Raw genomic sequence first — 57,036 nt, 5'->3', positions numbered from 1 at the left:
TTGGAGAGCTGACTGCGGCGCCATGAGTGGCCTCAGGCAGCGGGGGTGGGCGGCCGCAGTCGGAGATATGAGAGCTCCCGGGGAGTGGTGCAACCGGCTGACGACGGGCGACGAAAACAGCCGCTGATGGGAGGGGCCTGGCCACTCTGGAGGTGGCCAGGCCGGTTGCGACGGGCGGGCAAGGGACTCCGGGGCGCGCACTCGAGGCGGCATACCGGAGCGAAGGTCATCGGTCAGGCGTCAGGGATGTCGATCTTGGCGCGAATTAGCGTCTCTCGAGTGATGACCACGATCCGTTCGTCATGGGAACGCCCCGCGTCGGTCGGAAGCTTGCTGTCGAGTGCCGCCGTTCTGTCGGCGCCGATGATGGCGAAAGAGCCGTCACTCAGCTCGAAGATGTCGGGACACGTGTTGCCGTCGAGGCTGCCGCGCTGACGAGGGGAAGCGCCGATGCGGCGGGTGATGTCTGGTGTGGTCACGAACGGTACGTTGCCAGCTGCCGGAGGCGCGTTCACGCCAATTTCAACTCGTGGGGCAGACGAGAACCAGCCAACCTGTGCTCTGGTCTTCCCTCTTATCGAGGGTGATGAGCCGAGAGGCGTCACGGGGTGAAAGGCGGGGCGGGGGGAGCGGGCTGTTGGAAGTACGCGGCAGACGGTGTGGGGGGTCCCGACGCTGCGGCGGTGGCGTATGCCGCATCGGCGATACGCACGAAGCTGCAAAGGCGACGATCGGAACCCGACTCGGCAAGTCGTTGCCATGAAGGTCGGCTGTTTGCCCAGTAGGCGCGGCCGACCTCGCCGCGGAAGTAATCCTCCAGCGTGACCCGAATGGTGGGCTCATCGTAGAGGTTCAACTTGAAGTCGCGGCTCCACATGCTCACGATCAGGTTGCTCACGAGAAGTTGCCGCCACCGTTGCTGTGAGACAGGTGTGTTGGGTGGCTCCCAACACACCAAAAATGCGGGGTCGTCCAGGGTGAGCAGGGTGAGCTCACGATGTGCGGAGAGGTGCGACTCCTCGTTCTGCACGCGGGTCTGCCGCGCCTGGTGAGAGATTGAGAGGACCACGCCCACCAAGGCGGCGGCCGAGAAGAGTACGGACAGTGCGCCGTACGTCTGGCTGACGTTGCTGAGGCGGTCCCAGTCCATGCCGCGGGGGGCGAGACGGTCGAGCAGGAAAGGGGTCGTGAATATGACGGCAAGTGCGGCCAGGGTGGCAGTGCTCCACGTCGCCGCGCTGCGATGCCTGCCGCTGTGTGGTGTCACGGTGTAGTCCTCCTTTGGCCCCGACGGATAAGGCCGTCGGGGCATCGCGGGAAGCCGTCCAGCGGACAGGTGTTGCGGCCGCCCGCCGGACGGCTGCTACTGCCTAGAAGTCTGGAATATCTACTTTGGCTCGGATCAACGTTTCACGGCTGATAACGACGATGCGTTCGTAGTCGGCCCGTCCGGCGTCGGGTGGCAGTTCCCGATCCAGGGCCTCGGTCTCATCTGTGCCGATGACAGCGAAGTTGCCGTCGGTCAACTCGAACACGTCAGGGCAGTTCTGCCCGGCGACGCTCCCTCGTTGCCGAGGGGAAGCACCGATGCGGCGCGCGATCTTCAAGTCGGATCCCAGTCCTATGGCTGTGCAGATGGGTAACCGGAAGAATAACGAGCGCGCGGTGGGCTGTTCCGCCGATCCGACTTTCTGCTGGTGTGAGCGCCGATCGCGATGTGGTGGCCCTGAACGGCTTGGTTGGGAACTCACTCCACCAGCGATAGTTTTCCTCTCACTCCGGCGGCTTGCCCACGACCCACCATTCCCCCGTGTCGGCTTCGTCGAGGTCGTGGATCAAGTTATCCACCATCTTGCCGACTTGGGCCTCAATGGAGTCCTCTTCCAGACTTGCCCTGGCCGCACGGGTCACCTCCCAGTACTCCCGGAAGATGGAGTTCTGGAGTGTGCCGCGTAGGTGGCCGAAGAGCTCAACTCGGCTGACGTTGCCGATGCGGTAGGCGAGCAGAGCATTGGTGTAGAGGGCGTTGGCGAAGAGGAACTGGCGGTGTTTCGCGGGCGGGACCGAGCCCTCGTAAGTGTCGAGTACGGCGGCTAGCGTCGGATCCTCCATCGCCTTGCTCAGCAGTTCCCACTGGAGTTGCTGTTGGTTGGCGAGGTCGACGTGCCGCTGCTGTTCGCACTGGTCCGTTTGTTCGCATCGCTCAAGCCGCAGCCGCAGTTTCTTGAGCTGATGATGTTGCGCGATAAGGGCCCCGACGGTGCCGAGGGTCAAGGCCAGCCCCGCCGCGGCAGGACCCGCTCCCCATACACCAAAGCTCTGTGTGGCCATGTCAACCCCCGGATCGGCGACCGTCCGCCGGTCGTCGGATGCGGGTCGACAGGGAGAGGACCGGCGAGCGATGGGCGGCGCGCTTGCCGCCTCCCAGGATGCCGAGCGGCTCTGATCGGCAGGGAGGCGGAGAGGAGGCGCACAGGAGGATGCAGTGGTCGCGTATCCCGGCGCCGTGCAGGATGTGTGCCCCGCCTGCGCCGCTAACAATCGTTCACTTCGCGGCGCTTCTACGCGCTCGTATGCTGGGGCGGTATTCGTTCGTCGTACGAGAGCTGGCCACGCGCCGGTGCACGCGTCAGTGTGAAAGGGGTCGCACGTTGACTCAGCCGTGTGCCGGGCAGATCCCGGTAGTCGTCCTCACCGGCTTCCTGGGTTCAGGCAAGACGACCCTGCTCAACCACCTGCTGCACCGCAGCGGCGGCAGCCGGATCGGTGCGATCGTCAATGACTTCGGGGCCATCGAGATCGATGCCATGTCCGTCGCGGGGCAGCTCGGTGACTCCACCGTCTCGCTCGGCAATGGGTGTTTGTGCTGTGCCGTGGACGCCAGTGAGCTCGATGTGTATCTGGAGAAGCTTGCTCAGCCCGCCGCCCGGATCGATGTCATCGTCATCGAGGCCAGCGGGCTTGCTGAGCCGCAGGAGCTCGTGAAGATGGTGCTCGCCAGCGAGAATCCGCACATCGTCTACGGAGGGCTCGTTGAAGTCGTCGACGCCGCCGAGTTCGATTCCACCCGGCAGCGGCATCCCGAAGTCGACCGGCATCTGGGGATCGCCGATCTTGTGGTCGTCAACAAGATCGACCGGGTAGAGGACGGTGAGCGTGAGCGGATTCTCGGCGTCGTCCGGGGGTTCACCGACCGTGCGGCCGTGGTCCCCGCCTCATACGGGCGCGTCGATGTGGAGCTGCTCCTCGACCGCAAGCCCGTGGGGGAGCGAGTCGGGCAGCTTTCGTTCGATGACCTGCACAGTCATCAGGAGGGCGATGGACAGGATGGGCACGGTGGGCATCACGACCACCTGCACTCCGCCTACGAAAGCCTCTCCTTCCCCTCCGAAGTGCCCATGAGTCCTCGCCCCTTCATGGGCCTCCTCGACAGTCGGCCCGAAGGGCTCTACCGCATCAAGGGGTACGTCGATTTCGGCGCCGCCGATCCGCGCAACAAGTACGCCGTGCACGCCGTGGGGCGGTTTCTGCGCTTCTACCCCGAGCCGTGGGCGCCGGGTGAGCTCCGGTCCACCCAGCTCGTGCTCATCGGGTCGGGCATCGACGTACCGGCTCTGGAGAAGGAGCTTGCGGCGTGCCGTGAGTACGCCCCACAGGCCGGTGCCGATGAGCACAGCATGTGGGGCGTACTTCGGTACGTCCAGGATGTTCGGGATGTACCGGACGTCCAGGAGTCGCAGGGCGGCTGACTACGCCGGGCCCGCCACCACCGCCACCGGCTTCGCCAGGGAGACTCCCGAGCCGTCGCGGCGCGGGTCGATCTCCGGCAGCTCGGCCGGCAGGCCACTGCGCTGGGCCGCGAGCGGCGGGGTCGGGCCCGCCCAGCCGAAGCTCAGGCAGTCCTCGCCCTTCAGGAGACGCTGGACGCGTACGCCACCCGTGGCGCGGCCCTTGCGGGGGTACTGGTCGAAGGGTGTCACCTTGGCCGTCGTCTGGACCGAGTCGTCGAGCGTGCCGCGTGAGCCGGCCACGGTGAAGACGACGGCCTCGACGGCCGGGTCCACCGCCGTGAAGGAGATGACCTTGACGCCGTCCGCGAGCTTGATGCCCGCCATGCCGCCCGCGGGCCGGCCCTGTGGGCGGACCTGTGAAGCCTGATAGCGGAGCAGTTGGGCGTCGTCCGTGATGAAGACGAGGTCTTCCTCGCCCGTGCGCAGCTCGGCCGCGCCGACGATCTTGTCGCCGTCCTTGAGGGTGATGACCTCCAGCTCTTCCTTGTTGGACGGATAGTCCGGGACCACGCGCTTGACCACGCCCTGCTCGGTGCCGAGGGCCAGGCCGGGTGACGACTCGTCCAGGGTCATCAGGCAGATCAGCTTCTCGTCCGCCTCCAGGGAGAGCAGCTCCGAGACCGGCGCGCCTCCGGAGAGGTTGGGTGCCGCATGAGTCTCGGGGAGCTGGGGGAGGTCCACTACGGAGACGCGCAACAGCCGTCCCTCCGACGTCACCGCGCCCACCTCGCCCCGTGCGGTCGCGGGCACGGCCGAGACGATCACGTCGTGCTTGACGCGCTTGGTGTCGCTCTCGGCGAACGGCTCGCCGTTGGCCGTGCGGGCGAGGAGGCCGGTCGAGGAGAGGAGCACACGGCACGGGTCGTCCGCCACCTGCAGCGACACCGTGGGCGCCGGGGTGCCCGCCGACTCCAGGAGTACCGTGCGCCGGTCCGTGCCGAACTTCTTGGCCACGGCGGCCAGTTCGGACGAGACCAGCTTGCGCAGCTCGGCGTCCGACTCGAGGATGCGGGTCAGCTCGTCGATCTCGGCCTTGAGCCTGTCGCGCTCGGACTCCAGCTCGATGCGGTCGAACTTGGTGAGGCGGCGCAGCGGCGTGTCGAGGATGTACTGCGTCTGGATCTCGCTCAGCGAGAAGCGCTCCATCAGGCGCTCCTTGGCCTGTGCGGAGTTGTCGCTGGAGCGGATGAGGCGGATGACCTCGTCGATGTCCAGGAGGGCGACGAGCAGGCCCTCCACCAGGTGCAGCCGGGCCTGCTTCTTGCTGCGGCGGAACTCGCTGCGGCGGCGCACGACATTGAACCGGTGGTCGAGATAGACCTCGAGAAGCTCCTTGAGGCCGAGCGTGAGGGGCTGGCCGTCCACCAGGGCTACGTTGTTGATGCCGAAGGACTCCTCCATCGGCGTCAGTTTGTACAGCTGCTCGAGGACGGCCTCAGGAACGAAGCCGTTCTTGATCTCGATGACCAGGCGCAGGCCGTGTGAGCGGTCCGTGAGGTCCTTGACGTCGGCGATGCCCTGCAGCTTCTTCGAGCCGACCAGGTCCTTGATCTTGGAAATGACCTTCTCAGGGCCTACGGAGAAGGGCAGTTCGGTCACGACCAGGCCCTTGCGGCGGGCGGTCACGGACTCGACGGCCACCGTCGCGCGGATCTTGAAGGTGCCGCGTCCTGATTCGTACGCGTCCTTGACCCCGGTCAGGCCGACGATGCGGCCACCCGTGGGGAGGTCCGGGCCCGGCACGAAACGCATCAGCGTCTCCAGGTCGGCCCCGGGGTGCTTGATCAAGTGGCGGGCGGCGGCGATGACCTCGCCGAGGTTGTGCGGCGGCATGTTCGTCGCCATGCCGACGGCGATGCCCGACGAGCCGTTGACCAGGAGGTTCGGATAGGCCGCGGGGAGGGTGACCGGTTCCCGCTCCTGGCCGTCGTAGTTCGACTCGAAATCGACTGTGTTCTCTTCGATCGACTCCGTCATCAGGGACGTCGCGTCGGCCATCTTGCACTCGGTGTACCGCATGGCGGCCGGCGGGTCGTCGTTCCCGAGCGAGCCGAAGTTGCCGTGCCCGTCCACCAGCGGAAGCCGCATGGAGAAGGGCTGGGCCATGCGCACAAGCGCGTCGTAGATCGACGCGTCGCCGTGCGGGTGCAATTTACCCATGACCTCGCCGACGACGCGGGCGCACTTCACATAGCCGCGGTCGGGGCGCAGGCCCATCTCGTTCATCTGGTACACGATCCTGCGGTGCACCGGCTTCATGCCGTCGCGGGCGTCCGGCAGGGCGCGCGAGTAGATGACCGAATACGCGTACTCGAGGAAGGAGCCCTGCATCTCGTCGACGACGTCGATGTCGAGGATCTTCTCCTCGAACGCTTCGTCGGGCGTCGGGGTCTTCGTGCTGCGGCGGGCCATCGCTGCTGCGGCTCCTTCACGGTGTCTGCCAGGGCATCAACGGGATCTGACGCCGACCATTGTGGACTGTCCCACTGACAACGCCGACCACGACCCGGACTTCGACCTCGACTACGCCGAGCGCGGAGCGGGAACTTCACCGGTTGTCAGCACGCTTGCATACAGTGGCAGGACTGGCAGAATTTCCAGCTTTCGCGATTCGAAGGGACGTACATGCCCATGGGTCACACGGCCACAGCCGAGGCCGGCTCCGGCGGCCTGACAGCGACCGAGCATCGGCTGGCCAACGGCCTGCGCGTGGTGCTTTCCGAGGACCACCTGACCCCGGTCGCCGCGGTCTGCCTCTGGTACGACGTCGGCTCCCGCCACGAGGTCAAGGGCCGTACGGGCCTCGCGCACCTCTTCGAGCACCTCATGTTCCAGGGATCGGAGCAGGTGCACGGCAACGGCCATTTCGAGCTGGTGCAGGGCGCGGGCGGTTCGCTCAACGGCACGACGAGCTTCGAGCGCACCAACTACTTCGAGACGATGCCCACGCACCAGCTGGAGCTGGCCCTGTGGCTGGAAGCCGACCGGATGGGCTCGCTGCTCTCCGCACTCGACGACGAGTCCATGGAGAACCAGCGTGACGTCGTGAAGAACGAGCGCCGCCAGCGCTACGACAACGTCCCGTACGGCACGGCTTTCGAGAAGCTGACCGCCCTCTCGTACCCCGAGGGCCACCCCTACCACCACACCCCGATCGGCTCGATGGCCGACCTGGACGCGGCGACACTCGAAGACGCGCGGCATTTCTTCCGTACGTACTACGCGCCCAACAACGCGGTCCTCTCGGTCGTCGGCGACATCGACCCTGAGCAGACCCTCGCCTGGGTCGAGAGGTACTTCGGGTCCATCCCCTCGCACGACGGCAAGCAGCCGCCCCGCGACGGCTCGCTGCCCGACACGATCGGCAAGGAGCTGCGCGAGGTCGTCGAGGAAGAGGTCCCGGCCCGCGCCCTGATGGCCGCCTACCGCCTCCCCGAGGACGGCACGCGCGCGTGCGACGCCGCCGACCTGGCGCTCACGGTCCTCGGCAGCGGCGAGTCCTCCCGGCTCTACAACCGCCTGGTGCGCCGCGACCGCACCGCCGTGGCGGCCGGATTCGGCCTGCTGCGCCTCGCCGGAGCCCCCTCGCTCGGCTGGCTCGACGTGAAGACGTCCGGCGATGTCGAGGTCCCCGTCATCGAGGCCGCTGTCGACGAGGAGCTCGCCCGCTTCGCGGAAGAAGGTCCCACCGAGGAGGAGATGGAGCGAGCCCAGGCGCAGCTGGAGCGCGAGTGGCTCGACCGGCTCTCCACGGTCTCGGGCCGCGCGGACGAACTGTGCCGGTACGCCGTCCTGTTCGGCGACCCGCAGCTCGCACTCACCGCCGTCGGGCGTGTGCTCGACGTCACCGCGGAAGAGGTCAAGGCGGCCGCAGCGGCCCGTCTGCGCCCGGACAACCGCGCGGTGCTCGTGTACGAGCCCACCACCGCCGCCGAAGCCACCGAAGAAGACGCGGACGAAGAGGAGGCGGCGAAGTGACCGAGGCCGCGACGATGCAGTTCCACCCACAGCCCCAGGCGGGCACCGCACGGCCGTGGGCCTTCCCCGCGCCCGAGCGCGCCACTCTGGACAACGGCCTCACCGTGCTGCGCTGCCACCGCCCCGGCCAGCAGGTCGTCGCCGTGGAGATCCACCTCGAGGCGCCGCTCGAAGCCGAGCCCGCGGGCCTGGACGGCGTCGCCACGATCATGGCGAGGGCCTTCAACGAAGGCACCGACAAGCACTCGGCCGAAGAGTTCGCCGCCGAACTCGACCGCTGCGGCGCCACGTTGGACGCGCACGCCGACCACCCCGGCGTCCGCGTCTCCCTCGAAGTCCCCGTGTCCCGCCTCCCGAAGGCGCTCGGCCTGGTCGCCGACGCCCTGCGCGCGCCCGCCTTCGCGGACAGCGAGGTCGAACGCCTCGTACGCAACCGCCTGGACGAGATCCCGCACGAGGCCGCCAACCCGGCACGCCGCGCCGCCAAGGAGCTCTCCCGGCAGCTCTTCCCCGCGACGTCGCGCATGTCGCGCCCCCGCCAGGGCACCGAGGAGACGGTCACGGCCATCGACTCGGCGGCGGTGCGCACCTTCTATGAGAAGCACGTCCGTCCCGCCACGGCCACGGCCGTCGTCGTGGGCGACCTGACGGGCACCGACCTGGACGCCGTCCTCGCCGACACCATCGGTGCCTGGACGGGCGGCACGGCCGAGCCGCGTCCGGTGCCTCCGGTGACCGCCGACGACGCCGGGCGCGTCGTCATCGTGGACCGCCCCGGCGCCGTCCAGACGCAGCTGCTCATCGGCCGCGTGGGACCGGACAGGCACGACCGCGTCTGGCCCGCGCAGGTGCTCGGCACGTACTGCCTGGGCGGCACCCTCACCTCGCGCCTGGACCGCGTCCTGCGCGAGGAGAAGGGATACACCTACGGCGTACGGGCGTTCGCCCAGGTCCTGCGCTCCACTCCGGAAGGCACGGGCGCCGCCATGCTCGCCATCAGCGGCTCCGTGGACACCGAGTCCACGGGACCGGCCCTCGGGGACCTGTGGCAGGTCCTGCGCACCCTCGCGGCCGACGGGCTCACGGACGCCGAGCGCGACGTCGCCGTGCAGAACCTGGTGGGCGTGGCTCCGCTCAAGTACGAGATGGCGGCGTCCGTCGCGGCCACCCTCGCCGACCAGGTCGAGCAGCACCTGCCGGACGACTTCCAGGCGCAGCTGTACCGGCAGTTGGCCGAGACAGGCACCGTGGAGGCCACCGCCGCCGTGGTGAACGCCTTCCCCGAGGACCGGCTCGTGACGGTGCTCGTCGGAGACGCCGCGCAGATCGAGGAGCCCGTCAAGGCGCTCGGCATCGGTGAAGTGAGTGTTGTCACGGGCTAGCCGAGACAGACGGCGCAGCTGAGACACACAGGACCCCGGTGGCCGGAAAGGCCACCGGGGTCCTCATATGTCCGAATTAGTACGGAGGTTGTGTGTCTGCCCTGTGGCGTGCGCTACAAAAGTCCTGATCCGTTTGTCGATTGAAAGATGTCCCGCTTAGCGTCGGTCCGGCTGTCCGCCATGCAGTACGCCGCATCCGTGGCACCGGACAGTCATCGCCGAGTCCCCGTACGGCGCGAGCCAGGGGAGCCGGGGACCCACATGTCCCCTGGGGTGAATCGGGCACCTTGCCGCGAGGTGAGGGACCCGTAGGAGACCTTCCTGCTCCGAACCCGTCAGCTAACCCGGTAGGCGAGAAGGAAGGAAAGGATCAGCCGCTTCATGGCGTTCACCCGTGCCACCGGGAAGCACCGTCGCCCGAGCCGCATCACGCGCACGACCGCGAACGTAGCGGGCGTCGCCGCGCTCGCCACCACCGGTGTCATCGGAGGCCTGGCCGCTCCGGCGCTCGCCGCCGACGATGCCGCGGCCCTCGAGCACACCGGCCTCACCCAGGCCATCTCCGTCGGCGACTCGCTCGCCGCGAGCATCGACGCGCAGGCCGCCGCCCAGCAGCAGGCCGCCGACGACGCCGCGGCCGCCAAGAAGGCCGAAGAGGCCGCCAAGAAGAAGGCTGAAGAGGCCAAGCGCAAGGCCGAGGCCGAGGCGAAGGCCAAGGCCAAGAAGGAGCGGGAGGCCAAGGAGCGCGCCGCCCGCGAGGCCGAGCGCAAGCGCCTGAACAGCTACGTCTCCCCGATCGCCGGCTCGTACGTCTCCACGGGCTACCAGACCGGCGGCGCCATGTGGTCCTCCGGCAGCCACACCGGCATCGACTTCCACGCCGCGTCCGGCACGTCGGTCCACGCGGTCGGCTCCGGCACCGTGGTCGAGGCCGGCTGGGGCGGCGCCTACGGCAACAACGTGGTCATCAAGATGAACGACGGCACGTACACCCAGTACGGCCACATGTCGTCCCTCGGTGTCACCGTCGGCCAGGCGGTCACCCCGGGCCAGCAGATAGGCCTCTCGGGCGCCACCGGCAACGCCAGCGGCCCGCACCTCCACTTCGAGGCCCGCACGGGACCGGACTACGGCTCGGACATCGACCCCATCGCGTACCTGCGGTCGCACGGCATCAACGTCTGATACATCTGATACGTCTGATTCCGCCCGCCTGTCACGCCCACCTGTTTCATCGAAAGCCCCGGCTCATCACGAGCCGGGGCTTTCGCTGTTCCTGCGCCGTTCCCGCAGCACCTTTGGCCAAAAAATATCCATGAATTTCCGCCCGCCTTCGGAAATTCAGCCGCTCTGCAATAGAGTCACTGAAACGGCGTCGATCGACCGCGTTTCGCGGGGATTAAGGCGGAGGTCAGGCCATGCGCATTCCCGCGCACTCGGTATGCACGGCCATCCGGGACGACATCGTCTCCGGTGTCTACGAACGGGGTGGCCGGCTCACCGAGGAGCTGCTCGCGCGTCGCTACGGAGTCTCGCGCGTCCCGGTCCGCGAGGCGCTGCGCACCCTGGAGGCCGAGGGCTTCGTCGTCACGCGCAGGCACGCGGGCGCGTGCGTCGCGGAGCCGACCGAGCAGGAGGCCGCCGACCTCCTGGACATCCGTATGCTCCTGGAGCCGCTGGGCGCCGCCCGCGCCGCGCAGCGCCGCACGGAGGCGCACCTGAAGGTCCTGCGCGGCCTCGTCAGGCTCGGCCAGGAGCGCTCCAGGCGCGGCCGGAGCGAGGATCTGCGCTCGCTGGGCGGCTGGTTCCACGAGACGCTCGCCCAGTCGTCGGGCAGCCCCGGCCTGACCGCGCTGCTCATCCAGCTCCGGCACAAGATCGCCTGGATGTACGTCGTCGAGACCCCGGCGGCCCCGGCGGAGTCCTGGGCGGAGCACGCCGCGATAGTCGACGCGGTCGCTCGCGGGGACGCGGAACGGGCCAGGTCGCTCACCGTGGCCCACACGGAACGGGCGGCGACCGCGCACCGGCTGCGCATTCCCCTGCGGGATGACCGTGACCGTGTGAGGGATTCGCAACATGCCGTAAACACGGTGGGCCTCCGGCATTAACAGAGGCGCCGTATACAAAGAAGTGTTATTCGGCGGGGGATTATTTCTGCTGCCCGAATTCAGTTCAATAGGCGGGCGCAGAAGCACGGGCAAAGAAACACGGGCGCAGAAACGCCGAAGGGCCCACCCCTTTTGAGGGTGGGCCCTTCGGCGTACGAGTACCAGCCTTTACTAGACGGTCTCGGGGAGTTCCTCGAGGCCGTCAGCGACCAGCTTCGCCAGACGGTCGAGAGCGGCGTCCGCGCCCTCGGCGTCGGAGGCCAGCAGGATTTCCTCGCCGCCCTGCGCGCCCAGACCGAGCACCGCGAGCATGGAGGCGGCGTTCACGGGGTTGCCGTCAGCCTTGGCGATCGTCACGGGGACGCCGGCGGCCGTGGCCGCGCGGACGAAGATGGAGGCGGGTCGGGCGTGAAGGCCCTCGGCCCAGCCGACGTTGACGCGGCGCTCAGCCATGTGTTGCTGCCCTTCCAGGTGTCTCACACTTGTCTAGACCAGTGTCTCATGCCGTCACGGGTGCTCCGCCGACGTCCCCTAGCCTGCACCGGCCAAGGCGCCCCCGCTACCCGTACCCTGGCCCCATGCAGACCCCGTCGGACCGGCACGCATACCCCTCCCACTGGGAAGCCGATGTCGTCCTGCGTGACGGAGGCACCGCCCGGATCAGGCCCATCACGGCCGAGGACGCGGACCGTCTGGTCAGCTTCTACGAACAGGTGTCGGACGAGTCGAAGTACTACCGCTTCTTCGCCCCCTACCCGCGTCTGTCCGCCAAGGACGTCCACCGTTTCACCCATCACGACCAGGTGGACCGGGTGGGCCTCGCGGCCACGGTCGGCGGCGAGTTCATCGCGACCGTGCGCTTCGACCGCATCGACTCCCGTGGGATGTCCGCGAGCGCGCCCGCCGACGAGGCCGAGGTCGCCTTCCTCGTGCAGGACGCCCACCAGGGCCGGGGCGTCGCGTCCACCCTCCTGGAGCACATCGCCGCCGTCGCCAGGGAGCGCGGCATCCGCCGCTTCGCCGCCGAGGTCCTGCCCGCCAACACCAAGATGATCAAGGTGTTCACGGACGCGGGCTATCAGCAGAAGCGCAGCTTCGAGGACGGCGTCGTACGCCTCGAATTCGATCTGGAGCCGACCGACCGCTCGCTCGCCGTGCAGCGCGCCCGTGAGCAGCGCGCCGAGTCGCGGTCCGTGCAGCGGCTGCTCACGCCCGCGTCGGTGGCCGTGATCGGCGTCGGTCGTACGCCGGGTGGGGTGGGTAGGAGCGTGCTGCGCAATCTGCGTGAGGCGGGCTTCGCGGGGCGTCTGTACGCGGTGAACAGCGCGTTCGGCGAGGGTGCAGAGGGTGCCGAGGTCGACGGGGTGCCCGCGTACCGCTCCGTGCGGGACATCGAGGAGTCCGTGGAGCTCGCTGTCGTCACCGTGCCCGCCGAACGGGTGCCGCAGGCCGTGGCGGAGTGTGGTGAGCGCGGGGTGCCCGGTCTGGTCGTGATCTCCGCCGGGTACGCGGAGAGCGGTCCCGAAGGGCGTGAGCGGCAGCGCGAACTGGTCCGCCAGGCGCGGTCGTACGGCACGCGCATCCTCGGACCGAACGCCTTCGGAGTCATCAATACGTCGCCGGACGTGCGCCTCAACGCGTCGCTGGCCCCGCATCCTCCCGAGCGCGGCAGGATCGGCCTGTTCACCCAGTCCGGCGCGATCGGCATCGCACTGCTGTCCGGTCTGCACCGGCGCGGGGCCGGTCTCTCGACCTTCGTGAGCGCGGGCAACCGGGCGGATGTGTCCGGCAACGACGTACTCCAGTACTGGTACGAGGACCCTGATACTGATGTCGCACTGATGTACCTGGAATCCATCGGCAACCCACGCAAGTTCACGCGGCTCGCCCGGCGTGCGGCGTCGGCGAAGCCGCTGGTGGTGGTGCAGGGCGCGCGGCACAGCGGGATCGCGCCTACGGGGCACGCGGTGCAGGCGACGCGGCTTCCTCATGCGACGGTGTCGGCGCTGCTTCGCCAGGCGGGGGTCATCCGGGTCGACACCGTCACCGAGATGGTGGACGCGGGGCTGCTGCTTGCCGGGCAGCCGCTGCCGGGTGGGCCTCGGGTCGCCATTCTCGGCAATTCGGAGTCGCTCGGGCTTCTTACGTACGATGCGTGCGTCGCCGACGGGCTTCGGCCGGCGCCTCCGCGGGATCTCACCACGGGGGCTACCCCGGACGACTTCCGGGCAGCGCTGGTTGACGCGTTGTCGGACGACACCTGTGACTCGGTGATCGTCACTGCCATCCCCTGGGTCGGCGAGGACGGGGCCACGGCGTCGCCCGAGGGGGAGGAGCTTGCCGCTGCGCTGCGGGCGGCGGCTGCGGGGTGCCCCGCGAAGCCGGTCGCCGTGGTCCACGTAGAACTTGGCGGGCTCGCCGAAGCGTTGGCTGCCGCTACCAGGACCAGGCCCAACGCCTCTGCACCAGCACCCGGCAGTGAGCGCTGTGCCCACCCTTCCCCAAGCTCTCCACTGCGTTCGAGCAGGGGAGACCTCAATCGCCCTGCGGAACGCCTGCCCACAGCGGCGGCTGCCCCGGACTCCCAAGACCGCCCCAGCCCAGCGCAGCCGCACCGTATCCCCGCCTACCCCGCCGCCGAACGCGCCGTCCGTGCCCTCTCCGAAGCCGTGAAGTATGCCCAGTGGCGGCGCGAGGCCAAGGAGCCCGGCAGGGTCCATGAGTACGACGACATCGACGAGGGCGGTGCCGCCCTGCGGATCGATGAGCTGCTCGTCGAGCAGGACGACCCGCGTGGCGCCACCCTCGCTCAGGACGACGCCCGCGAACTGCTCGGGCGGTACGGCATCGACGTACGGGATGCCCTGCCCGCGCCCGACCCGGACGCGGCCGTGGCGGCAGCTCGCGCGCTCGGCTACCCCGTGGCACTCAAGACCACGGCCCCGCACCTGCGGCACCGCGCAGACCTGGGCGGTGTGCGGCTCGACCTCGCGGACGAGGAGCAACTGCGCAGGGCCTACGCCGAATTGACCGAAGCCTTCGGAAAGCCCGTCGAGCTGCGGCCCGTGGTGCAGGCCATGGCGCCCCGAGGCGTCGACACCGTCGTCCGCGCGGTCATCGACCCGGCGGCCGGAGCAGTGCTCTCGTTCGGGCTCGCCGGCGCCGCGTCCGAGCTGCTCGGCGACACCGGTCACCGGCTGATCCCGGTGACCGACCGGGACGCGGGATCCCTGGTCAGGTCCATCCGGACCGCCCCGCTCCTCTTCGGCTGGCGCGGCTCGGCGCCCGTGGACACCCCGGCCCTCGAAGAGCTGCTCCAGCGGGTATCGCGGCTCGTGGACGATCACCCCGAAGTGGTCGCCGTGTCCCTGGAGCCCGTCGTCGTCGGCAAGGACGGCCTCTCCGTGCTCGGTGCCTCCGTGCGGCTCGCGCCCCCGCCCGCCCGCAGTGACCTCGGCCCACGCGCCCTGCCCGGGTACTGAGGCGGCCACTGGGGCGCCGTGCGCCCTCCGCCGGGTCGTAGGATGGACGGCATGGCAAAGACCGGTACGACGACCCAGGGGCTGCGCGCGGCGATCGAGCGCAGCGGCTACTACCCGGCCCTCGTGGCCGAGGCGGTGGAGGCCGCGATCGGCGGCGATCCCATCGGGTCGTTCCTGGTCCACCAGGAGACCACGTTCGACGCGAACGAAGTGCGCAGGCACGTGACGGTCCTCGTCCTGACGGGCACCCGCTTCATCGTCAGCCACACGGACGAGCAGTCGGCGGACAGCACCTCGCCGACGCCGTACGCGACGACCTCCACGGAGTCCGTGAAAATCGGCCGGATCTCGTCCGTCGTCGTCAGCCGTGTGGTCGCCAATCCCGAGAAGTACGTTCCGGGCTCGATGCCCCGCGAGGTCGTCCTGACCATCGGCTGGGGCGCTGTGTCGCGCATCGACCTGGAGCCCGCCGCCTGCGGCGACCCCAACTGCGAGGCGGACCACGGGTACACCGGCAGCTCCACCGCCGACGACCTCAGCCTGCGTGTCAGCGAGGCGGGTGACGGCCCGGACACCGTGCGCCAGACCCTGGCCTTCGCCCAGGCCCTGTCCGAGGCCACCGCGGAGACCGCCCGCTGATGTCCCTGCCCGCCTGGGACGACGTACAGCCGCTCTCCCTCGACTCCGCACCCCTGCCCGAGTACGGCGTGGGCTCGCTCGCCGACCTGCTGCCCACCCTCGTCTCCCACCAGGGCGTCGACGGCTTCACCCCCGTCATCCCGGAACTCGCACCGGCCGACCGGAACTGCGTCTTCCTGATCGACGGACTCGGCTGGGAGCAGCTCCGCGCCCACCCGGACGAGGCCCCCTTCCTGACCTCGCTCATCAGCTCGTCGCGCGGCGGTACGGGGCGTCCGATCACCGCCGGGTTCCCCGCCACCACCGCGACCTCCCTGGCCTCGGTCGGCACGGGCCTGCCGCCCGCGTCGCACGGCCTGCCCGGCTACACCGTCCGGAACCCCGCGACCGGCGAGCTGATGAACCAGCTCCGCTGGAATCCCTGGACGGACCCGCGCAAGTGGCAGCCGTACCCCACCGTCTTCCAGCAGGCCCACGCGGCGGGCGTGCACACCGCCCAGGTGTCGTCCCCGACCTTCGAGAGCACCCCGCTCACCAAGATCGCGCTGAGCGGCGGCAGCTTCCGGGGCAAGCTCTCCGGCGAGGACCGCATGGACCTCGCCGCCGAGCAACTGGGCGCGGGTGACCGGTCGCTGGTCTACACGTACTACGCGGAAGTGGACGGCAAGGGCCACCGCTTCGGTGTCGACTCCGACGCCTGGCGCGGCCAGCTCATGTACGTCGACCGGCTCGTCCAGCGCCTCGCCGAGCAACTCCCGCCGCGCAGCGCCCTGTACGTCACCGCCGACCACGGAATGCTCGACATTCCCTTCGACGAGCGGTCCCGCATCGACTTCGACGAGGACTGGGAGCTGCGCGCGGGCGTCGCGCTCCTCGGCGGCGAGGGCCGTGCGCGTCATGTGTACGCGGTGCCGGGCGCGGAGAACGACGTACTGACCGTCTGGCGCGAGGTGCTCGGCGAGCAGTTCTGGGTGGCGAGCAGGGACGAGGCGCTCGCGGCGGGCTGGTTCGGCCCGCCCGGCGCCTGCGACGAGCGGGTGTACGGGCGCATCGGCGATGTCGTCGCGGCGGCCCACGACGACGTGGCGATCATCGCCACCGAGAAGGAGCCGAAGGAGTCGGCCCTGGTCGGCATGCACGGCTCGATGACCGCCGTCGAGCAGCTCGTGCCGCTCCTCGAAGTACGCTCCTGACCGACCCCTTCACCCCGTACGCCTCGAAAGGCCTCAACTCTCCATGCCCGAGCTGGTGTTCTTCTCCGGAACGATGGACTGCGGAAAGAGCACTCTGGCTCTCCAGATCGGTCACAACCGGTCGGCGAGGGGCTTGCAGGGTGTGATCTTCACGCGGGACGACCGGGCGGGGGAGGGGAAGCTGTCCTCGCGCCTTGGTCTGGTGACGGAGGCGGTCGAGGCGGCGCCGGGTATGGATGTATATGGCTATCTGGTGGACCAGATGTCGCAGGGCCGCCGGGTGGACTACGTCATTGTGGATGAGGCCCAGTTCCTCGCACCCGAACAGATCGACCAATTGGCCCGGGTTGTGGACGACTTGGAGCTGGACGTCTTCGCGTTCGGCATCACCACGGACTTCCGCACCAAGCTGTTCCCGGGCTCGCAGCGTCTGATCGAGCTGGCTGACAGGGTCGAGACGTTGCAGGTCGAGGCGATGTGCTGGTGCGGGGCGCGGGCCACCCACAACGCTCGTACGGTGGACGGGGAGATGGTGGTCGAGGGCGAGCAGGTTGTCGTGGGGGATGTGGACCGGCTGGCCGGGGAGGTCGGGTACGAGGTGTTGTGCCGGCGTCATCACCGCAGGCGGATGACGAGTGCCGCGACGCGGGCGGCGACGCTGTCGCCTGATGTACTGCCGGTCACCTCCACCTGATCCCTGTCGGCTGTCCCGCTCATAGCCGGACGATGACGAGGGCGGTGTCGTCGGTGGCGCCTCCGGCGGGCAGGAGTTCGAGCAGGAGGGCGTCGGCGAGGTCCTCGGGTCCGGCCGCGCGGTGGTGGACAAGGGCGCCGGCGAGGCGTGCGAGGCCGATGTCGATGTCTTCGCGGCGGCGTTCGATCAGGCCGTCGGTGTAGAGGACGAGGGTGTCGCCTTCGGTGAACATGGTGGTGGCCTGGGGGCGGGCGACGTGGTCGGGGCGGGCGCCGAGCGGCGGGTCGGTGGCCTGGGCGAGGAAGGCGATGGTGCCGTCGGCGCGGAGCAGGGCGGGTGGGGGGTGGCCGGCGCTGCTGTAGGTGAGGGTGTGGGCGTCCCAGTCGATGCAGGCGCTGACGGCGGTGGTGTTCTCGGCGCCGTCGACGGAGCGGGCGTACAGGCCGAGGACTTCGAGTGCTTGGGCGGGGCCCTCGGCGACGCGGGAGGCGGCGGACAGGGCGCTGCGGAGCAGGCCCATGACGCAGGCGGCGTGCAGACCGTGGCCGACGACGTCGCCGACGGCGACGACGATGCGGTCGCCGGGCAGGTCGACGAGGTCGTACCAGTCGCCGCAGACGTTGAGGGACCCGATCGCGGGCCGGTAGCGCACGGCGGCGCGGTGGTGGCCTACCGGCCCGGGGGCGGGGAGCATCGCTTCCTGGAGGGCCAGGGCGACCTCGCGTTCGCGGGCGTGGGCCTCGCGCAGGCGTTCGTTGACTTCCTGCAGTTCCCGGGCACGGGTGTAGAGCTCGGCTTCCAGGACGCGGGTGTGGCCGCCCTCGGGGCCGCCGCGGGCCTTGATCAGCTCGGTGACCTCCTCGACGCGGTGGACCAGCAGCACGACCTGGCCGTCCGGGCCGAGGACGGGGGCGTTGACCGGGCTCCAGTACCGCTCCTCCCACTCGCCGGGCCGCTGGGCGGATTCCACGTCGTAGCGTTGCAGGGCCATGGTGTCCCGCTCACCTGTGGCCAGGACCCGTCTGAGGGACGCCTCCAGGTTCCTGGCGCCGGTCGCGGCGGGATCGCCGGGGTTGTCCGGGAACACGTCGAACAGGTGCCGGCCCACCAGCTCCTCCCGGGTGCGTCCGGACAGGCGCTGGAAGTATTCGTTGGCGTCCGCGTACCGCAGGTCCGGGGTCAGCAAGGCCACCATGCCCGGCAGCGCCCGGAACGCCGCCGCGTAGTCGATACCTGCCTCCGCCATCACTGCCTGCCCGAATAGCGATGCTTTCCGTCGGTTTCTACGATAGGTCCAGGCGTGGCCAGGAGCAGTCCGGATCTGGACTGGCCGCCGTGAGAAGGCAGTCGTGAGGATGGAGGCATGGACTGGGGAGAGCCTGACCCGCGGAACATCGATGGCACCGCGGGGCTTGTGGAGGCGATGCGGAGGTTGAAGCGGGAGTCCGGTCTGACTCTGCGTGAGCTGGAGGAACGCGCCCGATCGCGGGGAGAGTTCTTGGCTCGGAGCACCATCAGTGACGTGCTACGGGGGTGGCGCCTGCCGAGTGGCGAAGCGCTGGCGGCGTTCGTCCGTTCCTGCGGGAAGGAGGAGCGCGATGTCCTTGCATGGTTGGAGGCCCGGCAGCGGATCCTGGACGGCACGGCACGCACGGGGCCCAGGCCGGACGGCCCCGACGAGCCGGTGGAGGAGGCGGCCGAAGCAGCGGGATCCACTGAGGTGTTGGCGCATACGGCCGGGACACGGTGGTTCCGAGGTGGCCGGTTCATGGCTCTGGCAGGGGTGATGGCAGCAGTGACCGGGGGCCTGTGGATGGCGCTGTACGGCTCTGCGGGGGATCCGTCCGTGCCCTCGCAGGGTGCTGCATCGGCCAGCCGCGCCGGCATCCCGGTCGGTACGGCGGCGCAGGCCGGTGCCATGGCGGGGTGGGTGGAGATCCGCCCGGCTCGAACGCCCCAGCTGTGTCTGACCGAGGGACGCGATCGGACGGGCCAGTACGTCCACGCGGTCGCCGCCCAGCGGCCCTGCGGCGAGGCGCGCCCCCCGCACACGTACCTCAAAGCGGCCCCGGGTACCGGCAGCAGGGCGTATCTGATCGAGTGGCACCACCCGAGGCACGGGCGGGGATGTCTGTCGGTACGCGGCGAGGACGTCGGCAAGGGGCTCCTCGAGCCCTGGCAGGACTGCGCCGCCTCACCGGATCTCCAGCAGTTCCGGATCGAACGGGCCGGTCGCGGTAAGGACGGGCCTTACCGGCTGCGGCTGGAAGGCACGGCACGTTGCGTGGGCATTCGTGCAGCCGACACATCCGCCGGAGCCGAAGCGGTGGTGCAGTCATGCGGGACAGGGGAGGAGGATCAGAAGTTCCTGATCATTCCGGCTGCTTGAAGCGGACGTCGGTGGCGCCGTTCCCTGTCCGGACCCGTCCGTGAACAGGAGTTCACGGACGGGTCCTTGGGGTTCCTAGTGATAGGCCCAGAGATAGTAGTAGCCATCGGTGTGCGGGCCGCGGCACTGAGTCGGCCATCCAGTGGTGTAGGTCAGGTTGACCGCATCGCTGTGGCACTGAATCGCGTACCAGTACCTACTGCCGGTGTACCGCCACTTTGCGGCGGCAGCCACGTCGCCATTGGTGCTCACTTGCACGGCTGCACGAGGCGCGATGTCATGCGCGGACGGTGCTGCCTGCGCCGGGACGATCAGGGCGCCGAAGGCTATGGCCGCGCCCAACCCGGCAGCAGCCAGTTTGTTGCGTATACGCATATTGCTCCTTCTCTTTCGGCTCGCACACGCCAGGCGGGTGGTCCGCCTTCGTATCGTGTGCAGCGCGGTTTCCTGATGGGCTCCTGGAAACCGCAGGAGGGCACGAAATGCAGAGTCGGTGCGGGAAATCTGCGGGGCAATACGACTTTGCTGTCCCGGACTGACCGGACAGTGTCCGTGCTGGTCAGCGCTGTTTCCGAAGGGTGTCCGGGACGGACGGTGTTCGTGGTCCGAGGTACGAGATTGGTCGGTTCCCGCTGGCGGCGGACCGTGGTCGAGGACCCGTTTTCACGGTGAGCCGCACGGAGACCGGAATCCGCGCTGGATCGGACGCGCCAAACATGCTTCTGGGCCCGGCGGGCGCCCTTCTGGCCGCGGATTGCCGTTGAGCCATGAGCTCTCGGTCGCGGACAGGGCCTCGGCGCCCTTTCGGGCGGGGCCGAATCACCTTACGGAGGAGCGCCGCGGGGGGTGAATGTGGGCATGTCACGTGCCCGCCGCGTCGGGCATCGCCGTATCGGCCGTAGCAACCGGGAGGTAGTCGTCATGAACGGATCTCGTGTCGTCAGGATCGCCGCACAAGCCGGCCTCACGACCTGTCTGGCGCTGGCGCCGATCGCGCTGGGGGCGCCCAGCGCACAGGCTCAAGCGGCCTGCGCCGACAGTTACGTGAGGCCCGATCCGTACGACAAGGGCGGCAAGGACGCCTTCGCATGGTGGATCTCGAAGAGCAACCACTGCGAGCTTGTGTCGGACATGTCGTTCGTCAATTTCCACGCCAGCAACGAGGTGCTGCGCCTTCGGGATGGCAAGGGCATGAGTAAGACCCGCGCGGAGGTCGAGGTGTTCAACCTGCGCGGCGGCCTCATCGACAAGGACCGCATCGCCGGCGAGGGCAGGCATTACCTGGGCACCCCCGACGGCAGCCGCAACATAGACGAAGGGCTGACCGTCCACGTCCGGGTGTGCGGCAGCGTGAGCGGCAAGAAGACCTGCAGCAAGTGGGCGGCCGGCGTGTCCTGACCGGGCCCAGGCCGCATGAGGCGTGCGGGTGGTCCCCTGCCCGCCAGGGTTGGGGTCGCCCGTACACGGAGCATGTATCAGCTTGAAATGGCTGGCCTGGCAGGCCGAGTATCGCCGCTGGCGGGCCCGGTGGAACGAGCGATCGAGGCCGCGGACGACTTCGACTTCTACGCCCCTCTCGTCGACCGCCTCTCGCGGGGCGGTCGCGCGGACTACGTGATCGCGGACGAGGCGCAGTTCCTCGCCCCCGAGCAGATCGACCAGCTCGCCCGCGTCGTCGACGGTCTGAGCCTCGACGTCTTCGCCTTCGGCAGCACCGCGGATTTCCGCTCCAAGCTCTTCCCCGGCTCGCAGCGCCTGGTCGAACTCGTCGACCGAGGCGGTGCGATGGTCGTCGAAGGCGCCCAGGTCGTCATCGGCGACCTCGCGCGCGGGCGCACTGTCGCCCGACGTATTGCCGGTCGACGCGGGCGCCCGCGCCTGAGCCGACCGTCAGCCCTCCGACCGTACGAGCGTGAAGACCGCGCCCTCCGGGTCGGCGACCGTCGCCACCCGGCCGTGGGCGCCCGCCCTTGCGGGCTCGACGACACGGCCGCCGAGTTCGGTGACCCGCTGAACCGACTCGTCCACGTCGGCGACTTCGAAGTACGTCATCCAGTGCGAGCCCCGGTCCTGCGGCATGTCGTGGCCCATGCCGTGCACCGCGGCCACCGGCCGCCCTTCGACCTGCAGCGTCACATAGTCGGAGTCGACGTCGGCCGAGGGAGCCGTCTCCTCGGTGTATCCGAAGACGGCTTCGTAGAACTTGACTACGCCGGCCGTCTCCGGAGTCACCAGTTCGTTCCAGGCAGGCGTGCCGGGCTCTCCGGCGAGCGCGGCGCCCGGATGTTCCGCCGCCTGCCAGATCCCGAACACCGCGCCCGCGGGGTCCACCGCGATGGCCATCCGCCCGGCAGGGCCCGCGTCCAGCGGGCCGACGCCGATCGTGCCGCAGAGGTGGCGCACCGACTCCGCGGTGGCGTCCACGTCGTCCGACGCCAGATAGGGCGTCCAGGCGATCGGCAGATGGTGATCGGGCGGCAGTTGACCGATTCCGGCGACCTCGTGGCCGTCGAGCAGCGCCCTCACGTAGGGCCCGAGTTGCTCCGGGCCAGGCCGGAACTCCCAGCCGAACAACGCTCCGTAGAACTCCTGGGTCGTGGCCAGGCCATGCGCCATCAGGCTCACCCAGGTGGGTGTGCCGGGCGTGCGGCGGACGGCCCCCGTGCCGTCACGCTGACCCGTCGACCCCCATGCCTCCGTCATCGTCACTCTCTCCTCGGCCCGTCGTGGTGGCCGCTCGGCTTCCGCTTTCGAACGCGCGTGCCCATGCCGCGCGTGTGCCCGCCCGTGCAGATGCTCGCACCACCTGTGGCGTCGCGCGCCCCGGCCGCGCCGCATGTCCCGGCTCCGGCTCCGCCCGGAGGATGCCCGGTTTGCCGTTCCTCATCCGTTGACGCGCGCTTGCTGAGTGGTGTCGTTCGGCAGTACACGGCGTGCCCGGTCACGTACGCCGAGTGTTCGGCGTCGTACGGCGGAGCACAGTAGCCGGACCCGGCCGATGCGGCCACCCCGTGCGCAAGGATGGGGCCCATGAACGCCATCATCTCCGCATCCGAACTCGCGAGCGACTCGGCGGGCGAGAACCCGCCGGTACTCCTCGACATCCGCTGGCAGTTGAGCACGGCCAAGGCGGCGGGCGCCCCCGCCTTCGACGGGCGTGCCGAGTACGAGGCCGGGCACATCCCGGGCGCCGTCTTCGTCGACCTGGACGCCGATCTCGCGGGCCCCGCGGGTTCGGCTGGGCGGCATCCCCTGCCGGACCTGGAGCACTTCGGGGCGGTGATGCGGGCCGCCGGGGTCTCGGCGGACCGGGACGTCGTCGTGTACGACGGTGGCCAGGGCTGGGCCGCCGCACGTGCCTGGTGGCTGCTGCGCTGGACGGGGCATCCCTCGGTGCGTGTGCTCGACGGCGGGCTCGCCGCGTGGACAGGACCGCTGGAGGCGGGGGACCGGCGCCCGGCCACCGAGGGATCGTTCGCCCCCGTCACGAACACCACGGACCTCCTGGACGCCGACGCGGCGGCCGCGCTGGCCCGCTCCGGCCTTCTCCTGGACGCCCGCGCCGCCGAGCGCTACCGCGGGGACGTCGAGCCGATCGACCGGGTGGGAGGCCACATCCCGGGTGCGGTCTCCGCGCCGACCACGGAGAACGTCACGCAGGACGGCACCTTCAAGCCGGCCGCCGACCTCGCGGCCCGCTTCAACTCCCTGGGCGCGTCCGGCACTTCCGAGGTCGGCGTCTACTGCGGCTCCGGAGTGTCCGGTGCGCATGAGGTGCTCGCGCTCGCGGTGGCGGGGATCGACGCCTCGCTGTACGTCGGCTCGTGGTCGGAGTGGTCGTCGGACGAGTCGCGTCCGGTGGCCAAGGGCCCGGATCCGCAGTAGCCGGTCCGGCGTGCCTACGTAGGAGGGGCCCGCACCGATACAAGGTGCGGGCCCCTCCTACGTAGGCGTCAGGTACGCCGTACTACTCCTGCTTCTTGCGCCGCGTCCCGAAGACGATCTCGTCCCAGCTCGGCACCGCCGCACGCCGCCCCGGGCGGACGCCGTCGGCCTCCGCCTGGCGGTCAGTGGTGCCGGTGAGGCGGTCGCGGTGGCTGGCCACCGAACGGGGCATCAGGACGTCCGCGTACGCCGAACCTGCGGACGCGGCGGTCGCCGGGTGCTCCTCGGCCTCCGGGTCCTGCTCGTCCTCTTCTGCGGGCGGCAGCTCCGTGGTCGACGGCGCGGGGCGCTCCGGGACGATCATGTCGCCACGGAAGCTCGGCACCGCCTCCAGGAGGCTGGTGAGCGAGTCGCGCTCCGCCTCGGAGACGGCGGCGGTCGCACCGGTCGCCGTGCCCTCCTCGGACGGGTCCGAGGGCGGCGGCGGGATGCTCGGGCGCTCCAACTGCCGGTCCAGGGCGCGGTCGAGCGGCCGGTCGAGCGACGGCCTGTCCCGGGGCAGCCGGGCGATGCGGGGCACGAACGGGAAGCTGGGCTCGGGCGCGGAGATGTCGTCCGTCTCGCCGATCAGCGAGCGAGCCTCGTCGTCCACGGCCTGCACGAGCCGCCGTGGCGGGTCGTACGTCCAGCTCGCGGAGTGCGGTTCGGTCGCGACGCGGTAGACGAGCAGGACCTCCCACGTGCCGTCGTCGCGGCGCCAGGAGTCCCACTGGACGGATTCTCTGTCGGCGCCACGCAGGAGCAGCCGCTCCGAGACGGCCTCGCCGAGCTGCGGTCCGGTGTTCTCACCGGGGCGGCGCACAGGAGTCTTCCGGGCCCGCTCGGCCATGAAGGCGCGCTCGGCGAGCACGGGTCCTTCGAAGCGGCGGACGCGATCGACAGGGATTCCGGCGAGCGAGGCGACTTCCTCCGCGCTGGCACCGGCACGTATCCGTGCCTGGATGTCGCGGGGGCGGAGGTGGCTCTCCACCTCGATCTCGATCTGGCCGAGACGCGGACGGTCACCGCGCACCGCAGCGCGCAGCCGCTCGTCGATCGGAAGCGTGTACTCCGTGCTGTCCGCAGCCTTCAGCACCAGCCGTGTGCCGTCGTTGCTGACGGCCACGACACGCAGTTCGGGCATGGGGACCTCCCGGGTGGTGCCTGCCGACGTCACGTGCGTCGCTGCTTCCGCTAGTCGAGTGTGGCCTGCCCGGGTGCAGCCTGCCACAACCTTGCCGAGTTGCCCGGCGTGTCGGGGATGGGCCCCGAGCCGCCGTTATGGCACGGTTACCTTTTCGCAACTCTCAGTGACCACTTTGGTCACCCTGCGCAGCGAGCCCCCTCCCGGCGGTTCTGGAAGACCCCGGGCACCCAGGTGGGAGACCGGACCCAGGGCTCGCCACAGTACTCCATTCGGGCCACGCGGGTGGTCCGCCGCGCCGCCGAACTTGTCGAGGGGGCGGCAGTTGGCGCCCTGGGATACCCGGGCAGGGTGGTGCATGAGTGGCACACTTCACGGAATCTCCAGAAACGGAACTAACCACTGCACCCATACGTCCCTTTCTCGTGTAGTCAGTCGAGAAAGGCAGGCAAGGGTCGGAGATGCGTGAAAAGCCGGATTCCGGCAAGGAGTCGAAGAACCGCGAGGCGAAGAACCGCGAGGCGTCGACCGATCCAGCGGAGCCGAAGGAGAAGCGGCGCCTTGATCTGAGTGTGCCGCAGGTGGCGGGGAGCGCCGTGGCCGCGGTCGTGGCGGCGAAGCTCGCGGCGAGCTTCGGTGTCTACGGCACGATCCTGGGCGCCGGTGTGGTGAGCGCGGTCGCCACCTGCGGCGGCACCGTCTTCCAGCACTTCTTCCGCCGTACGGGCGAGCAGATACGTGACGTCGCCGTGCAGGCCAAGCCGAGGGCGCACCAGGTTCCGGTGACCGACGGCTCCGGGGTTCCGGTGGCGGAGACGTTCAGAGCGGCGGCGGAGGCTCCCAGAGCGGCGGCCTACATGGGGGCGGCGTCGCTCACGGGGGCAGGGCCTGTGACGACGACTTGGGGAAGGACGGCCGACCAGGAGGCCACCTCGGTGCTGCCCGCCGTCGGGGACGCCGATCGCACAACCGTCCTGCGTGTGGCCGATGCCGATGCCGATGCCGACGCGGACAAGACCCAGTTGCTCGGATCCGTCGACGCCACGCAGTTGGTGCCGCGGGACGATGCCACGCGGGTGTTGCGGCAGACGGCTCCCGCCGTGCCGGTCGAACCGCCGCTTCCCTCCGACGAGTTCACCGACGGCACCACCCACCGCACGCGGATCCGGGGCTGGAAGCGGCCGCTGATCGCGGCCGCGGTGGTCTTCGGTGTGGCCATGGCCGGGATCACGACGTACGAGATCGTCTCCGGCGAGGACTTCAGCGGGGGCAACGGCACCACGATCGGGAACGGCTTCACGGGCAACAACACCTCTCCGAAGCAGCCGTCCACCCCGTCTGCCGACCCTTCCGGACAGCCGTCCGACGGCGCTTCCACCGGCACGGACGACGACGGTTCGCAGCAGGGTGGCGACGCGTCGCAGGACCCCGACGGCACGAACTCGCAGACGCCGGGAAGCGGCGGTGACTCGGATTCCGGTTCGAAGGACGACCCCGGCAAGGGCACGGACTCCGGCACGGACTCCGGCTCGGACTCGGGCTCGGACTCCGGGGACGACGACGCGAAGACGGATCCGACTCCGACCCCGACCCCTACCCCGACGCCGACCCCGTCGAGCGGCGGCGGCGCCGGGAGCGACGTACAGCGGGGAGAGACGGCCACTCCGTAGACCGCCACCCCGTAGGGCGGCGCCTCAGTCGCCCAGGACGCGCCGCAAGTAGTCGTTGCCGAACAGACGGTCCGGGTCCAGGCGGTCGCGCAGGGCCGTGAACTCGGCGAAGCGCGGATAGGCCTGCGCGAAGTAGTCGGCGTCGCGAGTGTGGATCTTGCCCCAGTGGGGGCGGCCCCCGTGCGCGGTGAAGATCCGCTCCGCGGCGGTGAAGTACGCCTGGTAGGGCGTGCCCCGGTACATGTGGATGGCGATGTACGCGCTTTCGCGGCCCGAGGCCGTGGAGAGCGTGATGTCGTCCGCGGGGGCCGTACGGACCTCTACGGGGAAGCTGATCCGCAGGTTCGAGCGGTCCACCATCGTCTTCAGCTCGCGCAGCGTCTCGACGAGGGCCGCGCGCGGAACGGCGTACTCCATCTCCATGAAGCGCACGCGGCGCGGGCTTGTGAAGACCTTGTAGGGGATGTCCGTGTAAGTACGGGCGGAGAGCGCCTTGCTGGAGATCTTGGCTATGCCGGGGATGGTCGCGGGGACGGCCCTGCCGACCGAGTTGACCACCTGGAAGAGGCCGTTGGAGAGAATTTCGTCCTCTACGAAGGCGCTGACTTTGCCGGGCGGAGCTGCCGGACCCGAGCTGCGGTTGTTGCGCTTGGTGGTGCAGTTGCCGGTGTGCGGGAACCAGTAGAACTCGAAGTGCTCGTTCTCGGCGTAGAGCGCGTCGAACTCGCTGGTGACCTTGTCGAAGGTCATCGGTTCCTCGCGGGCGGTGAGGAAGAAGACGGGCTCCACGGCGAAGGTGATCGCGCTGATCACGCCGAGCGCGCCAAGACCGATCCGAGCCGCCGCGAAGACTTCGGGATTCTCCTTCGCGGAGCAGGTGAGGACCGTGCCGTCCGCTGTGACGAGCTCAAGCGCCTTGATCTGCGCGGAGATCGACGCCGATTCGCGGCCGGTGCCGTGCGTTCCCGTGCTGATCGCCCCGGAGACAGTCTGCTCCATGATGTCGCCCATGTTCGTGAGCGAGAGGCCTTCGCGGGCGAGTGCCGCGTTCAGGCGCTTCAGCGGAGTGCCCGCGTCCACGGTGACGGTGCCCGCCTCGCGGTCGATGCCGCGGATACCGGTGAGGAGCTCGGGGCGTATCAGGACGCCGTCGGTCGCCGCTGCCGCCGTGAAGGAGTGGCCGGTGCCGACCGGCTTCACCCGGAGGCCGTCGTCCTTGGCCCGGCGCACGGCGGCGGAGAGCTCATCGACCGACGCGGGAGTGACCTCCCTGACCGGGCGTGCGGTGACGTTGCCCGCCCAGTTACGCCACGCTGTCGTGTTCTTCCCGCTGCTGCCCGTGCCCGTTGCCGTGCTCATGGGTCCCTCCCCGTCGCGGTACCGGCTTCTTCAGCCGGCGATAGCCGAGGAGCCCGACCGCCACCGCGACGGCTCCGGAAATTCCGGGGACCGCGTACCCGGCGTCCGATCCGGCCGCGTCGATGACCCAGCCGGCCGCGGAGGAGCCGAGCGCGACGCCGACCGCGAGTCCGGTGCTCACCCAGGTCATGCCCTCGGTCAGCTTCGCGCGTGGTACGTGCTGTTCGACGAGGGCCATCGTCGTGATCATGGTCGGCGCGATGGAGAGGCCCGCGATGAACAACGCCACGGCCAGAAACGGAAGGTTCCCGACCAACTGAAGCGGGATCATACTCACGGCCATCGCACAGACACCCAGCAGCCACCTCGGGGCGGGGGCACCTTTGAAGTGCATGAGCCCGAAAGCGGCCCCCGCCACGCAGGAGCCGAGGGCGTACACAGCGAGCACCAGGCTCGCCATGGCCTTGTGCCCCTGGTCCTCGGCGTACGCGACGGTCACCACGTCGATGGACCCGAAGATGGCGCCCGTCGCCGCGAAGGTCGCTACCAGGACCTGGAGCCCTCCCGAGCGCAACGCCGAGCCCTTGGTGTGGTGTTCACGGCCGTGCGGCACGGGCTCGGTGCCCCGCTGGGACGTCAGCCAGAAGACGCCCACCGCGAGGAACACCCCGGCCATGAGCGGCCCGGCCTCGGGGAACCACACCGTGGAGAGCCCGATCGAGATGATCGGCCCGAAGATGAAGCAGATCTCGTCCACCACGGACTCGAAGGAGTACGCGGTGTGCAGCTGCGGAGTGCCCCGGTAGAGGACGGCCCAGCGCGCCCTGATCATCGAGCCCACGCTCGGGACGCAGCCGACGAGGGCGGCGAACAGGAAGAGCGTCCAGTCCGGGAGCCCGAACTTCGCGCAGAGCAGGAGACCGGCGACCGCGGCCAGCGAGACCAGGGTCGCGGGGCGCAGCACCCGGCGCTGGCCGTGCCGGTCGACCAGGCGGGAGATCTGCGGGCCGATCGAGGCGGCGGAGAGCGCGACGGTCGCGGAGAGCGCGCCCGCGAGGCCGTACCGCCCGGTGAGCTGGGACACCATCGTCACGATGCCGATGCCCATCATCGACAGCGGCATCCGTCCGAGGAAGCCCGCCGTGGAGAACCCCTTGGTGCCGGGGGCGGCGAAAATGGCGCGGTAGGGGCTTGGCACGTGGGACTCCGCTGAGGCGCCGGGGCGGCTCGGTGAGGAGGGGCTCCGGTAAGGCGTAAAGATGGTCGACACAGCTTACGGCTCCGGCGGGGCCGAACGCACCGTGATTTTCCGGCTGTCAGTGGCGGGTGGCAGGATCGGAGACATGTCCGACGCACTCGATGCCACTCCCTATGACGCCCTGCTGCTGCTCTCGTTCGGCGGCCCAGAAGGCCCGGACGACGTCGTCCCGTTCCTGGAGAACGTGACGCGGGGCCGCGGCATCCCCAAGGAGCGGCTCAAGGAGGTGGGGCAGCACTACTTCCTGTTCGGTGGGGTCAGCCCGATCAACGACCAGAACCGCGCCCTCCTTGACGCCCTGCGCAAGGACTTCGCGGAGCACAGCCTCGACCTGCCGGTCTACTGGGGCAACCGGAACTGGGCGCCCTACCTGACCGACACCCTGCGCGAGCTCGTCCAGGACGGCCACCGCCGGGTGCTCGTCCTCGCGACCAGTGCGTACGCCTCGTACTCGGGCTGCCGCCAGTACCGGGAGAATCTGGCGGAGTCCCTCGCCGTCCTTGCGTCGGAGGGCATCGAGGTGCCGCGCGTGGACAAGCTGCGGCACTACTTCAACCACCCCGGCTTCGTCCGCCCCATGATCGACGGCGTCCTGAAGTCCCTGGCCGAGCTCCCCGATGACGTACGCGAAGGGGCGCACCTCGCCTTCACGACGCACTCCATCCCGACCGCGGCCGCCGACACCTCGGGGCGCGTCGAGGACCACGGGGACGGTGGTGCGTACGTCGCGGAGCATCTGGACGTGGCCCGGGTCATCGCCGACGCCGTGCGCGAGGAGACCGGCGTCGAGCACCCCTGGCAGCTCGTCTATCAGTCGCGCAGCGGCGCCCCGCACATCCCGTGGCTCGAGCCGGACATCTGCGACCACCTGGAGGAGCGGCAGGCCGCGGGCGCGCCCGCGGTGGTGATGGTCCCGATCGGCTTCGTGTCGGACCACATGGAGGTTCTGTACGACCTCGACACCGAGGCCGACGCGAAGGCCGCGGAGCTTGGCCTCCCGGTCCGCCGATCGGCCACTGTCGGCGCCGACCCGCGGTTCGCCGCGGCGGTCCGTGATCTTGTCCTGGAGCGTGCCGCCACGGAGGGCGGGCACAGTGTCGCGCCGTGCGCCCTGGGTGCGCTCGGCGCGAGCCACGACCTGTGCCCGGTGGGCTGCTGCCCGGCGCGCGCCCCCAAGCCCGCGGCCGCGGGCGCCGACAGCCCGTACGCGTAAGGACGTTGACGTGACCGACCTCAAGGCAGAACTCCTCGGCGCAGCCCTGGAGGCCGCGCACCGCGCCGGAGCCTTCCTGCGCGACGGGCGCCCGGACGACCTGGGCGTGGCCGCCACGAAGTCCAGTGCGGTCGACGTCGTCACCGAGATGGACATCGCGTCCGAGAAGCTGATCACCGACTTCTTCGCCGAGCGCAGGCCCGACGACGGCGTGCTCGGCGAGGAGGGTGCGAGCTCCGAGGGCAGCAGCGGCGTCCAGTGGGTGATCGACCCGATCGACGGCACCGTCAACTACCTCTACGGACGCCCCGATTGGTCCGTCTCCATCGCCGCCCGCAAGGACGGCGAGACGCTCGTCGGAGTGGTGCACGCCCCGATGCGCGGCGAGACCTACCGCGCGGTCCTCGGAGAGGGCGCCTTCGTCAACGACAAGCCCGCGCACACCCGCCCCGCACCCCCGTTCGAGCAGGCCCTCGTCGGCACCGGCTTCGGGTATGTCGCCCAGCGCCGCGCCCACCAGGCCGAGGTGGCGCGGCAGCTGATCCCGCTGGTCAGGGACATCCGCCGCGGCGGCTCCGCGGCGATCGACCTGTGCGATGTCGCGCTCGGCCGTCTGGACGCGTACTACGAGCGTGGCCTCAACCCGTGGGACTTCGCGGCCGGTGAGCTCGTCGCACGGGAGGCGGGCGCGCTGACCGGAGGACGCCCCGGAGAGGTCCCTTCGGGCGAGCTGACCATCGCGGCCCCGCCCGGCCTCTTCGAGGACCTGCAAGGCCGCCTGGAGGAGCTCGGCGCCTGGCACGACTGAGCGCCCGCGGGAGCGCACGCGGAAGGGCCCCGGCATCTCGTCCACAGATGCCGGGGCCCTTCCGTTGGCGAATGGCTCAGGCGTGCAGCGCGCCGACCTCCACACCGTGCTCGGCGGCCAGGCGGTGGAGATCTTCCAGCTCCGCCTGCTCGACCTCGGCAAGGAAGTCGTCGCCCGTCTCACGGGCCTTCGTGAGGTCGGACTCCGTGGCCTTTATGCGCTGCAGCAGTCCTGCGGTAAAAGCGTCCATGGTTGCGCCCCCTCGGCTGGGTCGTGGGTCGATGGCACGGGGGTGTGCCCTCAAGAAGGGGCGATCACGTCTCAAGCCGCTCTGCGAAGCGGGTTGTGGCGCGCCACATACAAAGCGTGATCGCGGGGTGTGAGGTCGTCCTCCCCGGGCTCCCTTCTACGGAAACCTCAACCGCCGGAGAAAATCCCGCATTCCCCGGCCGGGACACCGCCTTCCCCGGTCAGGACACCGCCTTACAGCCGGTTTATGGCCGAAAGGGGCAGGATAGAGGCCACACCCCACGAACAGACCTGCCCGCAGGGGCACAGAGGAAGGACAGCGCCGTGCGCGTACTCGTCGTCGAGGACGAGCAGCTGCTCGCCGATGCGGTGGCCACCGGACTACGCCGGGAGGCCATGGCCGTCGACGTCGTGTACGACGGAGCGGCCGCCCTGGAACGCATCGGGGTCAATGACTACGACGTCGTGGTGCTCGACCGGGACCTCCCGCTCGTGCACGGCGACGACGTCTGCCGCAAGATCGTCGAGCTCGGTATGCCGACCCGCGTCCTGATGCTCACCGCGTCGGGCGACGTCAGCGACCGCGTCGAGGGCCTGGAGATCGGCGCCGACGACTATCTCCCCAAGCCCTTCGCGTTCAGCGAGCTCACGGCACGCGTGCGTGCCCTCGGACGGCGTACGAGCGTGCCGCTGCCGCCCGTCCTGGAGCGCGCCGGCATCAAGCTCGACCCCAACCGCCGCGAGATCTTCCGCGACGGCAAGGAGATCCAGCTGGCGCCGAAGGAGTTCGCGGTCCTCGAGGTGCTGCTGCGCAGCGAGGGCGCGGTCGTCTCCGCCGAGCAGCTTCTGGAGAAGGCCTGGGACGAGAACACCGATCCGTTCACGAACGTGGTCCGGGTGACCGTCATGACCCTGCGGCGGAAGCTCGGCGAGCCCGCCGTCATCGTGACGGTGCCCGGCTCCGGCTACCGGATCTGATCCCCGGTGGCCGCGACCCCGGCGCCACCAGCAGCGCCTCCGAAACCCACCTGGGACCCCAGGAAGGCCGAACCGCCCTTCCCGTGGCTGCGCCCCACCATTCGCATACGGCTCACGCTGCTCTACGGCGGCATGTTCCTGATCGCGGGCATTCTGCTGCTCTCGATCATCTATCTGCTCGCCGCGCAGGCCCTGAACGTGGGCAGTGATCTGCCGTTCAAGATCGTCTCCGGCCAGGTGGCCAGCGACAGCTGCAACTTCCCGTCGAGCCCGTCAGCCGGCGAGCTCAACAGCGCCATGAACGCCTGCGTCAACGAACAGCGCCAGCACGCCCTGGACAACCTCCTGAGCCGTTCGCTGCTCGCCCTGCTGGGGCTCGCGGTCATCGCCTTCGCCTTCGGGTACGCGATGGCGGGCCGCGTCCTCTCGCCGCTCGGCCGCATCACGCGCACCGCGCGCAGGGTGGCCGGCACGGACCTGTCCCGGCGCATCGAACTGGACGGCCCCGACGACGAGTTGAAGGAGCTCTCGGACACCTTCGACGAGATGCTCGACCGCCTGGAGCGGGCCTTCACCGCCCAGCAGCGGTTCGTCGGGAACGCCTCGCACGAACTGCGCACCCCGTTGGCGATCAACCGCACGCTGCTCGAGGTGCACCTCTCCGACCCGGGGGCGCCACCCGAGCTCCATCAGCTCGGCAAGACGCTCCTGGCCACCAACGAGCGCAGTGAGCAGCTCGTGGAGGGCCTCCTGCTGCTCGCCCGCAGCGACAACCAGATCGTGGAGCGCAAGCCGGTCGACCTCGCCGAGGTCGCCTCCCGGGCCATCGACCAGGTGCGCGGCGAGGCCGAGGCGAAGGGTGTGGAGATCCGCGGGGCGCAGGGCCCGGCCGTCGTCCAGGGCAACGGCGTACTCCTGGAGCGGATCGCCCTGAACCTCGTCCAGAACGCCGTCCGGTACAACGCACCGGATGACGGGTGGATCGAGGTCACCACGGAGGCCCAGCACGGCCAGGCGGTCCTCGTGGTGTCGAACACGGGCCCCGTGGTGCCCGCGTACGAGATCGACAACCTCTTCGAGCCGTTCCGGCGGCTGCGGACCGAGCGCACGGGCAGCGACAAGGGCGTGGGACTCGGCCTGTCGATCGCCCGGTCGGTGGCGCGGGCCCACGGGGGCCGTATCATCGCGGAGCCGCGCGAGGGGGGAGGGCTCGTGATGCGAGTCACCCTTCCTCTCTGAGATGCTGCCGCGGACGCGCCGCCATGTTCGCTTTACGCGGAATTTTCGGGACCGATCCCGAAGGTCCCGTGTGTGATCGATCACAGGGGCGAATTTTCGGCCATCTACTCTCCGTGATCGTGAAAGTCGTTGGAAAGCCGGGAAAATCCGGGTTTTCAGGGGTCTTGATCACGGGAAGTACACGGGGTGGCGCCTGTGAAGCGCGACATTCGGACCGTGTACGGTCCCGATCGCCATCCAAACCGATCACCTCGCCAGGGGTGCGGTTGGGTGTCGATTGAGTAACAGACCTTGATGTGAGGCAAAATCTCCGCCTCAGGTCGGGCACAAGTCCGGCCTCTCACGCGTTACCTGCGCTGAGACACCGCAGACACCCAGAGGGGGAGAGCGACATGGCAACGGACTACGACACCCCACGCAAGACCGACGATGACGTCAACGAGGACAGCATCGAGGAACTGAAGGCGCGGCGGAACGACAAGTCGACTTCGGCGGTCGACGTCGACGAGTTCGAGGCCGCAGAGGGCCTCGAACTGCCCGGCGCGGACCTGTCGAACGAGGAGCTCGCCGTTCGGGTGCTCCCGAAGCAGCAGGACGAATTCACCTGCATGAGCTGCTTCCTGGTGCACCACCGCAGCCAGCTGGCCAGGGAGAAGAACGGCCAGCCGATCTGCCGCGACTGCGACTAGGGCAGGGTCGGCCGTGACAGGCTCGACCCCGCCGAGGAAGCGCCGCTTCCGCAAGCGTGGAGCGGACCAAGAAAGCGCCATTCCCGACGGCGTGCGTGACGACGAGCGGGGCTCTTCCCCCACAGGAACAGCCTCGCTCGGACCAGCGAATGTCTCAGAGATGGCACCAGAGCTGGCACACGACGAGACGGCGGCCGACAAGGCGTCCAGGACCGGTGGGTCCAAGGGCCGCGTTGCCGCCGTCACGGACGGGGTCAAGGCGGGCGTCCTCAAGAGCGGGCGCGGCGCCAAAGCCGGGATCGGCTATCTCGCCGACCGGATCATCGAAAACGCCCCGCGGATCCCGATCCGCGACCTGGGCACCCTCCGCAAGCAGTTCCCGGGCCTCGGCCCCGAGCAGCTCGCGGACAAACTCATCGCCGGCGCGGCCAACGCGACCTCGACGGTCGGGGCCGGAGTCGGCGCCGCCGCGATGCTGCCCGTGCCGCCCGCCATGCCCGCGGAGCTGGCCGCCGAGATCACCGGCGTCGCGGCCATCGAGCTGAAGCTGATCGCCGAGCTCCACGAGGTCTACGGCAGGCGCCCGCCGGGCAATCTGAAGGAGCGCAGCACCGCCTACCTCACCGGGTGGACCGAGGAGCGCGGCATCGACGTGGTGAAGCCCGCGTCGATCAACGCGGCGCTCGGCAGCCAGATGAAACGCGAGCTGCGCCAGCAGATCATGAAGCGCATGGTGCGGAACCTCCCGAACCTGATGCCTTTCATGGTCGGCGCCGCGGTCGGGGCGGTGATGAACCGCCGAGACACCAAGAAGCTCGCTGAGCGGGTCCGTACGGACCTGCGGAGGGCGCAGGTGCCCTGGGATGCCCTGCCGGAGTTGCCACCCCTTGAGCAGCCCCTGAAGCCTTTGGACCCCCTGCGTCCTGGTGAGGCGCCGAAGGGGCTGGACCGCTGACGAGGCAGTCCTGGCAGATCCCGCAGATCCCCGCAGCAGGGCCCCGGGAGGCCCGTGCCGAAGTGCCGAAGTACGGAAGCGAAGTACCTAAGAAGCCCGTACCGCAGTCAGAGCCGCCGCGAGCGCCTCTGGGTTCCGCGTGGACACGTACACGTACGGAGTCGGGTCCTGCGGGTCTGTGATCTCGACGCGCAGTGCCGTGGGGATGTAGGCCCGCAGCAGCATGAACGCGCGCGGATCCGCCTTCGGGCCGCGCCAGGCGCGCGCCTCTTCCGGGTCGAGCACCACGGGTTCCCCCAGGGCGGACACCGGGATCTTCGCGTCACCGACGACGAGCGAGCCCGCCACCACACGGATCCGCGGGGAGCCGTACGAACTGGTGACGACCGCGGCGACCGCCGTCCCGCCGACGAGGCCGCCGAGCAGCGGCAGAGTGCCGAAGGGGAGCATGATCAGCGCCATCGCGACGCCGACCAGGAGCGAGACAAGCCACCAGGAGCGGGGCGCCGTCAGGCGTTCTTCGTAAGGCTGCATGTCCTCAAGCTTGGCACGGTGAGCTGTGACGACCGACTCGCGGGTAAGGTCTGCGGCTGTGAGTGGTACTTCAGCAGCTCTGACGCCCCCGGCCGACGCCATAGCGCCCGTCCGACACCCCGACGCGCCCGCCCCCGGCGAGCTCATCGGAGCCCATTACGAGCACTGCTTCGGCTGCGGCGGCGGACAGGCCCACGGACTGCATCTCGAGGCGCGCGCCGGTGAAGGCGTGGGCGTGACCGCCGAGTTCACGGTCCGGGAAGCGCACCAGGGCGCACCGGGCCTCGCCCATGGCGGAGTACTCGCCACGGCGCTCGACGAGACGCTGGGCTCGCTGAACTGGCTGCTGCGGGTGATCGCCGTGACCGGACGGCTCGAGACCGACTTCGTGCGGCCCGTTCCGCTGGGCACCGTGCTCTTCCTCGAGGCCGAGGTGACCGCCGTCGCCGGGCGGAAGATCTACTCCCGGGCCACCGGGCGGATCGGCGGCCCCGAGGGGCCCGTCGCCGTCCGTGCCAAGGCCCTCTTCATCGAGGTCAAGGTCGACCACTTCGTCGAGAACGGCCGCCCGGAGGAGATCCGGGCCGCCATGGACGACCCGGACCAGCTCCGCCGCGCACGTGCCTTCGAGGTGAACCCGTGACCCCCGTGCCCCCCGTTTCCCCCGTGTCCCGTCCCGAGCTTGACGTACTGATCCGTCGCGTCGACTCCGAAGTGCCGCTGCCGTCGTACGCGCAGCCCGGTGACGCGGGAGCGGATCTGCGGACCACCGAAGCGTGTGAACTCGCTCCGGGTGAGCGGGTGGTGTTGCCGACCGGAGTGTCTGTCGCGCTGCCCGACGGGTACGCGGCCTTCGTGCACCCACGATCAGGTCTCGCCGCCCGCTGCGGTGTCGCCCTGGTGAATGCCCCAGGGACGGTGGATGCCGGGTACCGTGGGGAGATCAAGGTGATCGTGGTGAATCTCGACCCGCGCGAACGCGTGCGGTTCGAGCGCTTCGACCGGATTGCCCAACTGGTCGTCCAGCAGGTCGAGAAGGTGCGCTTCCACGAGGTGGCGGAGCTTCCCGACTCGGCGCGGGCCGAGGGGGGCTTCGGGTCCACCGGCGGCCATGCCGCCGTGGGCGCGGGCCCGGTTGAACAAACGGGTGGGAATCGATACGCATCGGTCGTATCTGACCGGGAAGGACAGTGACGTGTTCGGACGTCGCAAGAAGGACAGTGCCGCCGAGGACGCGGCGGGCGAGGCCGAGCAGGTCGTCGAGGGCTCTGACGGGGCTGACAGTGACGACACGGCCGCCGCGGCTCCGTCGCGCGCGCGGCTTGAGCCCGAGCCCCGCCCCGACGGTCCGTGGGACGTCTCGGAAGTCCGCGAGCCCGGCGAGGGCCGCGTAGACCTGGGCGGCCTCTTCGTGCCGGGTGTCGAGGGCATGGAGCTGCGGGTGGAGGTCGCGGGTGACGCGATCGTCGCCGCCACCGTCGTGCTCCAGGACAGCGCCATCCAGCTCCAGGGCTTCGCCGCCCCCAAGAAGACGGGCATCTGGGGCGAGGTCCGCGAGGAGATCGCTTCGGGCATCACCCAGCAGGGCGGTGTCATCGACGAGGTCGAGGGCCCCCTCGGCTGGGAGCTGCGCGCGCAGGTCCCGGTCCAGCTGCCGGACGGCACGGGCGGGGTGCAGGTCGTGCGCTTCATCGGCGTCGACGGCCCGCGGTGGTTCCTGCGCGGGGTGATCTCCGGCCAGGGCGCGGTGCAGCCGCAGGCCGCTGGTCTCCTGGAGCAGATCTTCCGGGACACCGTCATCGTGCGCGGTGAGGGCCCGATGGCTCCCCGTGATCCGATCGTCCTGAAGCTGCCGGACGACGCCCAGATGGTCGCCGAGGGCGGTGTCCAGCAGGAGGAGCAGGAGGGCTCGCGCTTCTCCGGCGGCATGGGCCAGCTCCAGCGCGGACCTGAGATCACCGAGGTGCGCTGAGCCGCAGTTCCCCGCGCCCCTTACAGGGCGCTGATGCCTCACGAGTTGCAGGCCGATGGGCCGCACTCCCTGATGGGAGTGCGGCCCATCGGCGTTTCTGCAGGTGGGGGCGGTAGAGCGGAAACATCCGTAAGAGAGTCGTCAATGGAGTGCCAGGAGCCGTAAGGGAGACGTCAACGACGGTCGAATCCAGCCACGGAGGGGGTTTGCTCAAAGACGTCAGACAATCCGGATCTCATCTAGGAGCACACGATGGCCGACGTGGCCTTCGTCGTCATCACGATCGCGGTATTCGCGCTGGTGGCGTTCATTGCCAAGGGGGTGGCGAAGCTGTGACTGCCGAGAACATCGTCGGTCTCGTCGTGGCCGTCGCACTCCTTGGTTATCTCGTCCTCGCTCTCGTGTTCCCGGAGAGGTTCTGAGTACGGATATGAGTCCTGTTCTTGCTGGTGTGCTCCAGCTGCTCGCGCTGATATTGGCGCTGGGCCTCGCATACCGCCCTCTCGGCGACTACATGGCCAAGGTCTACTCCTCCGAGAAGCATCTGCGGATCGAGAAGTGGATCTACAAGGGCATCGGCGCCAACCCGAATGCCGAGATGCGCTGGCCCGCCTATCTGCGCGGGGTGCTCGCCTTCTCCGCGGTGGGTGTGCTTTTCCTGTACCTGTTGCAGCGGTTGCAGGGTTCGCTGCCCGGCTCGCTTGGCTTCAAGTCGATCGATCCGGACCAGGCGTTCAACACCGCGGCCTCGTTCGTGGCGAACACCAACTGGCAGTCCTACTACGGCGAGCAGGCCATGGGCCACGTCGTGCAGACCGGCGGCCTCGCGGTGCAGAACTTCGTCTCCGCCGCGGTGGGCATCGCCGTCGCGGTGGCGCTCGTCCGGGGCTTCGCGCGGTCCCGTACGGGTGAGTTGGGGAATTTCTGGGCCGACCTGGTGCGCGGCACAGTCCGCATTCTGATTCCGATCGCGGTGATCGGAGCACTCGTCCTGGTGGCCTGCGGGGCGATCCAGAACTTCGCCGGCATTCACGGGGTCGGGCAGTTCATGGGGGGCAGCCAGGAGTGGAACGGCGGGGCGGTGGCCTCGCAGGAGGTCATCAAGGAGCTCGGCACCAACGGTGGCGGCTATTTCAACGCCAACTCCGCCCACCCCTTTGAGAATCCCAACGGGTTCTCCAACCTGTTCGAGGTCTTTCTGATCCTGGTGATCCCGTTTGCCTTGACCCGCACTTTTGGCCGCATGGTCGGCAGTGTGAAGCAGGGTTACGCGATTCTCGCCACGATGGCGACGATCTGGATCGGCTTCACCGCGTTGATGATGTGGACGGAGTTCCACCACGGGGCACCGGCATTCGACATCGCGGGCGGGGCGATGGAGGGCAAGGAGACGCGGTTCGGGATCGGCGGTTCGGCGATCTTCTCGGTGGCCACGACGCTGACATCGACGGGCGCGGTCAATTCCTTCCATTCCTCCAACACCGGTTTCGGCGGCGGACTCAACCTGCTTGGAATGCAGTTGGGGGAGATCGCACCGGGCGGTACCGGGTCGGGTCTGTACGGCATGTTGATCATGGCGATCATCGCGGTGTTCATCGCCGGCCTCATGGTGGGGCGTACGCCGGAGTATCTGGGCAAGAAGATCGGCACCCGTGAGATCAAGCTCGCGGCCTGCTACATCCTCATCACCCCCGCCCTCGTCCTTGGCTTCACCGCGGTGTCGATGGCGCTGCCCACGCCCAAGGACTCGATGCTCAACTCGGGGGCGCACGGCTTCTCCGAGATCCTGTACGCCTTCACATCGGGGGCGAACAACAACGGTTCGGCGTTCGCGGGGCTGAGCGCGGACACGAACTGGTTCAACACCACGATCGGCCTCGCGATGCTGCTCGGTCGCTTCCTGCCGATGGTGTTCGTGCTGGCCCTTGCGGGCTCGCTGGCCGAGCAGAAGCCGGTCCCGGAGACCGCGGGCACGCTCCGTACGGAGAAGCCCCTGTTCACCGGCCTGTTGGTCGGCACGATCATGATCATCACTGGTCTGACCTACTTCCCGGCCCTGGCGCTGGGACCGCTCGCCGAAGGGCTCGCGTCATGAGCACCATTACTCCCACCCGTGCGCCGCACCAGGATGTGCCCGGCGGGCACAAGGACGGTGACGGCGGCCGGGTCGGCGGGGGTCTCTTCGACCCCAAGCAGCTCCTGAAGTCCTTCCCGGACGCCGTGAAGAAGCTTGATCCGCGGGTGATGGTCAAGTCGCCGGTCATGTTCGTGGTGCTCGTCGGCTCGGTGATCACCACCGTGCTCGCCGTCAAGGAGCCGGGGGACTGGTTCGGCTGGGCGATCACGGCCTGGCTGTGGCTGACCACGGTCTTCGCCAACCTGGCGGAGGCGGTGGCCGAGGGGCGCGGCAAGGCGCAGGCGGACACCCTGCGCAAGGCCAAGACCGACACGGTCGCGCGCCGCCTGAACGGCACGGCCGAGGAGCAGGTGCCCGGCACCGAACTCCGCATCGGCGACCTGGTGGTCTGTGAGGCGGGCGATGTGATTCCCGGCGACGGTGACGTCGTCGAGGGCGTCGCGAGTGTCGACGAGTCGGCGATCACCGGCGAATCGGCCCCGGTCATCCGGGAGTCGGGCGGAGATCGCAGTGCGGTCACCGGCGGTACGAAGGTCCTCTCCGACCGCATCGTCATCAAGATCACGACGAAGCCGGGCGAGACGTTCATCGACCGCATGATCAACCTGGTCGAGGGCGCCGCCCGGCAGAAGACGCCCAACGAGATCGCGCTCAACATCCTGCTGGCGTCCCTCACCATCGTCTTCCTGCTCGCCGTCGTGACGCTCCAGCCGTTCGCCGTGTACGCCGGCGCGGAGCAGTCCATGATCGTGCTGGCCGCGCTCCTGGTGTGCCTGATTCCGACGACCATCGGCGCGCTCCTTTCGGCGATCGGTATCGCGGGCATGGACCGGCTTGTCCAGCGGAATGTCCTTGCCATGTCCGGGCGGGCGGTCGAGGCCGCGGGTGACGTCTCCACGCTGCTCCTGGACAAGACCGGCACCATCACGCTCGGCAATCGCCAGGCCGCCGAGTTCCTGCCGGTGCGCGGCACGACCGAGGCCGAGCTCGCCGATGCCGCCCAGCTGTCGTCGCTGGCCGACGAGACGCCAGAGGGGCGCTCCATCGTCGTACTGGCGAAGGAGGAGTACGGGCTTCGCGAGCGTCACCAGGGCGAGTTGGAAGGGGCCGAGTGGGTCGCCTTCACCGCCCAGACCCGGATGTCGGGTGTCGACCTCGTCGAGAACGGGGCCGGGCGCAAGGTCCGCAAGGGCGCGAGCGGTTCGGTCGTCGCCTGGGTCACCGAGAACGGCGGCACCGTCGCGGACGACGCCCAGACGCTGACCGACACCATCTCGCAGGCCGGTGGTACGCCACTCCTTGTCGCCGCCGAGGACGGCAAGGGGGCGCGCGTCCTGGGTGTCATCCACCTGAAGGATGTCGTCAAGGACGGTATGCGGGAGCGGTTCGACGAGCTGCGCCGGATGGGCATCAAGACGGTCATGATCACGGGTGACAACCCGCTGACCGCCAAGGCGATCGCGGACGAGGCGGGCGTGGACGACTTCCTCGCCGAGGCCACGCCCGAGGACAAGATGGCGCTGATCAAGCGGGAGCAGGCCGGTGGCAAGCTCGTCGCGATGACCGGTGACGGTACGAACGACGCGCCCGCGCTTGCTCAGGCGGACGTGGGCGTGGCGATGAACACCGGCACCTCGGCCGCCAAGGAGGCCGGGAACATGGTGGACCTGGACTCCAATCCCACCAAGCTCATCGAGATCGTCGAGATCGGCAAGCAACTCCTCATCACCCGGGGTGCGTTGACGACCTTCTCGATCGCCAACGACGTCGCGAAGTACTTCGCGATCATTCCCGCCATGTTCGCCGTGGTCTATCCCGGTCTCGACAAGCTCAACATCATGAACCTGTCGTCTCCGGAGTCGGCCATCCTGTCGGCCGTCATCTTCAACGCACTGATCATCATCGCCCTGGTGCCGCTGGCCCTGAAGGGTGTGCGGTACCGGCCGATGAGCGCGGACAGGATGCTGCGGCGGAACCTCGGGGTCTATGGGCTCGGCGGGCTGATCGCCCCGTTCATCGGCATCAAGATCATCGACCTGCTCATCTCCCTCATCCCCGGGCTGTAATTTCCTGAAAGCGTGCTGACACCATGAACAACTCAGTTGGAAGCACGGCGCGGTTGCTGGGAGCCGGGCTCCGAGCCCTGCTCGTCCTCACCGTCATCTGCGGTGTCATCTATCCGCTCGCCGTCACCGGGATCGCCCAGGCCCTGTTCAACAACAAGGCCAACGGCTCCGAGATCGAGAGCCAGGGCAAGGTCGTCGGCTCCGAGCTCATCGGGCAGACGTACAACCTGCCGCTCAAGAAGGGCCAGGACACGGCCGCACCCGACCTGAAGTGGTTCCAGCCCAGGCCGTCCAACGGCCTCGGCTCCAACCAGGATTCGGGGGTGAACACGCAGTACAGCCTGATCCTGTCGGGGGCGACGAACCTGGCAGGTGACAGCAAGGACCTGATCGCGAACGTCAAGGCCGCCAAGGCCGCCGTGGTCAAGGACAACTCCACGGCCGACTACAAGGTCAAGCCCTCGGAGGTGCCTGCCGAGGCCGTCACCTCCTCCGGATCGGGTCTGGACCCGCACATCTCCCCGGAGTACGCGGGCATCCAGGTTCACCGCGTCGCGGAGAAGAACGGTCTCGACGTGAACAAGGTCGACAAGCTGGTCGACGCGCACACCGACGGGCGGATCCTCGGCTTCATGGGCGAGCCCCGCGTCAATGTCCTTCAGCTCAACATCGCGTTGAAGGGGCTTGTCGTCGACAAGGGCTGACGTTGTCTCAACTTCCTTGTGGCTCGCGGTGATTCGGCCTGTCCGGCTGGAGCGTTGCGGGCCACATTCGCGTACGCCCATACTGTGCCCGTCACGCGGGGGGAGACCGGTGCGGTGAGCGGACGGCGCGTGCCCGCCGTGGTGCGGCGCGGGCGATATCACGGGGTGGTGCTCGGGGCCGCCGGGCTCGCTGTCCTGCTGGCGGCCACCGTGCTCGCGGCGCTTGCCGGGCTGACCGAGAAGGCCGTCGAGGGCGGGGTACGGCAGCGGCTCGCCGCGGATCGCGACGCTGTCGTCGAGGTGGCCGGGCGCTACCGTGCCGATGGCGTAAGGCAGTTGGACGCGGACGTGCGAGCCGCGATGGACCGCGTCTATGGCGATGTACCCCACCGGACGCGTCTCGCCCTGCGGGCGCCGGCGGCTCATAACGATGAGCTCGCGGTGACCGAGGCCGGTGGCCGCCGCCGTGAGGATGCCACCGTGTCCGTGGTCGCTCTGGAAGGAGCCCGGCGCCATGCCGACCTGGTGGCGGGACGGTGGCCTCGGGGTGGGTCCGGTGGGTTGGGTGGTTCCGGTGGGGCGGGTGGTTCCGGTCGCTCCGATGGCGGGCCTGTGGAGACCGTGCTGACCAAGGCGTTCGCCGCCGAGCTCGCGGTGCGGAACGGGGATGAGCTGAGCGTACGTGGCGCCGGTGGACGGCTCGTGCGGATGCGGGTCGTCGGGCTCTACGCGACCGAGGGGCACGGGCCCGCGGTATGGGCCGGTCTGAGCAGTACGTTCGGGACGGCCGACTCCATCGCGCTGGTGCCGCGCGGTGCGTTCACCGCGCGGCCGGGGCTCACGAAGGACGCGGGTGCGTTGTGGCTCGGCGTGCCCGAGGCGCGGGGGCTGCGCCTCGGTGACATCGGTCCGCTGACGGAGCGGGCCCGGAGGTTCGGCGGCAGCGATGCCTCGCTGTCGGTGCTGAGGGGGAGGGAGCCCGCGGTCGATCTGACCGCCTCCGCGGGGCTGCGCAGGGCCCTCGACCGGCTCACCACCCCCATCGCCGTGGCCCGTGCCGGGCTCTATGTCCCCGCCACGCTGCTCGCCGCCCTCGCGGTCGCTGCCCTTGTGCTCACCGGGCGTCAGCTTGCCGAACACCGGCGCCCGGAGCTGGCCTTGCTGGCCGCACGGGGCGCGGGCACACAGCGGCTCGTGGTGTCGACCGGGGTGCAGTGGGCGGTCGTCGCCCTTCCGGTGGGGGTGGCAGCGCCCTTCCTCGCGGGGCCGCTGCTGCGGCTGCTCGAAGAGGCGGGGCTGTTGGAGGGGGAGGTGCCGGAGGTGGCCGCGATCGGAGCCGGGTGGGTGGCCGCCTCGTTCGCCGTCGTAGTGCATGGCTGCGCGGTGCTGCTGCCCACGGTGCGGGTCGTGCGGGACCGGCGGGCGATCGGTCGCCTTCGGCTGCGGGTGGGGAGGTTCGCGGGGGCTCAGCGGGTCGGGGCCGATGTGGCGCTGGGGGCGGTGGCCGTCCTCGGGTGGCTGCAACTGCGGGAGTACCGGTCGCCGGTGACGGGTGACGGGGTGGACCCCGTACTCGTGCTCGCGCCCGTGGTGATGACCACCGCTGCCGCGCTGCTCGCGCTGCGCCTGCTGCCGCTGCTCACGCGGGCCATCGATCCGCTGGCCCGGCGGGGCAGGGGGCTTGTGCTGCCGCTCGGCGGGTGGCAGATCGGGCGGCGTGCGGCGCGGCACGCGGGGCCCGCTCTGGTGGTGACGCTTGCGCTTGCCGTCGCGGCGCTGAGCAGTACCGCCCTCGCGATCCTCGACCGGGGCGACCGGGATCAGGCCGCCTTCCAGGTGGGTGCCGACCTGCGGATCGAGCCGGGCGAGAGTGTGCCGTCCGGGGCGCGGCGCGTGACGTACGGCGCGCTGCCGGGGGTCGGAGCGGTCACTCCTGTGGTGACCACGGAGGGCTATATCGGGCAGGACGCGGTGGCGGTGACCGGCATCAACACTGGACGTGGGCCGGTGCCTTCACTGCGGCCCGATCTCGCGGACCGGCCCGTGCGGGAGCTTGTCGCGCCGCTGGGGGAGGGGATTCCGGCTCATGGGCTTGCTGTCAGGCCTGCTCGTCCGGTGGGTGAGTCGGTGGGTGAGTCGGTGGGTGAACTGCCGCTTCGGGTGCGGCTGTCCGCCTCTGGAGCCGGTCGTGCTGTGCCTGTGCGGCTCACTGTCTTCTTTGAGGACGATGACGGCCTCGTCCACTCAAGTGGCCTTCTTCTTAAGGAAGGTGGCGCCAGGAACCTTTCCCTGAAGGTGCCGGTACGGAGTGGTGGCGTGCGAATCCTCCAGATCGACCTGAGCATGGTGGGCGAGCGGGTTCGGCGCACCTACCGGCTTCGCGTCGACCGGGTACCGGGACTCACCCGGGAGGCCGACTGGCGTGACCTGCGTGCGGACGCGCCGGACCGGTACGGGGCGGGGTGCCCCGGGGCCGAGCGGCCGCGTGGCGTGGTGGGCGGGGCGCCGGGGCCTGTGCTGTGCGGGGATCGGCGGGACCGGCCCGGGGCGGGGGTATTGCTCGACGCGGTGCTTCGGGGGCCCGATACGCGGCTCAAGTACCCGACGTGGGGTGTCCGTCTCGGCACGGACAGCGCCAAGGGGCGCCCCGCCGCGCCCGCTCTCGCCGATCGTGCGCTCCTTGACTCCGGGGCGGTGCGGGTCGGTGATGTCGTGACGGTGCGGCGGAACACGGGGGGCAGTGTGCGGCTGAGGGTCGTCGGGTGGATCGCTGCTGTGCCGGGTGTCGCACGTGACCGGCCACGGCTGCTTGCCGACTCGCGGGCGGTGGCGGCCCAGTTGGTGCTGAGCGGGGCGTTGCCGGGGGCGGAGAGCGTGTGGTGGGCGGGGGGCTCGCGGGGCGACGCCACTGCCGCGTGGGAGGCGGTGCGGGACCGTCCTCGGCTCGGGACCGCCGTGGATGTGCCGCACGCGCGCGTGGAGCTCGCTGAGGATCCGCTGCGGCGTGGCGCGCGCGGGGGGCTTGTGCTGTGCCTCGTGCTCGCGCCTGCGTTCGCTGTCATCGCCTTCGCCCTGCATACGGTGCTTTCGGCGCGGGCCAGGGGGCGGGAGTTCGCGCTGCTGCGGGCGTTGGGGGTGCGGAGGGGGCAGCTTGCCGCGTACCTGTGGACGGAACAGTTGGCGCTTGCGGGGGTGGCGGCGCTTCTGGGTACGGGGCTCGGGGCGGGGCTCGCTGCTTTGATCATGCCGGTGGTGACGGTGGACGCGGAGGGCGAGCCGGTCTTCCCTGGGCTGGTCACGGAGGTGCCGTGGGTGCGGGTCTGTCTGGTGGCGGGTGGGGTGACGCTGGTGATCTGCGCGGTGGTGAGTGGGGTGGCGCGGGTTTTGGGGCGGGTGGATCTGGGGCGGGTGTTGCGGGCGGGGGAGGACGGGTGAGGGGCCTTGCGGGTGCGGGTGCGGGTGCGGGTGCGGTGCGGTGCGGTGCGGGGGTGGCTGTGGCGCCTGTGGCGTGGCGGGGGCCGTGCGGGTGTGTGGTGGGGGATGCCTGCGGCGCCTGTGTCGGTGGGGTGGGGGCTGGTGTAGCGGCATCGGTCTGGTTGGGGTTACGCGGCCGTGCCGGTATGTCCGTCCTCGCTATCGTCCGGTTGCCGCGTGGGTGCTTCGGCCCCGGAGTGCCGCGAACCGTGCTCCGGGCAGACATACCGGCACGTCCCCTGGCGAGCGCTGCCGACAGCAGGTGTTTCGGAGGGACCAACATTGCCGGGCAACGGGCGGGTGGGTGGGAAAGGCTTGTTCGGTGCAGGCGAGGCCGTGGGGCAAATGGGCGGGGGGCGTATGAGGCGCGGAGGGCGTGAGGAGTTGGGGGTGGTGGGGTGCCTCGGCGTGCTCGTTCTTGTGCTCTGCGCCGTGGCCGTGGGCGGACCTGGCTTGCTTGACCGGGCTTCGGGCAGCGCGCTTGCCTCGCGGCTCGAGCAGGTGCAGCGGGACGCGCCCGGCATCACGCACCGGATGCGGTTCGAACCGGAGGCGGAGAGGGTGGGGGAGAGTTCGCTGGGTGCCGATCTGCGGCGGTTCTCGAGCGTCATCGAGAATGCCACGCCTGCCGCTCTGCGTGGTGATCTCCTGCGTGACTCCACACGGATCGCACTGCCCACGGTGCGGATGGGTGGCGGCATCCAGTTGTCGTTGGTGTACGCCTCCGATGCGCCGGGCCGTACCGCCTATGCCGAAGGGCGGCCGCCTGTCGGGCGCGGGCGTGTCGTGGAGATTGCTGTCTCCACTCGCACCCGTGACGCGCTGAAGCTGCGGCTCGGTCAGGAACTCCGGCTCGGCCCCGGTGCGTTGGAGAATGTGGACGCGTCGGCACGGGTGGTCGGGTTCTACGAAGCCGAGGACGGGCGGCGGCTCTGGCGTGAGCAACCCGTGCTCGCGCGTACGGGGCTGGATCCGCGCGGCAGCGCGGTGCGGTACGCGGGTGCCCTGCTCGCGCCGCGTGGTGTCGAAGTGCTGCAGGCCCAGGCTCAGGCCGAGCTCACCGTGCTCTGGGGTATGCGTCTCGACCTCGGTGGGGATGCCGCACGTTTCGTCGGTGGTCAGGGGCAGCGCGACTTCGAGCGCCTTATGTTCCGCTATCCGGAGTCAGTGCGGCGCGTCACCTGTGATGCGGGGATGTACGGCGGTATGGCCTGCTCTCTTGGCTCGCATCCGGCCACGGAGATGGAGAGCGACACCGAACTGCCCGACGCCTTGGGCGAGTTCCAGCGGCAGTGGCGGCAGGGGAGTGTGGTGACCTCCCTCGCACTCGCCTCGGTGACGGCGGTCGGGCTCGCCGCCGTGGTGGTCGGGTCGCTGCTCTCCGTACGCCGTCGGCTCGGCGTCCATCGACTGCAACGCGCGCGTGGCGCGTCCGCCATGCAGATAGCCCTGGGGCGTGCCGTGCTGACCGCGCCTGTTGTGGTGCTGGGGTTCGCGGGCGGCTGCGTCGTGGCATCGGTGCTGCCGGGGGCGTCGTCCGCGTACGGGCGAGGGCTGCTCGTCGCCGTGTGCGTCTGGCTGTTGCTGCCCTCGCTGACCTGGTGGGCCGTGCGGGACCGTGCCCTCCTGCGGGACAAGGGGGGCGGTGGCGGTCGCCGTGCCGTCGCCGAGGTCGGTGTGGTGGTGCTCGCCGCGGGGGGTGTCTTCGCGCTGCGGGCCCGTGGTGCCGCGGGTGGCGCGGTAGGCGATCCGTTGCTTGCCGCTGTGCCCGCGCTGCTCGGGCTCGCCACGGTCGTGGTCCTTGTGCGTCTCTACCCCTTGCCGGTACGCCTCGGCGCACGCTGGGCCGCTCGGCGGCGCGGAGCCGTGGTCCTCATCGCGCTGTCCCGTGCGGCCAAGGAGGCTCCCGCGCGGGCGCTCGCGCTGCTTGTCCTGGTGGTGACCCTGGCCGGCGCCGTGTTCGGCGGTCTGGTCGCCGGGACGCTGACGGAGGGGCGGCGGGATGTGGCCGCCTGGCGGGTGGGCGCCGATGCCTCCTTCCTGGGAGCGGAGCGTGACCCCGACACCGCGCGGCGCCTGGCACGCGCGCGTGGGGTGCGGGAGACGGTGACGGTGCGGCAGCTGCCGGTCGATCCGGTGAGCGGGACGGACGGCGGGCGGTACGGGATCGCCAGCCTGGTGGGCGTCGACGCCGCGAAGCTGCGGTCCGCGGAGGGGAGTTCGGAGGCCGCCCGCGCACTACGGGACGCGGGGATCCATGAAGGGGGTCGCGGTCGTGGCATCCGCGTGCTCGCCGACGCCGCGAACGCTGGAGACCTGCTGACCATCACCGTGCATGGCAAGGAGCGGCGCCTGCGCGTCGTGGGCGCCCTCCCCGAGGCGGTGAGGCGCGATCCCGCGCTCGGTCCCCTGCGCGCCGCCACCGAGGCCAGGGACCACCTCCTGCTCGCCGACAACCGGGACCTCAAGGCCTTTGGCGTGGGCGAGTTCGAGGAGTCCGCCCTGCTGTTGTACGGGCCGCGCCTGGACCGTGACGAGCTGCGCTCCATCGTCCCGCGCACCGCGCCGGGCACCGCCACCGGAGAGCTGCGCATCCGCGCCGAGGAGCAGGCCGAGGCCGACGAGGACGGCCTGATCGCGGCTCTGACCGCCGCGCACACCGTATGCACCGCCCTGGCCGTGCTCCTCGCGCTGCTCGCCCTCGTACTCGAACTCCTGCTGTCCGCCCCCGCACGCGGCAGCACCGCGGCCCGGCTGCGCACGCTGGGGCTCGGCGGGCGCGCCACCGCTGGGCTGCATGTGCTCCAGCTGCTGCCCCTGGTGCTCGCGGCCGTGGCAGGCGGCGTCACGCTCGGCCTCACCCTGCCCTCGCTGCTCGGACCCGCCCTCGACCTGCGGGAGTTCACCGGCGGGCCCGCCGCGCCCGTCCTGCGGACCGACGTGCTGTTCATCGCGGCCCTGGCCGCCGGGACCTTCGCTCTGGTGGCCGTGGCCGTGGGCGTGGAGACATGGCTCGGGCGCCGGCGGGGGCTTGGAGCCGTGCTGAGACTGGGGAGGAACGATGACTGAACTCGCCGATCTGGAGGCCCGCGCGAGCGCCGCGCGCCGTCCCGTGGCGGACGGAGGCCTTGTCGTCTGCGACAACCTCGTACGCGTCTATCGCTCCGACAAGGTGGAGGTGCAGGCACTCCAGGGGCTCGACCTGGTGGTCGGGGACGGGGAGTGCGTGGCCCTCGTGGGTGCCTCCGGGTCCGGCAAGTCCACGCTCCTTTCGATTCTGTCGGGGCTCGATCTGCCGACCGCGGGGCGGGCGCGGGTCGCCGGACACGATCTGCTCTCCATGGGGCGCCGCGAACGCCTCGGCTACCGCCGGAACACCGTCGGCTTCGTATGGCAGCAGACAGGGCGCAATCTGCTGCCGTACCTCACCGCCCTGGAGAACGTCACGCTGCCGATGAAGTACGCGCGCGTGGCCCGTCGCGAGCGGGCGGCACGGGCGGCCGAACTCCTCGGTGTACTCGGCGTCGCGTACTGCCGCGACCGGCGGCCCGCCGAGCTGTCCGGCGGTGAGCAGCAGCGTGTCGCCGTCGCGGTGGCCTCCGCCAACGCGCCGCGCGTGCTGTTCGCCGACGAGCCCACCGGTGAGCTGGACACGGCCAGTGGCGAGGAGGTGTTCGCCGCCCTTCGCCGCGCCAATGAGGAGCTCGGCGCGACCGTCCTGGTCGTCACACACGATCCGCTCGTCTCCGGGCAGGTCCGCCGCACCGTACGCATCAGGGACGGCCGTACGTCCACGGAGACGCTCCGCGAACAGGGCGGAGCAGGGGAGGAGTTCACGGTTCTGGACCGGGCGGGGAGGTTGCAGCTGCCGCGCGACTACGTGGAGCGCTTTGGGCTGCGGGGGCGGGTGCGGCTCACGGAGGAGGCGGATCACGTAGGGGTCTGGGGCGAGGAGCGGCCGGACCCCTCACCACCCGGCCGCTGAGCAGCATCTCCGCATTCTCGTGCACAGCACCTTCAACTTCACGCCTTGACGGAAGCATGGTCCGTACCTATGGTCTCGGGCCAACACGCTTGTTCAGAAAGGCACTTGAAGTTCACATACGAGAATGGATGGCCCTTCGCATGGCCGACACCCCCACACCCGTGCGCCACCACCGCAGACGCCGCACGACAGTTCTCGCGACCATCGCCTCCGTAGCGGCCGCACTGGTCGCCGCCCTCCTCGCGTGGCCCGGCGCCGAGCGCGCCGACGCCGCGCCCAGCACTGACGCCGCGCCCAGCACTTTCGCCCACCCCGGAGTCGCCGTCTCCCGCGGCCAGCTGGACTTCACCAGGGAGAAGGTCAACGCCGGCGCCCAGCCCTGGAAGGGCGCGTACGACCAGATGATGGGGAGCAGGTACGCCTCCCTCTCGCGCACGCCGAAGCCCCGCGCGGTCGTCGAGTGCGGCTCATACTCGGACCCCAACTACGGGTGCACCGACGAGCGCGAGGACGCGATAGCCGCGTACACCACGGCACTCGCCTGGTACGTCACCCGTGACGACCGCTACGCGAAGAAGTCCATCGAGCTGATGGACGCCTGGTCCGGCACCATCAAGGACCACACGAACAGCAACGCCCCGCTCCAGACCGGCTGGGCGGGATCGTCCTGGCCCAGGGCCGCCGAGATCATCAAGCACACGTACACCGGCAGCTGGGGCAACTCGGGACGCTTCGCGACGATGCTGCGGAACGTCTATCTGCCCGAGATCATCAACGGCTCCAACTCCAACGGCAACTGGGAGCTCTCGATGATGGAGGCCGCCGTCGGCATCTCCGTCTTCCTCGATGACAAGGGGTCGTACGACAAGGCGATGGCGAAGTTCCGTACCCGCACCGCCGCGTACGTCTACCTCGCATCCGACGGTGAGCTGCCCAAGACCGTGCCCAGCCAGAACCTGGACACCCGCGCGAAGATCGTCAAGTACTGGCAGGGCCAGGGCACCTTCACCACCGGGCTCTCCCAGGAGACGTGCCGCGACTTCACCCACACCGGATACGGGCTCTCCGCGATCGCCCACGTCGCCGAGACCAGCCGCATCCAGGGCGACGACCTCTACAAGACGGACGTCGGCGAGCGGCTGCGCCAAGGCCTCGGCTTCCACGCCAAGTACGAGCTGGGCGAGGCCCCGCCGAGCTCGCTCTGCGGCGGCTCGGTCGACCGCGGCCTCGGCCCGGTCACGGAGGTCGGCTACAACGCCCTCCACGGCCGCCTCGGGCACGCCATGGCCAACACCCAGAAGCTCACCGAGAAGAACCGCCCGGCAGGCTCCAACAACCTGTTCGTCGCCTGGGAGACCCTGACCCACGCGGACAACCCCGGCTGATCCGGACCTTGTTCGGCCGGGCGTACGGTGACCATACTGGCGCCCGGCTCGACAGGACCGTACGGGGGAGTGGACATGGCGGAGAACGCGGTCGTCGTAGAGGATCTGCACCGGACGTACGGCAGCGGCGCGTCCGCCGTGCACGCCCTGCGCGGTGTCTCCTTCGCCGTCCCGCGCGGTGAGCTGGTCGCCCTGAAGGGGCGCTCGGGCTCCGGCAAGACCACCCTGCTCAACCTCGTCGGCGGGCTCGACACCCCGGACGCCGGGAAGATCACCGTCGACGGGCGCGAGCTCGCGGGCCTCGGTGAGAACGGCCTCCTGGAGCTGCGGCGCGACCACGTCGGCTTCATCTTCCAGTCCTTCGGACTCATCCCGATCCTCACCGCCGCCGAGAACGTCGGCGTGCCCCTGCGGCTCCGCAAGACCGAGCCTCGCGCGCGCGAGGAGCGCGTCGCACTCCTGCTCGCCCTCGTCGGCCTCGCCGACCATGCCGAGCAGCGCCCCGGGGAGCTCTCCGGAGGGCAGCAGCAGCGCGTGGCGATCGCCCGCGCGCTCGCCAACAAGCCCTCCCTGCTCATCGCGGACGAACCCACCGGGCAGCTGGACGCGGAGACCGGACTCGCGGTGATGGAGCTGCTTCGCGCGGTCGTCCGCGGCGAGGGCGTCACCGCACTGGTCGCCACGCACGACGCCGCGCTGCTCGACCTGGCCGACCGGGTCCTCGAACTGAGCGACGGCGAGATCGTGGAGCACTGAATCCCCCGTTGATCCCCCGCTGATCCGCAGCTGATCCCCGCGGCAGGGCGCGGACCTGCACATCAGGGTTGCGTCAAGGAGCGCCCTCTCGCGCACCCTCGTCCGATTTGTGGGAATTATTGGCCGTAAGGTCGACGCTGCGTACAGAGCGGATTCAGGAAGACAATGGGGCCATGGCACGCGGCAAGCTTCGGATATACCTCGGTTCGGCACCGGGCGTCGGCAAGACGTACGCGATGCTCTCCGAGGCGCATCGCCGCATCGAGCGCGGCACCGACTGCGTGGTCGCCTTCGTGGAGCACCACAACAGGCCGCGCACCGAGGTGATGCTGCACGGCCTGGAGCAGCTGCCCCGCAAGGACCTGGAGTACCGCGGCAGCCACTTCACCGAGATGGACGTGGACGCCGTCCTGGAGCGGGCGCCCGCCGTCGCCCTCGTGGACGAACTGGCGCACACCAATGTCCCCGGCTCGCGCAATGCCAAGCGCTGGCAGGACGTCGAGGAACTTCTCGCCGCGGGCGTCGACGTCGTATCGACCGTGAACATCCAGCACTTGGAGTCCCTCGGCGACGTCGTCGAGTCGATCACCGGCGTGCGCCAGCGCGAGACCGTGCCGGACGAAGTGGTGCGGCGCGCGGACCAGATCGAACTGGTCGACATGTCGCCCCAGGCGCTGCGCCGCCGCATGGCCCACGGCAACATCTACAAGTCCGACAAGGTCGACGCGGCCCTGTCCAACTACTTCCGGCCAGGCAACCTCACCGCCCTGCGCGAGCTCGCGCTGCTCTGGGTCGCCGACCGGGTCGACGAATACCTCCAGCAGTACCGGGGCGAGCACGACATCCGCTCCACCTGGCAGGCCCGCGAGCGCATCGTCGTCGGCCTCACCGGAGGACCCGAGGGCCGTACGCTGATCCGCCGCGCGTCCCGGATGGCCGCCAAGGGCTCCGGCAGCGAGATCATGGCCGTCTACATCGCCCGCAGCGACGGCCTCACCGCGGCATCGCCCAAGGAACTCGTGGTCCAGCGCACCCTCGTCGAGGACCTGGGCGGCACCTTCCACCACGTCATCGGCGACGACATACCGGCCGCCCTGCTCGACTTCGCGCGCGGTGTCAACGCCACCCAGATCGTCCTCGGCTCCTCGCGCCGCAAGACCTGGCAGTACGTCTTCGGCCCCGGCGTCGGCGCGACCGTGGCCCGCGAATCGGGCCCCGACCTCGACGTCCACATCGTCACGCACGACGAGGTCGCCAAGGGGCGCGGCCTGCCCGTGGCACGCGGGGCACGCCTCGGGCGCTCCCGGAGCATCTGGGGCTGGCTGGTGGGCGTCGGCGGCCCCGCCCTCCTGACGCTGCTCCTGACCCACGTCGACGCGGAACTCGGCCTCGCCAACGACATGCTGCTCTTCCTGACGCTCACCGTGGCCGCCGCGCTCGTCGGCGGTCTCCTTCCGGCGCTCGCGTCGGCGGCGTTCGGCTCGCTCCTCCTGAACTACTACTTCACGCCGCCCCTGCACCTGTGGACGATCTCCGACTCCAAGAACATCGTCGCGATCATCGTCTTCGTGAGCGTCGCCATCTCCGTCGCCTCCGTGGTGGACCTCGCCGCCCGGCGCACCCACCAGGCCGCGAGGCTGCGCGCGGAGTCGGAAATACTCTCCTTCCTCGCGGGCAGCGTGCTGCGCGGTGAGACGAGCCTCGACGCCCTCCTGGAGCGGGTGCGCGAGACCTTCGGCATGGAGTCCGTGGCTCTCCTGGAGCGCGAGAGCGACGTCGCCCCCTGGACCTGCGCGGGCAGCGTGGGGCCCCGGCCGCTCCAGCGCCCCGAGGACGCCGACGTGGACATGCCGGTGGGCGACCACACGGCACTCGCGCTCTCCGGCCGCGTGCTGCCCGCCGAGGACCGCCGGGTGCTCGCCGCGTTCGCCGCACAGGCCGTCGTCGTCCTGGACCGCAGGCGCCTCCAGGACGAGGCGCAGCGGGCCCGCACTCTCGCCGAGGGCAACCGCATCCGCACCGCGCTGCTGGCCGCCGTCAGCCATGACCTGCGTACGCCCCTCGCGGGCATCAAGGCCGCCGTGTCGTCCCTGCGCGCGGACGACGTGGCCTGGTCCGACGAGGACCAGGCCGAGCTCCTCGAAGGCATCGAGGACGGCGCCGACCGCCTGGACCACCTGGTGGGCAACCTCCTGGACATGTCACGCCTGCAGACCGGCACCGTCACCCCGCTGATCCGCGAGATCGACCTCGACGAGGTCGTGCCGATGGCGCTCGGCGGCGTCCCCGACGGCAGCGCGGAACTGGACATCCCCGAGACGCTGCCCATGGTCTCCGTGGACAAGGGCCTCCTGGAGCGCGCGGTTGCCAACATCGTCGAGAACGCGGTCAAGTACAGCCCCGACGCCGAACCGGTCCTGGTGTCCGCGAGCGCGCTCGGCGAGCGCGTCGAAGTGCGCGTCGTGGACCGCGGTCCTGGCGTCCCGGATGCCGCAAAGGACCGCATCTTCGAGCCGTTCCAGCGCTACGGTGACGCTCCGCGCGGCGCGGGCGTCGGCCTGGGCCTCGCGGTCGCCCGCGGCTTCGTGGAGGCCATGGGCGGCACGATCACCGCGGAGGACACCCCGGGCGGCGGTCTCACCATGGTCCTCACGCTGCGGGCGGTGACGGGCCTGCCGCAGGTCCGCGCCGACCTCTCCACACAGGTCACGTCATGACCGCCGACACGGCCGCAACCGACAAGCCCGAAAGGCAGGCACGTATGCCGCACTCTCCAGGGGGAGACCCCAGGATCCCCACGAGGGTGCTCGTGGTCGACGACGAGCCGCAGATCGTACGCGCCCTCGTGATCAACCTGAAGGCACGCAAGTACGACGTGGACGCGGCCCCGGACGGAGCCACCGCGCTCCAGCTCGCCGCCGCCCGCCACCCCGACGTGATCGTGCTCGACCTCGGCCTGCCCGACATGGACGGGGTCGACGTCATCAGGGGCCTGCGCGGCTGGACGCGGGTCCCGATCCTGGTGCTCTCCGCGCGGCACAGCTCGGACGAGAAGGTCGAGGCGCTCGACGCGGGCGCCGACGACTACGTCACCAAGCCGTTCGGCATGGACGAGCTCCTTGCCCGGCTCCGTGCCTCCATCCGCAGGGCCGAGCCCACCGGAGCGGGCGAGGACGACGTGATGGTGGACACGGAGGACTTCACGGTCGACCTGGCCGCGAAGAAGGTCAACCGCGACGGACGCGACGTACGCCTCACGCCCACCGAATGGCATCTGCTCGAAGTCCTGGTGCGCAACACCGGGCGCCTGGTCAGCCAGAAGCAGCTGCTCCAGGAGGTCTGGGGCCCTTCGTACGGTACGGAGACGAACTACCTGCGCGTCTACATGGCACAGCTGCGGCGCAAGCTGGAGGCGGATCCCGCGCATCCGCGGCACTTCATCACCGAGCCGGGGATGGGTTACAGGTTCGAGCGATGAGTCAAGGGTCGAGGGTGAGCTGAGCGGGCATAAGCACAGATGAGCGCACCCACTGCGGCTCTGTCGGTGACCCCCGGTACGCTTCCTGTATGAGTGCTGTTCCTGGTTCAGAGAAGCCGGCAGGCCGCTTCCGGCGCATGCTCGACCGGCTGTCCTCCTCCCAGGAGGACCTGGAGTCGGAAGAGCTGCGCGAGGACGCCGAAACGGCGGGATGCACCCGCATCGGAGACTGCCACGACCGCCAGATAGTCACGGTTACTGGTACCTTGCGCACGGTCACCCTGCGGCCACGCGCCGGGGTCCCGGCCCTGGAGGCGGAGCTGTTCGACGGCTCCGCGGCGCTGGACGTGGTGTGGCTCGGCAGGCGCTCCATAGTGGGGATAGAACCGGGGCGCAAGCTGATCGCGTCCGGCCGGGTCTCGATGAGCCGCGGCCGCCGGGTGCTCTTCAACCCGAAATACGAACTCAGACCCCTCGGACGGGAGTAGCCGGTGACGTCCCTCGACAAGCCGACGGACCAGGGAACCACGGATGAGGAAGCCGATTCCAGGGCCGTGACCGAAGCCGCGCTCTTCGAGGCCTTCGGCGGCGTGCGGGGCATGGTGGAGACCGTCGTCCCCGGCCTCCTCTTCGTGACCATCTTCACGATCAACAAGGACCTGCACATGTCGGCCATCGCGGCCCTCGCGGTGTCCCTGGTGCTCGTGGTGGTCCGCCTGGTCACGAAGGACACCGTCAAGCACGCCTTCAGCGGCGTCTTCGGCGTCGCCTTCGGTGTGGTCTTCGCGATGATGACCGGCAATGCCAAGGACTTCTATCTGCCGGGGATGCTCTACACCCTGGGCCTCGCCCTCGCCTACATCATCACGACCCTCGCGGGCGTCCCCCTGATCGGCCTCATCCTCGGCCCGGTCTTCAAGGAGAACCTCTCCTGGCGCACCCGCAACCCGGGCCGCAAGAAGGCGTACGCGAAGGCCAGTTGGGCCTGGGGCCTGATCCTGCTCGGCAAGTGCGCGGTCCTCTTCCCGATGTACTGGTGGGCGGACACCACGAAGTTCGGCTGGGTCCTGATCGCCCTGAAGATCCCGCCTTTCCTGCTCGCCGTCTGGCTGACCTGGGTCTTCCTCGCTAAGGCGCCGGCGCCGATCGACGTCTTCGCTGAGATGGAGGCGGAGGAGAAGGCCGAGAAGGAGCGGAAGGCTGCCGCCAGGGGTGAGGTCTAGCCCCGGCTTCGGCTGCCGTTGATCACCGGCTTCGCCGAGTTCGTCCTCAATCGCCGGACGGGCTGAAACGGAGATGGGGGGGGGGCGGGGGGGGCCCCCCCGCCCCCCCCCCCCCCAAAAACCCCCCCCCCCCCCCCGCGCCGCCCCCCCCCCCCGCCCCCCCCCACCCCCCCCCCC

Annotated in this window: 50 protein-coding genes, 1 pseudogene and 1 riboswitch (1 of these 52 only partly in view); of the genes and pseudogenes, 37 read left to right on the top strand and 14 right to left on the bottom strand. The window is 69.9% G+C overall.

The genetic code is table 11. The annotated features are described in order from the left end of the window. Positions 1-12, top strand: the end of a protein-coding gene (locus tag ACGFSB_RS27665) for a citrate synthase/methylcitrate synthase (protein WP_393404644.1). 1,164 nt of this gene lie to the left of the window's left edge; 12 of the gene's 1,176 nt are visible here — the last part of the coding sequence; its start codon lies beyond the left edge, outside the window; its stop codon occupies positions 10-12. 221 nt (positions 13-233) lie between these two features. Here ACGFSB_RS27665 and ACGFSB_RS27660 read toward each other — a convergent pair whose 3' ends face one another. The 4 genes from ACGFSB_RS27660 to ACGFSB_RS27645 all read right to left on the bottom strand — a co-directional run bounded on the left by ACGFSB_RS27660 (position 234) and on the right by ACGFSB_RS27645 (position 2,331). After that, on the bottom strand, positions 234-479 hold the full coding sequence (locus ACGFSB_RS27660) for a hypothetical protein (protein WP_393404641.1): 246 nt from the start codon (positions 477-479) through the stop codon (positions 234-236). A 122-nt stretch (positions 480-601) separates the two neighbouring features. Beyond that, a complete protein-coding gene (locus ACGFSB_RS27655) occupies positions 602-1,267 on the bottom strand; it encodes a DUF6082 family protein (RefSeq protein ID WP_393404638.1) in 666 nt (221 codons plus the stop codon). Between the two features lie 103 nt (positions 1,268-1,370). Beyond that, the gene (locus tag ACGFSB_RS27650) at positions 1,371-1,607 is read right to left on the bottom strand and encodes a hypothetical protein (RefSeq protein WP_393404635.1); all 237 of its coding nucleotides are present in this window, start codon (positions 1,605-1,607) and stop codon (positions 1,371-1,373) included. A gap of 166 nt (positions 1,608-1,773) precedes the next feature. Further along, positions 1,774-2,331 (bottom strand): DUF6082 family protein, encoded by a 558-nt coding sequence (locus ACGFSB_RS27645; protein WP_393404632.1) that lies wholly within the window; start codon positions 2,329-2,331, stop codon positions 1,774-1,776. Between the two features lie 320 nt (positions 2,332-2,651). On the opposite strand from ACGFSB_RS27645, the gene ACGFSB_RS27640 reads away from it, so the two are divergent. Beyond that, positions 2,652-3,749 (top strand): CobW family GTP-binding protein, encoded by a 1,098-nt coding sequence (locus tag ACGFSB_RS27640; RefSeq protein ID WP_393404629.1) that lies wholly within the window; start codon positions 2,652-2,654, stop codon positions 3,747-3,749. Here the strand turns inward: ACGFSB_RS27640 and ACGFSB_RS27635 are convergent, their stop codons facing one another. After that, positions 3,750-6,203: a DNA topoisomerase (ATP-hydrolyzing) subunit A gene (locus ACGFSB_RS27635; protein WP_393404626.1), complete on the bottom strand. Its 2,454-nt coding sequence runs from the start codon at positions 6,201-6,203 to the stop codon at positions 3,750-3,752. Positions 6,204-6,416: 213 nt separating this feature from the next. Here ACGFSB_RS27635 and ACGFSB_RS27630 point away from each other — a divergent pair, with 213 nt between their 5' ends. The 4 genes from ACGFSB_RS27630 (at position 6,417) to ACGFSB_RS27615 (ending at position 11,262) form a co-directional block, all read left to right on the top strand. Then, positions 6,417-7,769: a M16 family metallopeptidase gene (locus ACGFSB_RS27630; RefSeq protein ID WP_393404623.1), complete on the top strand. Its 1,353-nt coding sequence runs from the start codon at positions 6,417-6,419 to the stop codon at positions 7,767-7,769. Beyond that, positions 7,766-9,151: a M16 family metallopeptidase gene (locus tag ACGFSB_RS27625; RefSeq protein WP_393404620.1), complete on the top strand. Its 1,386-nt coding sequence runs from the start codon at positions 7,766-7,768 to the stop codon at positions 9,149-9,151. The genes ACGFSB_RS27630 and ACGFSB_RS27625 overlap by 4 nt, the downstream gene beginning before the upstream one ends. Before the next feature lie 206 nt (positions 9,152-9,357). Continuing rightward, positions 9,358-9,520: riboswitch (cyclic di-AMP (ydaO/yuaA leader) on the top strand. Between the two features lie 12 nt (positions 9,521-9,532). After that, a complete protein-coding gene (locus ACGFSB_RS27620) occupies positions 9,533-10,336 on the top strand; it encodes a M23 family metallopeptidase (RefSeq protein ID WP_393404617.1) in 804 nt (267 codons plus the stop codon). 233 nt (positions 10,337-10,569) lie between these two features. Then, the gene (locus tag ACGFSB_RS27615) at positions 10,570-11,262 is read left to right on the top strand and encodes a GntR family transcriptional regulator (RefSeq protein ID WP_393404614.1); all 693 of its coding nucleotides are present in this window, start codon (positions 10,570-10,572) and stop codon (positions 11,260-11,262) included. Positions 11,263-11,433: 171 nt separating this feature from the next. Here ACGFSB_RS27615 and ACGFSB_RS27610 read toward each other — a convergent pair whose 3' ends face one another. Beyond that, positions 11,434-11,715 (bottom strand): HPr family phosphocarrier protein, encoded by a 282-nt coding sequence (locus ACGFSB_RS27610; RefSeq protein ID WP_393404611.1) that lies wholly within the window; start codon positions 11,713-11,715, stop codon positions 11,434-11,436. 125 nt (positions 11,716-11,840) lie between these two features. Here ACGFSB_RS27610 and ACGFSB_RS27605 point away from each other — a divergent pair, with 125 nt between their 5' ends. Genes ACGFSB_RS27605 through ACGFSB_RS27590 form a run of 4 tightly spaced genes read left to right on the top strand, consistent with a single transcriptional unit; the run spans position 11,841 to position 17,270 of the window. Next, entirely contained in the window at positions 11,841-14,744 is a 2,904-nt protein-coding gene (locus tag ACGFSB_RS27605) for a GNAT family N-acetyltransferase (RefSeq protein ID WP_393404608.1), read from the top strand. Positions 14,745-14,795: 51 nt separating this feature from the next. Then, positions 14,796-15,383 carry a DUF5998 family protein gene (locus ACGFSB_RS27600; protein WP_393404605.1) on the top strand — a complete coding sequence of 196 codons (588 nt, stop codon included), beginning with the start codon at positions 14,796-14,798 and terminating at the stop codon, positions 15,381-15,383. Next, positions 15,383-16,576, top strand: a complete 1,194-nt coding sequence (locus ACGFSB_RS27595; RefSeq protein WP_393404602.1) for an alkaline phosphatase family protein — start codon at positions 15,383-15,385, stop codon at positions 16,574-16,576. The genes ACGFSB_RS27600 and ACGFSB_RS27595 overlap by 1 nt, the downstream gene beginning before the upstream one ends. A gap of 43 nt (positions 16,577-16,619) precedes the next feature. Beyond that, complete coding sequence (locus tag ACGFSB_RS27590; RefSeq protein ID WP_393404599.1) at positions 16,620-17,270, top strand: thymidine kinase; 651 nt, start codon at positions 16,620-16,622, stop codon at positions 17,268-17,270. A 19-nt stretch (positions 17,271-17,289) separates the two neighbouring features. Here ACGFSB_RS27590 and ACGFSB_RS27585 read toward each other — a convergent pair whose 3' ends face one another. Next, the gene (locus ACGFSB_RS27585; RefSeq protein WP_393404596.1) at positions 17,290-18,516 is read right to left on the bottom strand and encodes a PP2C family protein-serine/threonine phosphatase; all 1,227 of its coding nucleotides are present in this window, start codon (positions 18,514-18,516) and stop codon (positions 17,290-17,292) included. Positions 18,517-18,768: 252 nt separating this feature from the next. Between ACGFSB_RS27585 and ACGFSB_RS27580 the strand changes: the two genes are divergently transcribed. After that, the gene (locus ACGFSB_RS27580; RefSeq protein WP_393404593.1) at positions 18,769-19,659 is read left to right on the top strand and encodes an RICIN domain-containing protein; all 891 of its coding nucleotides are present in this window, start codon (positions 18,769-18,771) and stop codon (positions 19,657-19,659) included. A 75-nt stretch (positions 19,660-19,734) separates the two neighbouring features. On the opposite strand, the gene ACGFSB_RS27575 is transcribed toward ACGFSB_RS27580, so the two are convergent. After that, the gene (locus tag ACGFSB_RS27575) at positions 19,735-20,034 is read right to left on the bottom strand and encodes a hypothetical protein (RefSeq protein WP_393404590.1); all 300 of its coding nucleotides are present in this window, start codon (positions 20,032-20,034) and stop codon (positions 19,735-19,737) included. A gap of 546 nt (positions 20,035-20,580) precedes the next feature. On the opposite strand from ACGFSB_RS27575, the gene ACGFSB_RS27570 reads away from it, so the two are divergent. Together ACGFSB_RS27570 and ACGFSB_RS27565 are read left to right on the top strand one after the other, a co-directional pair. After that, a complete protein-coding gene (locus ACGFSB_RS27570; protein WP_393404587.1) occupies positions 20,581-21,057 on the top strand; it encodes a hypothetical protein in 477 nt (158 codons plus the stop codon). A gap of 102 nt (positions 21,058-21,159) precedes the next feature. After that, a pseudogene (locus tag ACGFSB_RS27565) lies at positions 21,160-21,564 on the top strand (thymidine kinase); the annotation flags it as partial. Here the strand turns inward: ACGFSB_RS27565 and ACGFSB_RS27560 are convergent. Further along, entirely contained in the window at positions 21,550-22,362 is an 813-nt protein-coding gene (locus ACGFSB_RS27560) for a VOC family protein (protein ID WP_393404585.1), read from the bottom strand. The pseudogene ACGFSB_RS27565 and the gene ACGFSB_RS27560 overlap by 15 nt on opposite strands. A gap of 327 nt (positions 22,363-22,689) precedes the next feature. On the opposite strand from ACGFSB_RS27560, the gene ACGFSB_RS27555 reads away from it, so the two are divergent. After that, positions 22,690-23,544 (top strand): sulfurtransferase, encoded by an 855-nt coding sequence (locus ACGFSB_RS27555; RefSeq protein ID WP_393404583.1) that lies wholly within the window; start codon positions 22,690-22,692, stop codon positions 23,542-23,544. An 82-nt stretch (positions 23,545-23,626) separates the two neighbouring features. Here ACGFSB_RS27555 and sepH read toward each other — a convergent pair whose 3' ends face one another. Further along, complete coding sequence (gene sepH / locus ACGFSB_RS27550) at positions 23,627-24,727, bottom strand: septation protein SepH (protein WP_393404580.1); 1,101 nt, start codon at positions 24,725-24,727, stop codon at positions 23,627-23,629. Between the two features lie 461 nt (positions 24,728-25,188). On the opposite strand from sepH, the gene ACGFSB_RS27545 reads away from it, so the two are divergent. Beyond that, positions 25,189-26,397, top strand: coding sequence for a hypothetical protein (locus ACGFSB_RS27545; RefSeq protein ID WP_393404577.1), 1,209 nt, complete (start codon positions 25,189-25,191; stop codon positions 26,395-26,397). A gap of 24 nt (positions 26,398-26,421) precedes the next feature. On the opposite strand, the gene ACGFSB_RS27540 is transcribed toward ACGFSB_RS27545, so the two are convergent. Together ACGFSB_RS27540 and ACGFSB_RS27535 are read right to left on the bottom strand one after the other, a co-directional pair. Beyond that, positions 26,422-27,756: a D-arabinono-1,4-lactone oxidase gene (locus ACGFSB_RS27540; RefSeq protein WP_393404574.1), complete on the bottom strand. Its 1,335-nt coding sequence runs from the start codon at positions 27,754-27,756 to the stop codon at positions 26,422-26,424. Then, a complete protein-coding gene (locus tag ACGFSB_RS27535) occupies positions 27,701-28,954 on the bottom strand; it encodes an MFS transporter (RefSeq protein WP_393404571.1) in 1,254 nt (417 codons plus the stop codon). Before ACGFSB_RS27535 ends, ACGFSB_RS27540 begins: the two co-directional genes overlap by 56 nt. Positions 28,955-29,099: 145 nt before the next feature. Between ACGFSB_RS27535 and ACGFSB_RS27530 the strand changes: the two genes are divergently transcribed. Then, complete coding sequence (locus tag ACGFSB_RS27530; protein WP_393404568.1) at positions 29,100-30,227, top strand: ferrochelatase; 1,128 nt, start codon at positions 29,100-29,102, stop codon at positions 30,225-30,227. Between the two features lie 10 nt (positions 30,228-30,237). Beyond that, on the top strand, positions 30,238-31,035 hold the full coding sequence (locus tag ACGFSB_RS27525) for an inositol monophosphatase family protein (protein WP_393404565.1): 798 nt from the start codon (positions 30,238-30,240) through the stop codon (positions 31,033-31,035). Between the two features lie 76 nt (positions 31,036-31,111). On the opposite strand, the gene ACGFSB_RS27520 is transcribed toward ACGFSB_RS27525, so the two are convergent. Beyond that, entirely contained in the window at positions 31,112-31,285 is a 174-nt protein-coding gene (locus tag ACGFSB_RS27520; protein ID WP_167357823.1) for a hypothetical protein, read from the bottom strand. A 323-nt stretch (positions 31,286-31,608) separates the two neighbouring features. Here ACGFSB_RS27520 and ACGFSB_RS27515 point away from each other — a divergent pair, with 323 nt between their 5' ends. The 4 genes from ACGFSB_RS27515 (at position 31,609) to ACGFSB_RS27500 (ending at position 35,145) form a co-directional block, all read left to right on the top strand. After that, positions 31,609-32,262 (top strand): response regulator transcription factor, encoded by a 654-nt coding sequence (locus tag ACGFSB_RS27515; protein ID WP_135331070.1) that lies wholly within the window; start codon positions 31,609-31,611, stop codon positions 32,260-32,262. 6 nt (positions 32,263-32,268) lie between these two features. After that, on the top strand, positions 32,269-33,501 hold the full coding sequence (locus ACGFSB_RS27510; protein ID WP_393404560.1) for a sensor histidine kinase: 1,233 nt from the start codon (positions 32,269-32,271) through the stop codon (positions 33,499-33,501). A gap of 392 nt (positions 33,502-33,893) precedes the next feature. Then, positions 33,894-34,190, top strand: coding sequence for a DUF4193 domain-containing protein (locus tag ACGFSB_RS27505; RefSeq protein WP_055544889.1), 297 nt, complete (start codon positions 33,894-33,896; stop codon positions 34,188-34,190). A 13-nt stretch (positions 34,191-34,203) separates the two neighbouring features. Further along, positions 34,204-35,145, top strand: a complete 942-nt coding sequence (locus ACGFSB_RS27500) for a hypothetical protein (protein ID WP_393404556.1) — start codon at positions 34,204-34,206, stop codon at positions 35,143-35,145. An 87-nt stretch (positions 35,146-35,232) separates the two neighbouring features. Here ACGFSB_RS27500 and ACGFSB_RS27495 read toward each other — a convergent pair whose 3' ends face one another. Next, complete coding sequence (locus ACGFSB_RS27495) at positions 35,233-35,679, bottom strand: DUF3093 domain-containing protein (RefSeq protein ID WP_393404553.1); 447 nt, start codon at positions 35,677-35,679, stop codon at positions 35,233-35,235. Positions 35,680-35,737: 58 nt separating this feature from the next. Here ACGFSB_RS27495 and ACGFSB_RS27490 point away from each other — a divergent pair, with 58 nt between their 5' ends. The 16 genes from ACGFSB_RS27490 (at position 35,738) to ACGFSB_RS27415 (ending at position 56,859) form a co-directional block, all read left to right on the top strand. Then, positions 35,738-36,322, top strand: a complete 585-nt coding sequence (locus ACGFSB_RS27490; protein ID WP_393404550.1) for a PaaI family thioesterase — start codon at positions 35,738-35,740, stop codon at positions 36,320-36,322. After that, a complete protein-coding gene (dut, locus tag ACGFSB_RS27485) occupies positions 36,319-36,873 on the top strand; it encodes a dUTP diphosphatase (RefSeq protein ID WP_393404547.1) in 555 nt (184 codons plus the stop codon). The genes ACGFSB_RS27490 and dut overlap by 4 nt, the downstream gene beginning before the upstream one ends. 1 nt (position 36,874) lies before the next feature. After that, complete coding sequence (locus tag ACGFSB_RS27480; protein ID WP_393404544.1) at positions 36,875-37,651, top strand: DUF3710 domain-containing protein; 777 nt, start codon at positions 36,875-36,877, stop codon at positions 37,649-37,651. 332 nt (positions 37,652-37,983) lie between these two features. Further along, the gene (gene kdpF / locus ACGFSB_RS27475) at positions 37,984-38,073 is read left to right on the top strand and encodes a K(+)-transporting ATPase subunit F (protein WP_033264828.1); all 90 of its coding nucleotides are present in this window, start codon (positions 37,984-37,986) and stop codon (positions 38,071-38,073) included. Positions 38,074-38,081: 8 nt separating this feature from the next. Further along, positions 38,082-39,746 (top strand): potassium-transporting ATPase subunit KdpA, encoded by a 1,665-nt coding sequence (kdpA, locus tag ACGFSB_RS27470; RefSeq protein WP_393404541.1) that lies wholly within the window; start codon positions 38,082-38,084, stop codon positions 39,744-39,746. Beyond that, positions 39,743-41,854 (top strand): potassium-transporting ATPase subunit KdpB, encoded by a 2,112-nt coding sequence (gene kdpB, locus ACGFSB_RS27465; protein ID WP_393404538.1) that lies wholly within the window; start codon positions 39,743-39,745, stop codon positions 41,852-41,854. Before kdpA ends, kdpB begins: the two co-directional genes overlap by 4 nt. A 23-nt stretch (positions 41,855-41,877) precedes the next feature. Continuing rightward, positions 41,878-42,558: a potassium-transporting ATPase subunit C gene (locus ACGFSB_RS27460; protein WP_393404535.1), complete on the top strand. Its 681-nt coding sequence runs from the start codon at positions 41,878-41,880 to the stop codon at positions 42,556-42,558. Between the two features lie 114 nt (positions 42,559-42,672). After that, positions 42,673-45,993, top strand: a complete 3,321-nt coding sequence (locus tag ACGFSB_RS27455) for an FtsX-like permease family protein (protein ID WP_393404532.1) — start codon at positions 42,673-42,675, stop codon at positions 45,991-45,993. A 447-nt stretch (positions 45,994-46,440) separates the two neighbouring features. Further along, complete coding sequence (locus ACGFSB_RS27450) at positions 46,441-49,101, top strand: hypothetical protein (protein ID WP_393404529.1); 2,661 nt, start codon at positions 46,441-46,443, stop codon at positions 49,099-49,101. After that, complete coding sequence (locus ACGFSB_RS27445; protein ID WP_393404526.1) at positions 49,094-50,017, top strand: ABC transporter ATP-binding protein; 924 nt, start codon at positions 49,094-49,096, stop codon at positions 50,015-50,017. Before ACGFSB_RS27450 ends, ACGFSB_RS27445 begins: the two co-directional genes overlap by 8 nt. A 140-nt stretch (positions 50,018-50,157) precedes the next feature. Beyond that, entirely contained in the window at positions 50,158-51,402 is a 1,245-nt protein-coding gene (locus ACGFSB_RS27440; protein WP_393404523.1) for an alginate lyase family protein, read from the top strand. 75 nt (positions 51,403-51,477) lie between these two features. Beyond that, a complete protein-coding gene (locus ACGFSB_RS27435; protein ID WP_393404520.1) occupies positions 51,478-52,158 on the top strand; it encodes an ABC transporter ATP-binding protein in 681 nt (226 codons plus the stop codon). Positions 52,159-52,331: 173 nt separating this feature from the next. Then, positions 52,332-54,875 (top strand): ATP-binding protein, encoded by a 2,544-nt coding sequence (locus tag ACGFSB_RS27430; protein ID WP_393404517.1) that lies wholly within the window; start codon positions 52,332-52,334, stop codon positions 54,873-54,875. 44 nt (positions 54,876-54,919) lie between these two features. Beyond that, on the top strand, positions 54,920-55,636 hold the full coding sequence (locus ACGFSB_RS27425) for a response regulator (RefSeq protein ID WP_393404890.1): 717 nt from the start codon (positions 54,920-54,922) through the stop codon (positions 55,634-55,636). Positions 55,637-55,725: 89 nt separating this feature from the next. After that, on the top strand, positions 55,726-56,124 hold the full coding sequence (locus ACGFSB_RS27420) for an OB-fold nucleic acid binding domain-containing protein (protein ID WP_383285488.1): 399 nt from the start codon (positions 55,726-55,728) through the stop codon (positions 56,122-56,124). A gap of 3 nt (positions 56,125-56,127) precedes the next feature. After that, complete coding sequence (locus tag ACGFSB_RS27415) at positions 56,128-56,859, top strand: DUF3159 domain-containing protein (protein ID WP_393404513.1); 732 nt, start codon at positions 56,128-56,130, stop codon at positions 56,857-56,859. Positions 56,860-57,036 lie beyond the last annotated feature (177 nt).

This window comes from Streptomyces sp. NPDC048441, assembly GCF_043200235.1.
GTDB lineage: Bacteria > Actinomycetota > Actinomycetes > Streptomycetales > Streptomycetaceae > Streptomyces.
This window is presented reverse-complemented; position numbering and strand designations above follow the sequence as displayed.

What these genes read in the sequence shown, in the direction of transcription:
- ACGFSB_RS27505 (WP_055544889.1), top strand. Translation starts at nt 33,894, where the DNA reads ATGGCAACGGACTACGACACCCCACGCAAGACCGACGATGACGTCAAC.
- ACGFSB_RS27545 (WP_393404577.1), top strand. Translation starts at nt 25,189, where the DNA reads ATGCGTGAAAAGCCGGATTCCGGCAAGGAGTCGAAGAACCGCGAGGCG.
- ACGFSB_RS27605 (WP_393404608.1), top strand. Translation starts at nt 11,841, where the DNA reads ATGCAGACCCCGTCGGACCGGCACGCATACCCCTCCCACTGGGAAGCC.
- ACGFSB_RS27495 (WP_393404553.1), bottom strand. Translation starts at nt 35,679, where the DNA reads ATGCAGCCTTACGAAGAACGCCTGACGGCGCCCCGCTCCTGGTGGCTT.
- kdpA (WP_393404541.1), top strand. Translation starts at nt 38,082, where the DNA reads ATGAGTCCTGTTCTTGCTGGTGTGCTCCAGCTGCTCGCGCTGATATTG.
- ACGFSB_RS27630 (WP_393404623.1), top strand. Translation starts at nt 6,417, where the DNA reads ATGCCCATGGGTCACACGGCCACAGCCGAGGCCGGCTCCGGCGGCCTG.
- ACGFSB_RS27595 (WP_393404602.1), top strand. Translation starts at nt 15,383, where the DNA reads ATGTCCCTGCCCGCCTGGGACGACGTACAGCCGCTCTCCCTCGACTCC.
- ACGFSB_RS27610 (WP_393404611.1), bottom strand. Translation starts at nt 11,715, where the DNA reads ATGGCTGAGCGCCGCGTCAACGTCGGCTGGGCCGAGGGCCTTCACGCC.
- ACGFSB_RS27575 (WP_393404590.1), bottom strand. Translation starts at nt 20,034, where the DNA reads ATGCGTATACGCAACAAACTGGCTGCTGCCGGGTTGGGCGCGGCCATA.
- ACGFSB_RS27560 (WP_393404585.1), bottom strand. Translation starts at nt 22,362, where the DNA reads ATGACGGAGGCATGGGGGTCGACGGGTCAGCGTGACGGCACGGGGGCC.
- ACGFSB_RS27420 (WP_383285488.1), top strand. Translation starts at nt 55,726, where the DNA reads ATGAGTGCTGTTCCTGGTTCAGAGAAGCCGGCAGGCCGCTTCCGGCGC.
- ACGFSB_RS27645 (WP_393404632.1), bottom strand. Translation starts at nt 2,331, where the DNA reads ATGGCCACACAGAGCTTTGGTGTATGGGGAGCGGGTCCTGCCGCGGCG.
- ACGFSB_RS27600 (WP_393404605.1), top strand. Translation starts at nt 14,796, where the DNA reads ATGGCAAAGACCGGTACGACGACCCAGGGGCTGCGCGCGGCGATCGAG.
- ACGFSB_RS27460 (WP_393404535.1), top strand. Translation starts at nt 41,878, where the DNA reads ATGAACAACTCAGTTGGAAGCACGGCGCGGTTGCTGGGAGCCGGGCTC.
- ACGFSB_RS27620 (WP_393404617.1), top strand. Translation starts at nt 9,533, where the DNA reads ATGGCGTTCACCCGTGCCACCGGGAAGCACCGTCGCCCGAGCCGCATC.
- ACGFSB_RS27555 (WP_393404583.1), top strand. Translation starts at nt 22,690, where the DNA reads ATGAACGCCATCATCTCCGCATCCGAACTCGCGAGCGACTCGGCGGGC.
- ACGFSB_RS27570 (WP_393404587.1), top strand. Translation starts at nt 20,581, where the DNA reads ATGAACGGATCTCGTGTCGTCAGGATCGCCGCACAAGCCGGCCTCACG.
- ACGFSB_RS27440 (WP_393404523.1), top strand. Translation starts at nt 50,158, where the DNA reads ATGGCCGACACCCCCACACCCGTGCGCCACCACCGCAGACGCCGCACG.
- ACGFSB_RS27445 (WP_393404526.1), top strand. Translation starts at nt 49,094, where the DNA reads ATGACTGAACTCGCCGATCTGGAGGCCCGCGCGAGCGCCGCGCGCCGT.
- ACGFSB_RS27430 (WP_393404517.1), top strand. Translation starts at nt 52,332, where the DNA reads ATGGCACGCGGCAAGCTTCGGATATACCTCGGTTCGGCACCGGGCGTC.
- ACGFSB_RS27585 (WP_393404596.1), bottom strand. Translation starts at nt 18,516, where the DNA reads ATGGCGGAGGCAGGTATCGACTACGCGGCGGCGTTCCGGGCGCTGCCG.
- ACGFSB_RS27615 (WP_393404614.1), top strand. Translation starts at nt 10,570, where the DNA reads ATGCGCATTCCCGCGCACTCGGTATGCACGGCCATCCGGGACGACATC.
- ACGFSB_RS27435 (WP_393404520.1), top strand. Translation starts at nt 51,478, where the DNA reads ATGGCGGAGAACGCGGTCGTCGTAGAGGATCTGCACCGGACGTACGGC.
- ACGFSB_RS27540 (WP_393404574.1), bottom strand. Translation starts at nt 27,756, where the DNA reads ATGAGCACGGCAACGGGCACGGGCAGCAGCGGGAAGAACACGACAGCG.
- ACGFSB_RS27425 (WP_393404890.1), top strand. Translation starts at nt 54,920, where the DNA reads ATGCCGCACTCTCCAGGGGGAGACCCCAGGATCCCCACGAGGGTGCTC.
- sepH (WP_393404580.1), bottom strand. Translation starts at nt 24,727, where the DNA reads ATGCCCGAACTGCGTGTCGTGGCCGTCAGCAACGACGGCACACGGCTG.
- ACGFSB_RS27530 (WP_393404568.1), top strand. Translation starts at nt 29,100, where the DNA reads ATGTCCGACGCACTCGATGCCACTCCCTATGACGCCCTGCTGCTGCTC.
- ACGFSB_RS27590 (WP_393404599.1), top strand. Translation starts at nt 16,620, where the DNA reads ATGCCCGAGCTGGTGTTCTTCTCCGGAACGATGGACTGCGGAAAGAGC.
- ACGFSB_RS27520 (WP_167357823.1), bottom strand. Translation starts at nt 31,285, where the DNA reads ATGGACGCTTTTACCGCAGGACTGCTGCAGCGCATAAAGGCCACGGAG.
- ACGFSB_RS27635 (WP_393404626.1), bottom strand. Translation starts at nt 6,203, where the DNA reads ATGGCCCGCCGCAGCACGAAGACCCCGACGCCCGACGAAGCGTTCGAG.
- kdpB (WP_393404538.1), top strand. Translation starts at nt 39,743, where the DNA reads ATGAGCACCATTACTCCCACCCGTGCGCCGCACCAGGATGTGCCCGGC.